This is a genomic window from uncultured Algibacter sp., from assembly GCF_963976535.1.
Classification (GTDB): Bacteria; Bacteroidota; Bacteroidia; order Flavobacteriales; family Flavobacteriaceae; genus Algibacter_B.
This window is the reverse complement of the sequence record NZ_CAXBLF010000008.1, coordinates 1-57,671: the sequence shown is the minus strand read 5'-3', so window position 1 is coordinate 57,671 and position 57,671 is coordinate 1. Positions and strand designations below refer to the sequence as shown.

General features: G+C 32.2%; 53 protein-coding genes, 1 tRNA gene and 1 pseudogene (1 of these 55 running past the window's edge). 24 read left to right on the top strand and 31 right to left on the bottom strand.

Annotated elements, in window-relative coordinates; translation table 11 throughout:
* Positions 1 to 264, top strand: the end of a protein-coding gene (locus tag AAC024_RS04335; protein WP_339893986.1) for an enoyl-CoA hydratase-related protein. It extends 519 nt beyond the left edge of the window; only the last 264 of its 783 coding nucleotides appear in the window; the start codon falls outside the window, past its left edge; its stop codon occupies positions 262 to 264.
* A 188-nt stretch (positions 265 to 452) separates the two neighbouring features.
* Here the strand turns inward: AAC024_RS04335 and AAC024_RS04330 are convergent, their stop codons facing one another.
* The 3 genes from AAC024_RS04330 to AAC024_RS04320 form a co-directional block, all read right to left on the bottom strand.
* A complete protein-coding gene (locus AAC024_RS04330; RefSeq protein WP_339893985.1) occupies positions 453 to 1,043 on the bottom strand; it encodes a hypothetical protein in 591 nt (196 codons plus the stop codon).
* 289 nt (positions 1,044 to 1,332) lie between these two features.
* The gene (locus AAC024_RS04325) at positions 1,333 to 1,932 is read right to left on the bottom strand and encodes a hypothetical protein (RefSeq protein WP_339893984.1); all 600 of its coding nucleotides are present in this window, start codon (positions 1,930 to 1,932) and stop codon (positions 1,333 to 1,335) included.
* A gap of 346 nt (positions 1,933 to 2,278) precedes the next feature.
* Positions 2,279 to 2,506 carry a hypothetical protein gene (locus AAC024_RS04320; RefSeq protein ID WP_339893983.1) on the bottom strand — a complete coding sequence of 76 codons (228 nt, stop codon included), beginning with the start codon at positions 2,504 to 2,506 and terminating at the stop codon, positions 2,279 to 2,281.
* Between the two features lie 204 nt (positions 2,507 to 2,710).
* On the opposite strand from AAC024_RS04320, the gene AAC024_RS04315 reads away from it, so the two are divergent.
* Positions 2,711 to 3,586: an AraC family transcriptional regulator gene (locus AAC024_RS04315; protein WP_339893982.1), complete on the top strand. Its 876-nt coding sequence runs from the start codon at positions 2,711 to 2,713 to the stop codon at positions 3,584 to 3,586.
* Between the two features lie 12 nt (positions 3,587 to 3,598).
* The gene (locus AAC024_RS04310) at positions 3,599 to 3,772 is read left to right on the top strand and encodes a hypothetical protein (RefSeq protein WP_339893981.1); all 174 of its coding nucleotides are present in this window, start codon (positions 3,599 to 3,601) and stop codon (positions 3,770 to 3,772) included.
* A 27-nt stretch (positions 3,773 to 3,799) separates the two neighbouring features.
* On the opposite strand, the gene AAC024_RS04305 is transcribed toward AAC024_RS04310, so the two are convergent.
* From AAC024_RS04305 to AAC024_RS04285, 5 genes are all read right to left on the bottom strand, one after another.
* On the bottom strand, positions 3,800 to 4,453 hold the full coding sequence (locus tag AAC024_RS04305; protein ID WP_339893980.1) for an HD domain-containing protein: 654 nt from the start codon (positions 4,451 to 4,453) through the stop codon (positions 3,800 to 3,802).
* Positions 4,454 to 4,458: 5 nt separating this feature from the next.
* Entirely contained in the window at positions 4,459 to 4,797 is a 339-nt protein-coding gene (locus AAC024_RS04300) for a n-acetylglutamate synthase (RefSeq protein ID WP_339893979.1), read from the bottom strand.
* A 298-nt stretch (positions 4,798 to 5,095) separates the two neighbouring features.
* Positions 5,096 to 6,094 (bottom strand): acyl-ACP desaturase, encoded by a 999-nt coding sequence (locus tag AAC024_RS04295; RefSeq protein WP_339893978.1) that lies wholly within the window; start codon positions 6,092 to 6,094, stop codon positions 5,096 to 5,098.
* Between the two features lie 11 nt (positions 6,095 to 6,105).
* Positions 6,106 to 6,843, bottom strand: coding sequence for a lysophospholipid acyltransferase family protein (locus AAC024_RS04290; protein WP_339893977.1), 738 nt, complete (start codon positions 6,841 to 6,843; stop codon positions 6,106 to 6,108).
* Positions 6,844 to 6,948: 105 nt separating this feature from the next.
* Positions 6,949 to 7,362 carry a BrxA/BrxB family bacilliredoxin gene (locus tag AAC024_RS04285; protein WP_339893976.1) on the bottom strand — a complete coding sequence of 138 codons (414 nt, stop codon included), beginning with the start codon at positions 7,360 to 7,362 and terminating at the stop codon, positions 6,949 to 6,951.
* Positions 7,363 to 7,782: 420 nt separating this feature from the next.
* Here AAC024_RS04285 and AAC024_RS04280 point away from each other — a divergent pair, with 420 nt between their 5' ends.
* The 3 genes from AAC024_RS04280 to AAC024_RS04270 all read left to right on the top strand — a co-directional run bounded on the left by AAC024_RS04280 (position 7,783) and on the right by AAC024_RS04270 (position 9,658).
* A complete protein-coding gene (locus tag AAC024_RS04280) occupies positions 7,783 to 8,559 on the top strand; it encodes a TerB family tellurite resistance protein (RefSeq protein ID WP_339893975.1) in 777 nt (258 codons plus the stop codon).
* 52 nt (positions 8,560 to 8,611) lie between these two features.
* The gene (locus tag AAC024_RS04275) at positions 8,612 to 8,935 is read left to right on the top strand and encodes a TraR/DksA C4-type zinc finger protein (protein WP_339893974.1); all 324 of its coding nucleotides are present in this window, start codon (positions 8,612 to 8,614) and stop codon (positions 8,933 to 8,935) included.
* 270 nt (positions 8,936 to 9,205) lie between these two features.
* The gene (locus tag AAC024_RS04270) at positions 9,206 to 9,658 is read left to right on the top strand and encodes a DUF1569 domain-containing protein (protein WP_339893973.1); all 453 of its coding nucleotides are present in this window, start codon (positions 9,206 to 9,208) and stop codon (positions 9,656 to 9,658) included.
* A 59-nt stretch (positions 9,659 to 9,717) separates the two neighbouring features.
* On the opposite strand, the gene AAC024_RS04265 is transcribed toward AAC024_RS04270, so the two are convergent.
* Together AAC024_RS04265 and AAC024_RS04260 are read right to left on the bottom strand one after the other, a co-directional pair.
* A complete protein-coding gene (locus tag AAC024_RS04265; protein WP_339893972.1) occupies positions 9,718 to 9,954 on the bottom strand; it encodes a hypothetical protein in 237 nt (78 codons plus the stop codon).
* 189 nt (positions 9,955 to 10,143) lie between these two features.
* Positions 10,144 to 11,175 carry an LD-carboxypeptidase gene (locus tag AAC024_RS04260; protein ID WP_339893971.1) on the bottom strand — a complete coding sequence of 344 codons (1,032 nt, stop codon included), beginning with the start codon at positions 11,173 to 11,175 and terminating at the stop codon, positions 10,144 to 10,146.
* Between the two features lie 461 nt (positions 11,176 to 11,636).
* On the opposite strand from AAC024_RS04260, the gene metG reads away from it, so the two are divergent.
* From metG to AAC024_RS04240, 4 genes are all read left to right on the top strand, one after another.
* Positions 11,637 to 13,703, top strand: a complete 2,067-nt coding sequence (gene metG, locus AAC024_RS04255) for a methionine--tRNA ligase (protein ID WP_339893970.1) — start codon at positions 11,637 to 11,639, stop codon at positions 13,701 to 13,703.
* Between the two features lie 69 nt (positions 13,704 to 13,772).
* Positions 13,773 to 14,471 carry a TIGR04255 family protein gene (locus tag AAC024_RS04250; protein ID WP_339893969.1) on the top strand — a complete coding sequence of 233 codons (699 nt, stop codon included), beginning with the start codon at positions 13,773 to 13,775 and terminating at the stop codon, positions 14,469 to 14,471.
* Between the two features lie 16 nt (positions 14,472 to 14,487).
* A complete protein-coding gene (locus AAC024_RS04245; protein WP_339893968.1) occupies positions 14,488 to 14,931 on the top strand; it encodes a hypothetical protein in 444 nt (147 codons plus the stop codon).
* 16 nt (positions 14,932 to 14,947) lie between these two features.
* The gene (locus AAC024_RS04240; protein WP_339893967.1) at positions 14,948 to 15,514 is read left to right on the top strand and encodes a hypothetical protein; all 567 of its coding nucleotides are present in this window, start codon (positions 14,948 to 14,950) and stop codon (positions 15,512 to 15,514) included.
* A gap of 51 nt (positions 15,515 to 15,565) precedes the next feature.
* Here AAC024_RS04240 and AAC024_RS04235 read toward each other — a convergent pair whose 3' ends face one another.
* The gene (locus tag AAC024_RS04235) at positions 15,566 to 15,889 is read right to left on the bottom strand and encodes a T9SS type A sorting domain-containing protein (RefSeq protein ID WP_339893966.1); all 324 of its coding nucleotides are present in this window, start codon (positions 15,887 to 15,889) and stop codon (positions 15,566 to 15,568) included.
* A gap of 144 nt (positions 15,890 to 16,033) precedes the next feature.
* Here AAC024_RS04235 and AAC024_RS04230 point away from each other — a divergent pair, with 144 nt between their 5' ends.
* A complete protein-coding gene (locus AAC024_RS04230; RefSeq protein WP_339893965.1) occupies positions 16,034 to 16,552 on the top strand; it encodes a ferritin in 519 nt (172 codons plus the stop codon).
* Between the two features lie 318 nt (positions 16,553 to 16,870).
* Complete coding sequence (locus AAC024_RS04225; protein WP_339893964.1) at positions 16,871 to 19,024, top strand: Tex family protein; 2,154 nt, start codon at positions 16,871 to 16,873, stop codon at positions 19,022 to 19,024.
* A gap of 283 nt (positions 19,025 to 19,307) precedes the next feature.
* Here AAC024_RS04225 and AAC024_RS04220 read toward each other — a convergent pair whose 3' ends face one another.
* Positions 19,308 to 19,739, bottom strand: a complete 432-nt coding sequence (locus AAC024_RS04220) for a TerB family tellurite resistance protein (protein ID WP_339893963.1) — start codon at positions 19,737 to 19,739, stop codon at positions 19,308 to 19,310.
* Between the two features lie 276 nt (positions 19,740 to 20,015).
* Here AAC024_RS04220 and mfd point away from each other — a divergent pair, with 276 nt between their 5' ends.
* Entirely contained in the window at positions 20,016 to 23,375 is a 3,360-nt protein-coding gene (gene mfd, locus AAC024_RS04215; protein WP_339893962.1) for a transcription-repair coupling factor, read from the top strand.
* Positions 23,376 to 23,434: 59 nt separating this feature from the next.
* Complete coding sequence (locus AAC024_RS04210; protein WP_339893961.1) at positions 23,435 to 24,775, top strand: TlpA disulfide reductase family protein; 1,341 nt, start codon at positions 23,435 to 23,437, stop codon at positions 24,773 to 24,775.
* Positions 24,776 to 24,779: 4 nt separating this feature from the next.
* On the opposite strand, the gene AAC024_RS04205 is transcribed toward AAC024_RS04210, so the two are convergent.
* The 8 genes from AAC024_RS04205 to AAC024_RS04170 all read right to left on the bottom strand — a co-directional run bounded on the left by AAC024_RS04205 (position 24,780) and on the right by AAC024_RS04170 (position 31,841).
* A complete protein-coding gene (locus AAC024_RS04205) occupies positions 24,780 to 25,139 on the bottom strand; it encodes a YraN family protein (protein WP_339893960.1) in 360 nt (119 codons plus the stop codon).
* A gap of 189 nt (positions 25,140 to 25,328) precedes the next feature.
* On the bottom strand, positions 25,329 to 25,634 hold the full coding sequence (locus AAC024_RS04200; RefSeq protein ID WP_339893959.1) for a GIY-YIG nuclease family protein: 306 nt from the start codon (positions 25,632 to 25,634) through the stop codon (positions 25,329 to 25,331).
* A 216-nt stretch (positions 25,635 to 25,850) separates the two neighbouring features.
* Positions 25,851 to 27,011 (bottom strand): metal ABC transporter permease, encoded by a 1,161-nt coding sequence (locus tag AAC024_RS04195; RefSeq protein WP_339893958.1) that lies wholly within the window; start codon positions 27,009 to 27,011, stop codon positions 25,851 to 25,853.
* Positions 27,004 to 28,131 (bottom strand): metal ABC transporter permease, encoded by a 1,128-nt coding sequence (locus tag AAC024_RS04190; RefSeq protein ID WP_339893957.1) that lies wholly within the window; start codon positions 28,129 to 28,131, stop codon positions 27,004 to 27,006. Before AAC024_RS04190 ends, AAC024_RS04195 begins: the two co-directional genes overlap by 8 nt.
* A 206-nt stretch (positions 28,132 to 28,337) precedes the next feature.
* Complete coding sequence (locus AAC024_RS04185; RefSeq protein ID WP_339893956.1) at positions 28,338 to 29,117, bottom strand: metal ABC transporter ATP-binding protein; 780 nt, start codon at positions 29,115 to 29,117, stop codon at positions 28,338 to 28,340.
* Between the two features lie 379 nt (positions 29,118 to 29,496).
* Entirely contained in the window at positions 29,497 to 30,402 is a 906-nt protein-coding gene (locus AAC024_RS04180) for a zinc ABC transporter substrate-binding protein (protein WP_339893955.1), read from the bottom strand.
* A gap of 1 nt (position 30,403) precedes the next feature.
* A complete protein-coding gene (locus AAC024_RS04175) occupies positions 30,404 to 31,195 on the bottom strand; it encodes a transporter (protein ID WP_339893954.1) in 792 nt (263 codons plus the stop codon).
* On the bottom strand, positions 31,182 to 31,841 hold the full coding sequence (locus tag AAC024_RS04170; protein ID WP_339893953.1) for a metal-dependent transcriptional regulator: 660 nt from the start codon (positions 31,839 to 31,841) through the stop codon (positions 31,182 to 31,184). The genes AAC024_RS04175 and AAC024_RS04170 overlap by 14 nt, the downstream gene beginning before the upstream one ends.
* Before the next feature lie 243 nt (positions 31,842 to 32,084).
* On the opposite strand from AAC024_RS04170, the gene AAC024_RS04165 reads away from it, so the two are divergent.
* Positions 32,085 to 32,348, top strand: a complete 264-nt coding sequence (locus AAC024_RS04165) for a hypothetical protein (protein ID WP_339893952.1) — start codon at positions 32,085 to 32,087, stop codon at positions 32,346 to 32,348.
* A gap of 125 nt (positions 32,349 to 32,473) precedes the next feature.
* Here the strand turns inward: AAC024_RS04165 and AAC024_RS04160 are convergent, their stop codons facing one another.
* The 4 genes from AAC024_RS04160 to AAC024_RS04145 all read right to left on the bottom strand — a co-directional run bounded on the left by AAC024_RS04160 (position 32,474) and on the right by AAC024_RS04145 (position 35,766).
* Positions 32,474 to 32,611 carry a FeoB-associated Cys-rich membrane protein gene (locus tag AAC024_RS04160; protein ID WP_339893951.1) on the bottom strand — a complete coding sequence of 46 codons (138 nt, stop codon included), beginning with the start codon at positions 32,609 to 32,611 and terminating at the stop codon, positions 32,474 to 32,476.
* A gap of 27 nt (positions 32,612 to 32,638) precedes the next feature.
* A complete protein-coding gene (feoB, locus tag AAC024_RS04155) occupies positions 32,639 to 34,738 on the bottom strand; it encodes a ferrous iron transport protein B (protein WP_339893950.1) in 2,100 nt (699 codons plus the stop codon).
* Positions 34,731 to 34,967: a FeoA family protein gene (locus tag AAC024_RS04150; RefSeq protein ID WP_339893949.1), complete on the bottom strand. Its 237-nt coding sequence runs from the start codon at positions 34,965 to 34,967 to the stop codon at positions 34,731 to 34,733. The genes feoB and AAC024_RS04150 overlap by 8 nt, the downstream gene beginning before the upstream one ends.
* A gap of 130 nt (positions 34,968 to 35,097) precedes the next feature.
* Positions 35,098 to 35,766 (bottom strand): SCO family protein, encoded by a 669-nt coding sequence (locus tag AAC024_RS04145; RefSeq protein WP_339893948.1) that lies wholly within the window; start codon positions 35,764 to 35,766, stop codon positions 35,098 to 35,100.
* 405 nt (positions 35,767 to 36,171) lie between these two features.
* Here AAC024_RS04145 and rseP point away from each other — a divergent pair, with 405 nt between their 5' ends.
* Positions 36,172 to 37,518 carry an RIP metalloprotease RseP gene (gene rseP / locus AAC024_RS04140; RefSeq protein WP_339893947.1) on the top strand — a complete coding sequence of 449 codons (1,347 nt, stop codon included), beginning with the start codon at positions 36,172 to 36,174 and terminating at the stop codon, positions 37,516 to 37,518.
* A 574-nt stretch (positions 37,519 to 38,092) separates the two neighbouring features.
* A tRNA-Asn gene (locus AAC024_RS04135) sits at positions 38,093 to 38,166 on the top strand.
* A 433-nt stretch (positions 38,167 to 38,599) separates the two neighbouring features.
* Here AAC024_RS04135 and AAC024_RS04130 read toward each other — a convergent pair.
* Genes AAC024_RS04130 through glf form a run of 3 tightly spaced genes read right to left on the bottom strand, consistent with a single transcriptional unit; the run spans position 38,600 to position 41,866 of the window.
* On the bottom strand, positions 38,600 to 40,042 hold the full coding sequence (locus AAC024_RS04130; RefSeq protein WP_339893946.1) for a glycosyltransferase family 39 protein: 1,443 nt from the start codon (positions 40,040 to 40,042) through the stop codon (positions 38,600 to 38,602).
* On the bottom strand, positions 40,020 to 40,736 hold the full coding sequence (locus AAC024_RS04125; protein WP_339893945.1) for a glycosyltransferase family 2 protein: 717 nt from the start codon (positions 40,734 to 40,736) through the stop codon (positions 40,020 to 40,022). Before AAC024_RS04125 ends, AAC024_RS04130 begins: the two co-directional genes overlap by 23 nt.
* Positions 40,733 to 41,866 (bottom strand): UDP-galactopyranose mutase, encoded by a 1,134-nt coding sequence (gene glf / locus AAC024_RS04120; protein ID WP_339893944.1) that lies wholly within the window; start codon positions 41,864 to 41,866, stop codon positions 40,733 to 40,735. Before glf ends, AAC024_RS04125 begins: the two co-directional genes overlap by 4 nt.
* Positions 41,867 to 42,533: 667 nt before the next feature.
* Here glf and AAC024_RS04115 point away from each other — a divergent pair.
* Positions 42,534 to 43,104 (top strand): annotated as a pseudogene (locus AAC024_RS04115) (zeta toxin family protein).
* A gap of 333 nt (positions 43,105 to 43,437) precedes the next feature.
* Here AAC024_RS04115 and AAC024_RS04110 read toward each other — a convergent pair.
* Positions 43,438 to 43,788 (bottom strand): ArsC/Spx/MgsR family protein, encoded by a 351-nt coding sequence (locus AAC024_RS04110; protein ID WP_339893943.1) that lies wholly within the window; start codon positions 43,786 to 43,788, stop codon positions 43,438 to 43,440.
* 228 nt (positions 43,789 to 44,016) lie between these two features.
* Between AAC024_RS04110 and AAC024_RS04105 the strand changes: the two genes are divergently transcribed.
* Complete coding sequence (locus AAC024_RS04105) at positions 44,017 to 44,481, top strand: DinB family protein (protein ID WP_339893942.1); 465 nt, start codon at positions 44,017 to 44,019, stop codon at positions 44,479 to 44,481.
* Here the strand turns inward: AAC024_RS04105 and AAC024_RS04100 are convergent.
* Complete coding sequence (locus AAC024_RS04100; RefSeq protein WP_339893940.1) at positions 44,461 to 45,180, bottom strand: DUF3298 and DUF4163 domain-containing protein; 720 nt, start codon at positions 45,178 to 45,180, stop codon at positions 44,461 to 44,463. The two genes, AAC024_RS04105 and AAC024_RS04100, sit on opposite strands and share 21 nt — an antisense overlap.
* Before the next feature lie 325 nt (positions 45,181 to 45,505).
* Between AAC024_RS04100 and AAC024_RS04095 the strand changes: the two genes are divergently transcribed.
* Entirely contained in the window at positions 45,506 to 46,678 is a 1,173-nt protein-coding gene (locus AAC024_RS04095) for a cystathionine gamma-synthase (RefSeq protein WP_339894008.1), read from the top strand.
* A 4-nt stretch (positions 46,679 to 46,682) separates the two neighbouring features.
* Here the strand turns inward: AAC024_RS04095 and AAC024_RS04090 are convergent, their stop codons facing one another.
* Positions 46,683 to 47,486, bottom strand: a complete 804-nt coding sequence (locus AAC024_RS04090) for a glutamate dehydrogenase (protein ID WP_339893938.1) — start codon at positions 47,484 to 47,486, stop codon at positions 46,683 to 46,685.
* Between the two features lie 201 nt (positions 47,487 to 47,687).
* Here AAC024_RS04090 and gdhA point away from each other — a divergent pair, with 201 nt between their 5' ends.
* From gdhA to AAC024_RS04070, 4 genes are all read left to right on the top strand, one after another.
* Positions 47,688 to 49,031 carry an NADP-specific glutamate dehydrogenase gene (gene gdhA / locus AAC024_RS04085; RefSeq protein WP_339893937.1) on the top strand — a complete coding sequence of 448 codons (1,344 nt, stop codon included), beginning with the start codon at positions 47,688 to 47,690 and terminating at the stop codon, positions 49,029 to 49,031.
* A 276-nt stretch (positions 49,032 to 49,307) separates the two neighbouring features.
* Positions 49,308 to 51,656, top strand: a complete 2,349-nt coding sequence (locus AAC024_RS04080; RefSeq protein ID WP_339893936.1) for an ABC transporter substrate-binding protein — start codon at positions 49,308 to 49,310, stop codon at positions 51,654 to 51,656.
* Positions 51,656 to 52,375, top strand: a complete 720-nt coding sequence (recO, locus tag AAC024_RS04075) for a DNA repair protein RecO (RefSeq protein ID WP_339893934.1) — start codon at positions 51,656 to 51,658, stop codon at positions 52,373 to 52,375. Before AAC024_RS04080 ends, recO begins: the two co-directional genes overlap by 1 nt.
* A gap of 4 nt (positions 52,376 to 52,379) precedes the next feature.
* Positions 52,380 to 54,791 (top strand): TonB-dependent receptor, encoded by a 2,412-nt coding sequence (locus AAC024_RS04070; protein WP_339893932.1) that lies wholly within the window; start codon positions 52,380 to 52,382, stop codon positions 54,789 to 54,791.
* 209 nt (positions 54,792 to 55,000) lie between these two features.
* Here the strand turns inward: AAC024_RS04070 and AAC024_RS04065 are convergent, their stop codons facing one another.
* On the bottom strand, positions 55,001 to 57,499 hold the full coding sequence (locus AAC024_RS04065) for a T9SS type A sorting domain-containing protein (protein ID WP_339893930.1): 2,499 nt from the start codon (positions 57,497 to 57,499) through the stop codon (positions 55,001 to 55,003).
* Positions 57,500 to 57,671 lie beyond the last annotated feature (172 nt).

Here is a 57,671-nt window from a genome sequence, read left to right as displayed (position 1 = left end):
GCTTTAAACTATGGCTTAGTTAATTACGTAACAACTCAAGATCAATTATTGACCCTTTGCGAAAAAATAGCAACCAAAATTTCTAGAAATTCGTCTGTAGCCATTGGAGCAGCCATTAGCGCCATAAATGCCAATTTTAAAGATGGTGTAAATGGTTTTGATATTGAAATACAGGGATTTGGAGATTGTTTTGGTACTGAAGATTTTGAAGAAGGCACTACAGCTTTTTTAGAAAAACGAAAGGCTGATTTTCCTGGGAGGTAAAATTGCAAAACAAATAAATAATCTCGTAAAACTATTTAGAAAAGAGTGTTTTAAAGACAATTCAATGCCTAGTTCGATTGTGATTTACATGAACCATTTAAAAATGGACAATTAAAATTATTCTAAAAAAAAAGTGAGCCATAATAGCTCACTTTTAACAACTGATTCTAAAATAAGGTATTTAGTATTTAATTAATAGTTTTAATAAATTCCCTTCCTTCGGTATAAAACACAATTTTGTAAGACCCTGTATTTAAACCGTCTAGTCTATAGATTCTTTCAATAATTTTAGTGTTTTCAATGGTTTCAGTAAACATGAGTTCAGAACCATTCAATCCTTCAAAGTAAATCTTGATTTCTAAAGGTTCTTCGTTTAAAGCAAGTTTTGAAACATATACTTTATCCCCCTCTACGCGCACCATAGGCTTGAAGATAGTTTTTTCATTTTCTTTTTCGAAAAGAACAATATTAGACTTTACAGTAAAAGGGATAGTATTTATCTCTAAATCTTTATCAAGTTCGAAAATATAAGCACCATTTGGTAATGCTGTTAAGTCAAAACCTTTGGTATAAGTACCAGATTCTTGAATATATTCTTTGAACAAAATCACACCATTAATATCTTTTACAGATAGAAGGTTTCCTTGCTTTACATTATATAAAGTAAGAGCGGTTCTTTCAGCATCATTTTTAATATTAAATAATGTAGCTTCATTTGCGAAACTTAACAAGGTAGCAAACATAGTTACCATTAAGATTCCTTTTTTTGTGTTTTTCATAATTTGGGTTTTATAACGTTCAACACTACAAATATATAACACAAATTAGCTTCTTAAAACACTGATATTGACCTATTTATGTGCTAAATTGTTTGTTGTTAATTCATTAATTTTAAGTTAGATTAAAATAGAATATATGTAGGTTAAATGAATACAATAACCTAGGATATTACTTCAAGAGAATTTATTAAGGCCTTTATAAAATTGCTTTGTTGTGAAATTTTAAAAAAAAAGTGAGCCATTACAGCTCACTTTTAACAACGTTTCTAAATAAGGTATTTAAATTTAATTAAATGTTTTTGATAAATTTTCTACCTTCTGTAAAACATACGATTTTGTAAGAGCCTAAGTTTAATCCATCTAACCTGTAAACTCTTTCAATAGTTTTAGTGCTATCAACGGTTTCAGAATGCATAAGTTCATAACCGTCTAAACCTTCAAAGTAAATCTCAATTTCTAAAGGTTCTTCATTTAAGGAAAGTTTTGAGACATATAATTTGTCGTCATTAACTCGTACCAAAGGCTTGAAGATAGTTTTTTCATTTTCTTTTTCGAAAAGAACAATATTAGACTTTACGGTAAAAGGTATTGTATTTATTTCTAAATCTTTGTCGAGTTCAAAAATGTACGCACCATTTGGCAATGCTGTTAAGTCAAAACCTTTGGTATAAGAACCAGATTCTTGTATATACTCTTTGAACAAAATTACACCATTTGTATCTTTTACAGATAGTAGGTTTCCTTTCTTTACATTGTGTAAAGTAAGAGAGGTTCTTTTAGCTTCATTTTTAATATTAAATAATGTAGCTTCATTTGCGAAACTTAATATGGTAGCAAACATGGTTACCATTAAGATTCCTTTTTTTGTGTGTTTAATTGCGTTTTTCATGATTTGGTTTTTATAACGTTCAACACTACAAATGTAAAGAGCAAATGTGTTTTGTAAAACATTGATATTGATTAATTTATAGCCTAAATTATCTATTATTATTACATCATTTTAGGTTAAATTAACATAGAATATAATCAACTATATTTTAAAAAATAATGCATGATATAAAAAGCTACAAGAAAAATTTTTGTATGAGACGGATAGCAAGTTTTGTAGATAGGGTAAAAAGAAAAGTGGGCTACCACAGCCCACTTTTACCAACTAAACTAAACTAAATAAGACATTAAACTAACTATTAATGAATACTGTTACTCTGTTTTAAGAGTTGTTTTTTGTTTTTAAATTATTTTTTAAATCTCGCTTTTTCACTTCTATCCATATTGGTGTAAACCATTTGGTTTGGGTGTGTAATATATACGTCATATAAATTATAGTATTTCCAATATGCTTTAAAAAAACCTGATATAGAAAAATTAATGCTTCTAGTTTTATGCTGTGTCTTATTTTCTCTTAATACTAAACTTGTAAAAAGTGTATAATCCGTTTTATTACTTTTTTCAGTTAAATACATAATAAATTAATTTAAAAATTATTACACCACAAAACTAAGAACAAACACCAGCTACAAAAACATCAATTTTGACCAGTTTGTGTGCTATATTATCTGTTAAATTAATGTTAACTCATTGTTAAGTTAATATAACACACATTTAGGGTAATTAAATATACAATGTATGCATAATAAATAGTAAATTTGCTATAAATTAATCTTGCTATGATTAAGAAAAAACCTACTTTAGAAAAGCTTTCCCCGAGTTTTGGAAGTTCTATACTTGTAAAGCAGCATTTAGAAAAAGAAGATAAGTTTAATGCTTACTGGCATTTTCACCCAGAACTTGAACTTGTATATGTAAACAAAGGACAGGGTAAAACACATATTGGAAATCACCTATCGTATTTTAATAATAGTCAGCTTATATTAATAGGATCTAACCTTCCACATAATGGCTTTGCAGATAGGCTTACAGCCAATGGGTCTGAAACTACAGTACAATTTAAATCTAATTTTTTAGGAAATGATTTTATTAAAATTCCTGAAATGGCAGATATTAACGCCTTATTTGAAAGAGCTAAGAAAGGTATTCGCTTTCATGTGGAAACCAAAGCATATATAGGGCCTAAAATTGATAAACTTTTGGAGAGTGTCGGATTAGATCGTACCCTAAAGTTCTTGGAAATTCTCAATTATTTAGCAAAAACCGAAGATTATTCACTTTTAAATGCTGATGGTTTTGCCTTTGAAGCGGAAGCTCAAGACAGCGCTAAGATTGGAGCCATATTTAAATATGTGAACAAAAATTTTCAACAGCATATTACATTAGATGAAATAGCCGATGAGGTAAGTATGACAGTACCTGCTTTTTGTAGATATTTTAAAAAAGCTACAGGAAAAACCTTTACTCAAGTAGTAAATGAATATCGCGTGGTTCATGCAACAAAACTATTATCTGAAGAAAGTAAAATGAGTATTGCTGATGTTTGTTTTGAATGTGGATTTAATAATTTCTCCCATTTTAATAAAGTCTTTAATGATATAACTGGCAAGAGTGCTTCAAATTACAGAAAAGAAATTAAGTTAATTATTCAATAAAAATTAAAGGTTATGACTGATAAAATTAATGAAGCTTTAAAATATTATGCTTATAAGAAGAAAGGCATTATGGATTTTATTAACGGTAAAGACGATTTAACCGTTGAAGAAATTATTGAAAATGCAGAAGAGCTTTCGATTTTGGAATATAAAATTACAGCATTACAAGTTGCTTTAGAGAATTAACATGACAAGCTTTCCTTAATAAGATTATTACTTTTCTCCATGCCATTCACTATAAAACTGGTCTAAGAAACCTAACATATATACATGTCTTTCAGTAGCAATTCGTTTCCCAGCTTTAGTATTCATTTTATCCTTTAAAAGCAACAATTTTTCGTAAAAATGGTTTATTGTAGGAGCAATTGAGGACTTGTATTCTGCCTTTCTCATATTTAGATTAGGAGCAATCTCAGGATTATATAGTGCTCTATTTTTGAATCCACCGTAATTAAAGCAGCGTGCAATACCAATAGCGCCAATGGCATCAAGTCTATCAGCATCTTGCACCACATCTAACTCTATGGATTTAAACTTTTGAATTTCATTACCGCCTTTAAAAGATATATTCTCTATAATATTTACAACATGTTCAATAACAGTAGAATCTACATTCAGGTCAAATAGAAACTTTCTTGCTATCCTTGGACCAATTGTTTCATCGCCATCATGAAATTTGCTGTCTGCTATATCATGCAATAACGCACCTAGCGAAACCACAAATGTATCAACAGATTCATTTTTAGAGATGAGTAAGGAATTATTAAACACCCTTAGGGTGTGAAACCAATCGTGTCCACCTTCAGCATCAGCTAAAGTCTCTTTTACAAAAATTATGGTCTTATTGATTATTTCTTCTGAAGACATGGTGATTAAATTTCTTTTAGTATTGAAGTCCCTTTAGATCTATCACCTGAAGTCCAAATCCAACTTTCATAAAGTTTTATTTTTCCGTTGGAATCAATTTCGGGCTTAGACATGCAAATACCAGTCATTAATTCGCCGTTTTTATTAATTTGATGATATCTCATATTAATAGTACCGTCGTTATCAACCAAGCCAATAAGGTGACCTTCTATAATGTTTGCACCGTTGTAAGTGGATGTTAAAATATCCCCCTTTTGTTTATAAACAAAAATAGTATCAGAAGTTATTTCACTATTTTCTGAACTTGAAATAGGCCTAAAGCTTTTGTTATTGTAATTAATCAATGATTTTTTTCATTTTTGTCCGACTAAAAAAAGTTCGCTTAAAGAAAACCTTTGCGAACCCTAAGTTTTCAGGGCTTATAAAAAAGAGGGGCTTGCTTTTTGCGATTACTGAAAAATTTTATTTTTTAGAAAGTTATGAATTTAAAAATTACTGTTTATCAATTAGTTACAATCAAGTCTTTGTTCTAACAGCGAAGCGGTCTTGATTCTTTAATCGGACACTACTAATTTTTTTCTAATAAATTCCATGTTTAAAAACACTATTTTTTTGGAATTTAGAGTTTTGTTTTTTGGAATTTTATTTTATAATTGCAGGTTCTACCCATTTAAATTGAAATGAGTTTTCAGGAATCTTCATGCGCTCAGATATACGATACATTCTAGCAGGAAGTTTCATTAAATAATCTCTAGCTTTTTCAGCTTCATCTGAAAGATTAGTAATTTTATCAATTTCCCAACGTTCAATTAACTTTTGAAGAATATCTACATAATCCGTAGAGGTGTAAACGCCAATACGTTGTGCCGTATTTGAGAATTCCTCAAAAGCGGAACTTAATTTACCCCCAGACTCTCTTAAAAAATGAGCGGGCATGGTGATTTTTTGCTTCATCATATAATGAAAAGCCATCATCATTTGGCTAGGATCTACTTTAAAAATACGCTCTACAAACTCAGAATACGCATGATGGTGGCGCATTTCATCACCAGAAATAATTTTACACATTTTTGACAAACGTTTATTGCCTTTATCTTTTGCAATTTTTGCTACTCTATTATGCGAAATATAAGTAGCTAATTCTTGAAAACTAGTATATACAAAGTTTTTGTATGGATCTCTGTCTGTTCCAATATCAAAACCATCAGCAATTAGGTGGTGCGTAGTTTTTTCAATTTCTTTCATGTTTACTCTACCAGAAAGATATAGGTATTTATTAAGCACATCGCCATGTCTGTTTTCTTCAGCAGTCCATTGACGCACCCATTTACCCCAACCATTTTCACCATTTACTTGGTCTACACCTTCAACATCCATCAACCAAGATTCGTAAGTTGGTAAAGCTTCTTCAGTAATCATATCACCTACTAAAACTACCCAAAAATCATAAGGTAAATCTTTGGCTAATTCTCTAATCTCTCTAACCTCTTCAAAAAAAGCACTATCTGTAGTTTCAGAATTTGGCAAAAAATCTGTAGGTTGCCAAATACTGTCTACTGGGATTAAATATTTCTCCATTAATGCATCAACGTCTTTTTCTAAAAACTGCATCACCTCTAATCTCTTATTCTTTAAAGACATTTGTAACTTTTTTAATGTTCAATATGATTTTTTATTGTCGATTCAATACTATTTATAAGCTCTTGCTTATCAACAAAGGTAGCTAATTCTATAGGTTTATGTACGGTAAATTTAAGATGATTGCCTATGCCCATGGGGAAATTCCCATAGCGCAACATTTTCCAAGAGTTGTTTACGGTTATAGGAACAATTAATGCTGAAGGCACTTTTTTAAATAGAATCTCTAATCCTTTAGTCTGAAAAGGTTTGGGTGTACCATTTTTACTTCGTGTGCCTTCTGGAAAAATAACAGCCGCACGCTTTGTGCTTTCAATATACTCACCAAATTTCATTAATGCCGGTAAAGATTGTCTAGGGTTTTTTCTATCGATTAAAGCGGCACCTCCATGGCGTAAATTGTACGACACACTAGGGATGCCTTTACCTAATTCAATTTTACTAATAAATTTCGGATGATGTTTTCGCATATACCACGTAAGCGGGTATATATCATGTAAACTTTGATGATTTGCCACAATAATTAAAGGGCGATTAAAATCAATGTTATGAGGATTGTTGAATGAAAAACGTGTGCCTAAAATATGAGCGCATTGCATTAAACAAAGTTGTAAAAAATCTACACTTTTTTTATGAGCTTGATAGCCAAAAAGGTTAAAACATAGCCATTGTAGAGGATGAAGCACAACTAGTACTAATCCAAAAAACACATAATAAATAACGGATAATGGATATGAAAGTAATTTAATCATGCCGCAAAATTAACTTAATGAAGTAAAATGGCATAAAAAAACCACAATTTAATCGTGGTTTAGTATTTTATTCAGTTTGATTTCCCTCTTTCCTTTGGAGAGAGGCTATTTACAATGATCGTTATAAGCATCAACAAGGTTTTCTGCAATTAATTCTGCAGGTCTTCCTTCAATGTGATGACGCTCTAACATGTGCACCAATTCTCCATCTTTAAATAACGCCATACATGGTGAACTTGGAGGAAACGGAACCATATGTCCACGAGCTGCATCAACGGCTTCTCTATCTACACCTGCAAAAACAGTTACAATATGGTCTGGTTTTTTAGCGTTTTGTAAACTCATTCTAGCGCCTGGGCGAGCATTCGCTGCTGCACAACCACAAACCGAATTTACCACAACAAGCGTAGTGCCTTCTTTTGCTATAGCCGCATCAACCGCCTCGGCAGTATGTAATTCTTCAAAACCAACTTTGGTTAAATCCTCACGCATTGGTTTTACTAATTCTGCTGGATACATATTTTTAAATTTTTTATTTTATAATTAATAATTGTACAAAGTTAATCAAAAATCATGCAATTTAGTGAGACTATCATTTTATAAGTTGTTTTTACAACGCCGTAAAATGATATAGTTGAACTAATCCCGATGTCTATGGGGAACTCATAAATTATTGTTAATCTTTTTCTGGGCGTTCCCTTAAAACGCTTATGGCGTTATAAGGTCAGGCTATCCGTTATATCTTTCTGCGAAGCAGTCCCGAACTTGCTTCGGGATCTCTAACTATTAAATAATTTTTATTTATAAAGAAAATATATAGTATCAATTCTTCGCATAAAGGATGCCACTTCTATCCTTAACGCAGTACAATTGTAACAAAAGGATAAAAAATTCAACTAACAATAGTATATTTGGACGTATTAAAAACAAAAAAATTACATGAGTTTTTCAAAATGGATAGGAGGTGCTTTAGGATGGTCGTTTGGTGGTCCAATAGGTGCAATTATTGGATTAGCCATAGGAAGTGTTATAGATGCTATGGCAGATGGTGGGGGTAACCCGCTTTTAGGAGAAAGGGAATCGAGAGGTCGCCAGAGAACAACTTACAGAACACAACCCAGACAACGCCCTCAAACCCAATCGGGCGATTTTGAAGTGAGCCTACTCGTTTTAGCCTCTGTAGTTATTAAAGCCGATGGAAAACAAGACCAACGCGAGTTAGATTTTGTGCGTCAGCAGTTTACAAACATGTATGGAAAAGCCCGTGCAAATCATGCTTTTAAATTGTTTAAAAATATAAGTAAGCAACATGTTTCAGTAAGGCCAGTGTGTCTGCAAATCCGCCAAATGATGGATCACCCATCACGTTTGCAACTCATGCATTTCTTATTTGGCATAGCAAAAGCTGATGGCACAGTCACAAATGATGAAGAACGTCAAATATATACTATGGCAGGTTATTTAGGCATTAGTTCTAGAGATTATGAAAGTATTAAAGCCATGTTTTATAACAGTAGTGATAATGCTTATAAGGTTTTAGAAATAACGAAAAGTGCTTCTGTAGATGAGATTAAAAAAGCCTACCGAAAAATGGCTAAAAAATACCACCCAGATAAAGTGATTCATTTAGGTAAGGAACACCAAGAAGGCGCTGAAGAAAAATTTAGACAAGTACAAGCGGCTTATGAGCAGATTCAGAAAGAGCGTGGGTTTTAGTTGGACAAATCCTATAAACTCAAAATCTGCATCAAAAAACGTAATATTTTAAATGGATCAAGAAGGTATTAAAATAAAAATAATAGAAGAAATTTCGAAGACTGAAAAGGCAATTTTAGACTATAAAGAATTGACAAAACCTATAGCTCCAGATGTTTCTATTGGTAGAGTAAGTAGAATGGATGCTATAAATAACAAAAGTGTCACTGAAGCATCTTTGCGTCAAGCCGAAATTAAATTGGGAAACCTAAAGCGTGTACTCGAAAAATTTGGAACCCAAGACTTTGGTGTTTGTTTAAAATGCAAACAACCTATCCCAATAGGTAGAATTTTAATTCGCCCACAAAGTTTATTATGTGTCAATTGCGCGAGTTAGAATAGAATGGTTTTAATCTTAGAATTAAATTTTATTAGACTTCACTTAAAATAATTAAATTGCATACGATTTCTTAAATCAATGAATTCATTTTGACTTTTTGTTTTTAACCGAAAATAAGCTGAAATCTGTTCAGATGAGACTGTTTTTGAAAGGAATAGCATCGCTACGCATAAAAAAATAGACGAAAGATGGGCGAATTTCAGCCGTTTTTTAGGAAATAGAAAAGGACAAGGTGAATTCACCTATATCAATCAAATTTTTTAAGACATGAAAAATATTTTCGACGCTAAAGAAACCAACACAGTTATTGATAGAATTAATAAACTAGAGCCAATAACAAAACCGTTATGGGGAAAAATGAGTGCAGACCAAATGTTAGCACATTGCAACGTTACTTACGAAATGGCTTTTGAAGACAAACATGCAAAACCAAATGGGTTTACAAAATTTATGCTAAAGCTATTTGTTAAAAATACGGTTGTAGGAAGCAAACCTTATAAAAAGAATAGCAGAACAGCACCACAATTTTTAATTACAAATGCTAGAAATTTTGTAGAAGAAAAAGCGAGATTAATAGACTATTTAAAGAAGTCACAAAGTTTAGGAGAAAATCATTTTGATGGGATGGAATCACATTCTTTTGGAAAATTAACAAAACAAGAATGGAATAACATGTTTTACAAACATTTAAACCATCATCTAAATCAGTTTGGAGTTTAATAAAAAACCAGCTAGACAAAAATGAATAACTGGTTTAAAATATTTTGATTAAATAGTAATTATTTACTCATATACGTTTTAGTGTTATTACCTTTTTCAAAAATCATAACTAATTTCTCATCAGCGTTGTAATATAATGCTGTTAATTTCCAGCCTTCACTTTTTGTAGCTTCCACTAAACATTTACGCACGTCAGGGTTGCTTAAATTCAAACTTGAATTGACAATGTCATCAGCCTTTACATCAATTGAAAGTAAAAGTATCATGGCTACGAATAATAATTGTAATTTTTTCATTTTGTTAGGGGTTTTAAGGATTATTAATATTTACATACAAGATTATGGCAAATTTTAATAATTCTTAAAAAAAATGGTTGATTGCCCCTTATTGCTCGTTCAATCAACGATGTAGCCTACAAAAAGCGTATTTATTCGGTGAAAAGACTGGTGTAAATTTGAGTATTTTAAAGTCTTAGTTAAATTTATTTACTTAAAAACAACTGAAGACTGCTTACTATCAACTGTCAACTTAACAGTTCTACCTAAAATCAAAGCCCGATTATCTTTTTCATGTCCCGCAGGCATATTAAAAGCAATAGGGAAATCATAATCCGCTAAAGCATCTAAAATAAGTTGCTCTACAGAAGTTCCCCAAAGTGTCGTATTTGTTCTAAGTTTAGTCATATCACCAACAATAACACCTTTACAATTATCAAAATAACCCGCACGTTTTAGACTTTGTAACATGCGGTCAATATGATATTTGTATTCGCCGATTTCTTCAATAAACAAGATTTTCCCAAAAGTATCAATACTTGTTTTAGATCCTAACATAGTATGAAGCATTGTTAAGTTACCGCCAACCAATTGACCAGAAGTAGTACCAGTTTTATTATAGCTTGAACCTTTTAAAGTATAGCTTAAAGGGTTGCCGAAAAGGGTGTTTTTTAAGGTTGAAATACTGGCTTCAATCTCAGACTCATCTTTTGGTAAACTCACGCACATAATGGCATGCAAACTTTCTACACCTTCATTATGTATTTGATTTTGAAGTGCTGTTATATCAGAATACCCAATAAGCCATTTTGGGTTTTGTTTAAACTTTGAATAATCTAGTTTATCTAAAATCCTAACCGTTCCGTAACCGCCACGTGCACACCAAATGGCACTAATTTTTGGGTTGTCTAGAGCGTTTTGTAGATCTTCACAACGCTCATCATCAGTTCCGGCAAAATGATCTGCTTCACTAAACACATGTTTTCCAACAACAGAATGCAGTCCCCAACGTTTTAAAAGTGCTTGAGCTTGTTGCACTTCGTCTGTTCTATTTTTTAAAATTCCTGATGGCGCAACAATAGCAACCGTATCGCCTGTTTTTAAGTATGGTGGTTGTTTCAATGTATTGTTTTGTTTTTCATTAGCTATGTTTTGTGATGCTGATTTTTCTATTCCGAAGAAAAAAACAACACAAAACAAGCTTAAAATTAGTAGGTTTTTCGACATAATGTAAATGTACATTTTTTTAGTGAAACTCTATTTTGAAAAGTCTGAAAGACGCATTCAAAATAGCAAGCTGAACTAATCCCGCTGTAGAGCGGGATCTCATAATTAAATTCCGAATTTGAAAAAGTTTAAACCAGTTCAATATCTTGAAGTAAGGCATTGCACTTTAAGCTGAACTTATTGCAGTAATTTCTTAATCTTTATGTTTAATACTTTTTTTCTAAATAGCCCTCAAATTGTTTACTTTTACGGTTTCAAAATGAACCGTCATTCCGACCGAAACGGAGTTTGCCTGTACTGAGCGCAGTCGAAGTACGGGAATCTGTTGAATGAGAACCCCAATTCATGAGATTACCACAGTCGAATCTCATTCGCAATGACTTTGAAATTAGCATGTTTTGTCCCCTCGAGCGCAGTCGAGAGGTTTTTAATCAGGTCTCGACTGCGCTCGACCAGACAACAGTTTTACAGAAAAAATGAGCAAGCCAAAACGATATACAATCACCACAGCACTTCCATATACAAACGGACCTATTCACATTGGGCATTTAGCAGGGGTTTATGTGCCTGCGGATATTTATGCACGCTATTTACGCTTAACAGGGAATGATGTAGCATTTATTGGTGGAAGTGACGAACATGGTGTGCCAATTACTATTAAGGCAAAAAAGGAAGGTGTATCGCCTCAAGATGTAGTTGATAAATATCATGCGATTATTAAGAAATCGTTTGAAGATTTTGGAATAACTTTCGATAATTATTCACGTACATCGGCGCCTATTCATCATAAAACAGCTTCAGATTTTTTTAAAACTTTAGATAAAAAAGGTGAATTTATAGAAGAAACTACAGAACAGTTGTATGATGAAGAAGCAAATCAGTTTTTAGCAGATCGTTTTGTTGTGGGAACTTGCCCTAAATGTGGTAATGAAGAAAGTTATGGCGACCAATGTGAAAACTGTGGAACGAGCCATAATGCTACAGATTTAATTAATCCAAAATCGGCAATTACAGGAAATGTACCGACTTTAAAGCAAACAAAACACTGGTTTTTACCTTTAGATAAACATGAAGCGTTTTTAAAAGAATGGATTCTTAAAGGTCATAAAAAAGATTGGAAACCCAATGTTTACGGACAATGTAAATCTTGGATTGATGATGGGCTACGTCCACGAGCGGTAACCAGAGATTTAGATTGGGGAATTCCTGTGCCAGCAGAAGGAGGAGAAGGCAAAGTGCTATACGTTTGGTTTGATGCGCCTATTGGTTACATTTCTTCAACCAAAGAATGGGCAGACCGCGTTGGAAAAGACTGGGAACCGTATTGGAAAGATAAAGACACTAAACTAGTTCACTTTATAGGAAAAGATAATATTGTATTTCACTGTATTATTTTTCCAGCCATGTTAAAAGCCGAAGGCAGTTATATCCTTCCAGAAAATGTGCCTGCAAATGAGTTTTTAAATTTAGAAGGCAATAAATTATCCACGTCTAAGAATTGGGCGGTTTGGTTACCTGAGTATTTAAAAGAATTTCCAGGTCAGCAAGATGTGTTGCGTTATGCATTAAATGCTAATGCGCCGGAAACGAAGGATACCGATTTTACTTGGAAAGATTTTCAAGCTAGAAATAATAATGAGTTAGTAGCTATTTTCGGGAACTTTATAAACCGAGTAGTCGTGCTTACCAACAAATATTATGAAGGTATAGTGCCGGCTCCGAGTAATTTCACCCAAGTTGATGCCGAAATTTTAGCTAAAATAAAAGCGTATCCAGATGTCATTGCAAGTTCAATAGAGCGTTATCGTTTTAGAGAAGCGGGACAAGAATTAATGAATTTAGCACGTTTGGGTAATAAATATTTAGCAGATGAAGAGCCTTGGAAAGTCATTAAAGTTGATGAAGCCAGAACACAAACTATTATGTATGTGTCGGTTCAAATAGCTTCGGCATTAGCGACTTTATGTGAACCTTTTTTACCGTTTACATCAACAAAACTGAAAGGTATTCTTAATGTCACGTTGAGCGCAGTCGAAACGTCTTGGAATGAAGTAAGCACAAAAGAAACTTTATTGCCAGCAGGACACAAAATAGGAAAAGCAGAATTATTATTCTCAAAAATTGAAGATGAAACCATCCAAAAACAACTCGATAAATTAGAAGCAAGTAAAAAGGCAAACGAAGCGGCCAACAAAACATTAGAACCTCAAAAAGACACCATCACTTTTGAAGATTTCACAAAGTTAGATGTTCGAGTAGGCACCATTTTAGAAGCCGAAAAAATGCCAAAAACCAAAAAGCTATTAAAACTTAAAATTGATACAGGTATTGATACAAGAACCATTGTGTCTGGTATTGCTGAAAGTTTTAATGCGGAAGAAGTTGTTGGAAAACGTGTAACTGTATTAGTGAATTTAGCTCCAAGAGCGTTACGAGGTGTTGAAAGCCAAGGTATGATTTTAATGACTGAAACGGCAGAAGGTAAATTAGTGTTTGTAAATCCTGATGATGCCAGTGTTGGCAATGGGTTAAGTATTAGTTAAAAATTCGTTATATTGCGCCAACACTTTCACAAAAAACACTACATTTATGCTTAATTGCTGTAAGTTAAAATGAGATATCCTGTATTACCAAATACACCAATAAAAGAAATTATATTTTCGATTTCATATGACGAGATTGTTGATAAAGATTGTTTTGAAAAATTTGTTAATTTAGAGTTTATTAAAAATAGATTTTCAGACATAAAGCCTTCTGTTACTAATCAATTCAAAATTACTGACAAAGGAATTAACATGTCAAATGATAATAGTGGATTTCATTTGAAGAATAATAACGAAGTTTTGCAAATGCGAAAAGGTTCATTATCTTATCATTTCCTACATGAATATTGTTCTTTTGATGAAATTTTAGAAATTTTATTAAAACTTTGGAGTACTTTTGATAAAGTAACTAAAGATAATTTAACAGTAAATAATGTTTCTGTTAGATATATAAATGTTATTGAAGTAAATAATGAAAACCCAGTATCTGAATTAATTCAGTTATATCCTAAGCAATCAAAAAACAGAAATATTGTAAAGTTTCAAAACTCGGTAACGTTCTCATACACGAACGAACCAGAATATATTATAAATGCGGTGTCTACTCAACCTAAAGAAAATTTAGTTTTATTGGATATTAGTGTAAATAAAAATATAAAGAAAACTAAAATTGATTTAGCAGAAAGTTTTAAACCTTTGAGAGAAATAAAAAATAGAGTCTTTTTTGATTCAATTACCGCAAAAGCTCTTTTAAAATATAGCGTCTAGATTAAAAAACTAAATTATGGAAAATTCATTAAACAACTTGACCAATGACTTATTCTTAAGACAATCAGAACTCTTTGGTGAAGATTATGAAGAGACAGGACATATTCACACTTTTAATGACTTAAGTATTTCTGATTTAGATGATTGGTTTAATAGTGTTTTAACTAAATTTGATTTTTTGAATGAAATTCAAATTAAAAGTTTTCAAAATTTTGTTATAAAACTAAATTATGTACTGCGTCAAATTGACCCAAATAAATTAAAAATAAATGATGATTCCGTTGAGGATTCTGATTTATTATTATGGAGAGAGTCTGATAAAGGTATATCTATGATTACTTTTGACGAATTTGGTCAAATTGCTTACAATTATGTAGGGAAAAATGGAAAAAAAGTTAAGGGCGTTTTTAATCAAGATGTTGACATGGAAAAATTATTGTATAAATTTATTTCTATGTAATTCTTCAAAGCAATTAATGCAATGTCAATTACCATATATTCCTAAAAGGCTTCATTCATTTGGAAAACATATTATAGAAGAATTTTTTATTGGAGAGGAATTATATTATAGATGTAAACTTGGTCAATGTTCCAAGCCTTATCTATCTATAAGCCTTTATGATGTCTCACACAATCGGAATTTTAATGATTCAAAATTATATCCTAAAGAGGATGTGTTATTTGATATTAATGAAAACACTGATATTGAACAAATCGAAAATAAAGATATTAGTATTTCAGTTATAAAATCTTTAAGCCAAAATAATACATTTGAGAAAGAAATTATTTCAGATGATGATCCAGATATTATTGTAAATATTAAACTAATACATAGTCCTGTTCCTTGTATGTATTCACATTGTGCTTTTCAAATATCTCTTAAAGATGATATTATTACTAAAGAAAATTATTCTAAAACATTGGGCAAGAAACCTAAAGTTTATAAAAATTTGAGGCGTGATATTAGAATAGAATTAACATCAATTATATATTCATCAGTTATAGATAATAATTCTGAAACTGAAATTATTACAGATTTGTAAAATTATTGAGACATAATATTGCTTGGATAAGTGCTATCATATTTAAAAATTCTATTTAACAACCAACCTTTTAGTTTCTTGCTTATTGTTTTCATCTGTAGCTTGTATTAAATATATACCACTTTTTAAATCAGAAACATCCATTTTTATAATACTTTTATTAAAATGGTAAATAGCGACACGTTTGCCTAAAACGTTAATCAATTCAATACTTTTAATCTTATTTGTTCCTAAAACAAAAAGCTCATCTTGTACTGGATTAGGATAAAATTTGAATACTGTTGTTTCTTCAAGATTGTTTTTCACTACCTGTTCTTGTGAAAAAGACACATTACAAATAAAAAATAAGAATAAGCAGTTAAACAAAATTTTCATATTGAATAAATTTTACATAATAAGTTTATTGTTAACGCAATATAAAGCAGTTAATTTCATTTAAATGCTATTTTGTTTTTAAAAAAGTGAGAATGTCTTATTATGGAGTTGAAGAAATCTGTAACTTTACAAAAAAGGTATATTATGTTATCAAAAATCATAGAAGACGCACTAAATAATCAAATTCGAATAGAAGCAGAATCTTCTCAAATTTATTTAGCCATGGCATGTTGGGCAGAGGTTAAAGGTTTAGAAGGCGTTTCTAATTTTATGTATGCACAATCTGATGAAGAACGTGAACACATGTTAAAATTAATAAAGTTTGTGAACGAGCGCGGAGGTCATGCGCAAATTTCGCAATTAGCTGCACCAAATGTGACATTCAAATCAATTAAAGAAATGTTCGAAAAACTGTTTGAACATGAAGTTTATGTGTCTCAAAGTATAAACGAATTAGTGCACATCAGTCTTCAAGAAAAAGACTATGCATCGCACAACTTTTTACAGTGGTACGTTGCAGAGCAAATTGAAGAAGAAGCTGTAGCGCGAACCATTCTTGATAAAATAAATATGATTGGTGATGATAAAGGCGGGCTATATTTATTTGATAGAGATATTGAAAATTTAACAGTAACTACGGCAGCTGCAAATACGCCCCAATAATTTTAACATTTAAGCTTATTTAGATTTAATAAAAATAACCTATTTTTGCACAACGATTTGAATATTACATTCTGTTTTGGGCAAAAAGAAGAAAAAGAAAGCAATTAAAAAATTACGAAAATTAGGTATTGAATTGCCTAAAAAAGTAAAAGACAGTTGCTGTAAAAAATTTAAAAAAGGTGAGAACAAGCGTTGTGAAAAATGCCCTTGTTTTGATTTGGTTAAAAAAGTGGCTTAAGTTTTTGTAAAGTTAAATTAAGCTATAAATTAGACCTGTCAGGTTTTTAAAACCTGACAGGTCTTTTTAATTGAAAAAGAATGATAGATTATATAATTTCAAATACGAAACTACCTAAACAATCGGTAAAAAACACGATTGAATTACTTAATGAAGATTGCACCATCCCTTTTATTTCGCGTTACAGAAAAGAACGCACGGGAAATTTAGATGAGGTTCAAATAGGAGAAATCGTTAAGCTTAAAGAGCAATTTGAAGCTTTAGAAAAACGAAAAAAAGCCATTTTAAAAGCTTTAGAAGAACAAGCTGTTTTAACTCCAGAATTAAAACAAAAAATAGAAGCTACTCAAGATATAACCACACTTGAAGATTTATACTTACCATACAAGAAAAGCAGAAAAACCAAAGCAGAAAAAGCACGCCAAAATGGATTAGAACCACTCGCTAAAATCATAATGAGCCAAAATGTTAACGATATCGAATCCATAGCATTTAAATATGTGAAAGGCGAGATAAATTCAGTTGAAGACACTTTAGAAGGGGCGCGACACATTATTGCCGAATGGATTAATGAACGAACCGATATAAGAAATAATATTCGTCATCAATTAGAGCGTTTCGCTATGATTTCCACGAAAGTGATAAAAACAAAGGCAGCGGATGAAAAAGCGCAAAAGTTTAGAGATTATTTTGATTGGGAAGAGCGCTTAAGCAGAATTCCATCACACCGATTGTTAGCTATTTTAAGAGCCGAAAGTGAAGGGTTTATTCGTGTTAAAATTGAGATAGATAATGATAAAGCTTTAGATAAAATTGAAAGTAGAATGATTCGCCCCGATAGCTATCGGGGTAATAACGCTTGCGCGCCTAGCCTGCCTGCTGGCAGGGAACAAATAGAACTTGCCATTAAAGATGCTTACAAACGATTATTATTACCGTCCTTAAGTAATGAAGCGTTGCAAATTGCAAAAGAAAAAGCCGATGAATCTGCAATTATCGTATTTGCTAAAAACCTAAAACAATTATTATTAGGGTCGCCATTAGGTGAAAAACGCGTTTTAGCCATAGACCCAGGATTTAGAACAGGTTGCAAAGTGGTATGTTTAGACGCTCAAGGGCAATTAAAATATAACGAAACCATTTATCCGCATCCACCAAAAAGCGATAGCATCGGAGCTATGAAAAAAATAGGCTCGTTAGCCGATGCTTATAAAATTGAAGCCATAGCCATTGGAAATGGCACCGCTTCAAGAGAAACAGAAGCTTTGATTAGAAAAGTGCATTTTAAAAACGATGTAAAAGTGTTTGTGGTGAGTGAAGCAGGAGCTAGTATTTATTCAGCTTCAAAAATTGCTAGAGAAGAATTTCCAAATTATGATGTTACGGTTCGGGGTTCAGTTTCTATTGGGCGTCGTTTACAAGATCCGCTAGCCGAATTGGTAAAAATTGATGCAAAATCTATTGGCGTTGGTCAATACCAGCATGATGTAGATCAAACCAAACTTCAAAAGCAATTGGATGTTGTGGTAGAAAATTGTGTAAATGCTGTTGGTGTAAACATCAATACAGCAAGTAAACCGTTGCTAAGCTCTGTTTCAGGTATTGGTTCAAAACTAGCCGAAAATATTTTCAATTACAGAAATGAAAATGGCGTATTCACATCTAGAAAAGAGATTAAAAATGTACCACGTTTAGGCGAAAAAGCCTTTGAGCAAGGCGCTGCATTTTTGAGAATTAAGGGTGCTAAAAACCCATTGGATGATTCTGCAGTACATCCTGAAAGTTATGGGATAGTAACTAAAATGGCTAAAGATTTGGGTAAATCAGTTCATGATTTAATTGGAAATAAAGATGTACTTCAAAAGATTGATTTAAAAAAATATTGCACAGATTCAGTTGGGCTGCTAACGCTTGAAGATATCATTAAAGAACTTGAAAAACCTGGTTTGGATATTAAAGAGCAAGCTAAAGTATTCACCTTCAATCAAAATATAAAAACGATAAACGACTTACGCGAAGGACAGCTACTTCCAGGAATCGTCAATAACATAACAAACTTTGGATGTTTTGTAGATGTTGGTATCAAAGAAAGTGGATTAATTCATGTATCAAACTTATCTGATTCATTTGTAAAAGATGTAAACGAACACGTGAGTTTGCATCAACAAATTATTGTAAAAGTGTTAGAGGTAGATATTCCACGTAAGCGTATTCAATTAAAATTACATAAATAAAAAATGCGAACCAACAAGTTCGCATTTTTTATAGTTTTAAATCCAATGGTGTTCGATTAAAATTTGTAAGATAGTCCGAACGATAGATTGGGTATAGTCTAAAAGTTTTTTTTGAGATATGCCCCTTACTTTTACAACAAGTAAAAAATTAAAAGCTTTCTGAAATGATAAATCTATTGTAGATTGATTATCAATGCGTTAAAATCAAGTCTTAATTCTATATTCTATTAGCGCAGCGGTCTTGATTCTTTTATCGGACAATAATGTTTTAAAACAGATCCTTTTATCTATTCATATGCTTTATTTCTTCAATAAAAGTGTCTAAATCCACACCGTTACCAACTAGTGTTAAAGCCTTATCAACAATATACTTTACGTTTACAGCATGAAAACCAAGACCAACCCCAATTTTCTTTAAAAGCAGCATTTCTGGGTCACCTTTTATGGTATCAACATGTATCATACGCACTAAATCATATAAACGCTCTAATCTATGGTCGTAGGATATAGGCGGGTTTATAGGATGCGACTGATAATCTTTCAAAATCACTTTATAATCCCCTTCGCTAATGTTTAAGTTTCGCGCTAACCTATCCAAAAACTGCTTTTCATCATTAGTAATTACACCATCGGCCATAGCCACACGAACAATTGCTGCAAAATGGTTCTCATTACGCTTTTTAAACCCACTATCAAATAAATCTGAAAACGACATATATCTTTGTTTTTTTAGTGCTACAAACCTACATATTTTTTTTAAGAATTTAATCCGAAATTTTAATTTTTTGGCCATTACCACAAGGGTCGGGCACCACTCTCCCGATTATCATCTGGATCAAACAGACCGTTCAATCCCTAATGCGAGAGAAGAGCTAAACCACACCTTTTTAGTTCTGAAAATTAATATTACTCTAAGAATAGCAAATTCAAATCAAATCATCCCAAAAATAATTCTAAACCGTATCTTTGCAACCGTAAAAACAAAAATTACGTGAGTAAAACCATTCTCTCGAAAACCTATTTACAGACTTTGCAAACGCAAAATCTGCGGAATGCTATTGCCCAAACTGGAACAAAAACACATTTAAAAGGACTTGTAGGATCTTCTTTTTCTTTTGTTATTTCAACAGTTTTTAAAGCAGCTGAAAAACCATTTTTGTTGGTGTTTAACGATAAAGAAGAAGCGGCACATTACCTAAACGATTTAGAACAACTTTGCAATGACAAAGATGTGCTGTTCTATCCTGGCAGTTACCGCAGACCTTATGAAATAGAAGAAACCGATAACGCCAATGTGTTATTACGCGCCGAGGTTTTAAACCGTATAAATTCTCAAAAAAAACCAGCAATTATTGTTACCTATCCCGATGCCCTTTTTGAACAGGTAGTTACTAGAAAAGAGCTAGAACGTCACACACTAAAAATTGGTGTCAATGATAAGGTGTCTATTGATTTTGTAAACGAAGTTTTGTTTGAATATCAATTCAAGCGTGTCGATTTTGTTACAGAACCTGGAGAGTTTTCAGTGCGAGGCGGCATAGTAGATGTGTTTTCATTTTCACATGACGAGCCTTATCGAATCGAGTTTTTTGGTGATGAAGTGGACAGTATCAGAACCTTTGATGTAGAAACACAGCTTTCCATCGAGCAGATTAAAAAAATCAGCATTATTCCTAATGTAGCGAATAAATTATTACAAGAAAACCGACAAAGTTTTCTGAAATATATTGCTCAAAAAACAGTAGTGTGTTTAAAAAATGCCGATTTACTTTTTTCTAGAATTGATGATTTTTATGATAAAGCACAAGACGCTTTTAAAACACTTTCAACAGATATTAAACATGCCGAACCTAACGAACTATTTTGTAATTCAACAGTATTAAAAAGGCAGTTACTCGACTTTTCAGTTATAGAGTTTGGGACACAGAGTGTCTTTTGTCATTCAGAGCGAAGCGAAGAATCTCAAACTATTGAACACCACACCACACCGCAACCAGCATTCAATAAACAATTCAATCTATTAATCGAAGATCTAAATACCAATAGCGAAAACGGTTATACAAACTACATTGCATGCGTAAGCGAACAACAGGCAAAACGTTTTCATGATATTTTTGATGATTCACATCTCGATGTCAAAGAATATCAAACCATTATTTTATCCCTACATCAAGGTTTTACAGACCACGATAATAAAATAGTGTGTTACACCGATCATCAAATTTTCGAGCGTTATCATAAATTTCATCTTAAAAACGGGTATGCTAAAAAGCAAGCCATAACATTAAAGGAACTCACAAATTTAGATATTGGCGATTACGTAACACACATCGATCATGGTATTGGGCGATTTGGCGGACTTCAAAAAATAGATGTAGAAGGTAAAAAACAAGAAGCCATTAAATTGGTTTATGGCGAGCGCGATGTGCTGTATTTAAGTATTCATTCGCTACATAAAATCACCAAGTTTAATGGTAAAGATGGCAAACCACCCAAGATTTACAAATTGGGAAGTAATGCTTGGAAAACCCTAAAACAAAAAACAAAGGCACGTGTAAAACATGTGGCTTTCAACTTAATAAAACTTTACGCGAAACGTAAAACCGAAAAAGGCTATCAGTATAATCCTGATAGTTATATGCAACACGAATTGGAAGCCTCTTTTATTTACGAAGACACTCCAGACCAAACTACGGCAACAGCTGATATAAAAGCAGACATGGAAAGTGAACGCCCCATGGATCGTTTGATTTGTGGCGATGTAGGTTTTGGTAAAACCGAAGTAGCAATTCGTGCAGCGTTTAAGGCGGTAGATAATGGGAAGCAAGTTGCTATTTTGGTGCCAACTACCATTTTAGCATATCAACATTCTAGAACGTTTAGAGAGCGTTTAAAAGATTTTCCTGTTACGGTAGATTACGTCAACCGTTTTAGGACAGCAAAAGAGAAACGAGAAACTTTAGAAGGTTTAGAACAGGGGAAAGTGGACATCCTTATTGGCACACATCAACTCGTTAATAAAAATGTTAAGTTTAAAGATTTAGGCTTGTTGATTGTTGATGAAGAACAAAAATTTGGCGTAGCCGTAAAAGAAAAACTTAAGACTTTAAAAGATAATGTGGATGTGCTAACGTTAACCGCTACACCAATCCCGAGAACGTTACAATTTAGCTTAATGGCTGCTCGAGATTTATCAGTCATTACAACACCACCTCCAAATCGATACCCGATTGAAAGTCACGTAATTCGTTTTAGCGAAGAAACTATTCGTGATGCCATCAGCTACGAAATACAACGTGGTGGGCAAATTTTCTTTATACATAATCGTATTGAAAATATTAAAGAAGTTGCAGGTATGATTCAACGTTTGGTGCCCGATGCAAAAATAGGTATCGGTCATGGGCAAATGGAAGGTAAAAAATTAGAGCAACTTATGCTTTCGTTTATGGATGGCGGTTTTGATGTATTGGTAAGTACGACAATTGTAGAAAGCGGACTTGATGTACCAAATGCTAATACCATTTTCATCAATAATGCCAATAATTTTGGATTAAGCGATTTGCATCAAATGCGCGGTAGAGTAGGTCGGAGTAACAAAAAAGCATTCTGTTATTTTATTACACCAGAGTATTCGGCCATGACTGATGATGCTAGAAAACGTATTACAGCTTTAGAGCAATTCACGGAATTGGGAAGCGGATTCAATATCGCGATGAAAGATTTAGAAATTCGTGGTGCTGGCGATTTATTGGGCGGAGAACAAAGTGGTTTTATAAATGAAATAGGTTTTGATACCTATCAAAAAATATTGAATGAAGCTATCGAGGAGTTAAAAGAAAATGAGTTTAAAGATTTATATAATGAAGATGAAGCTAACAAAGTTTACGTTAAAGATGTAACTATTGATACTGACTTTGAGCTTTTATTTCCAGATAATTATGTGAATAATATTGCTGAACGACTTAATTTATACACGCAGCTTAATAACTTAAAAACAGAAGAAGAATTGCATATCTTTGAAATGGATTTAATCGACCGTTTTGGAGAATTACCAAAACAAGTGACCGATTTATTAAATAGTGTCCAAATAAAGTGGTTAGCTACTAAAATTGGGTTTGAAAAAATTATTATGAAACAAGGTAAGTTGATTGGTTATTTTATAAACGATCAACAAAGTAGGTTTTATCAAAGTGCTAATTTTACCAAAGTGTTGCAATTTGTACAAACTAATCCTAGCACTTGTAAAATGAAAGAGAAACAAACTCGAAGCGGTTTAAGATTAATGCTAACTTTTGAGAATATTAAATCTGTAAAACAAGCATTAGAGACTTTACAACCTATTGTGGCTTGATTATTGTTTTTGACTAATTACCATGCCCTTGAAGGGAAAATTTAAAATAAATTATTATTGTGAAACATATACTTTTTTTAATTGCTTTATGGCCTAGTATCTTACTAGCGCAAAACACCATAAAAGGAACATTTTCTCCAGCAAAAGATTATAATTTTGCATTATTATATAAAGTGACTCCTACCATATCAGACTATGTTTCAAACGCCGAATTACAAGAAGATGGGAGTTTTGAGTTTAAACTAGATTCAACAAATACAAAAGGGATGTATCGTTTGGTTTATGCGGTGCCACAAGAAGATTATAATTTTGATATTATTTATGACGGTAAGGAAGATATCGAACTCACGTTTAATTCTGAAACGGGTGTAGAATTTAAAAAATCTACCGAAAATAAATTATTAGCTTCTTACACCAATAGCATGTCTATGGTAACCCAAAGTATTGGTAATTATTTTAGTCAAGAAAGTAAAGATACTACAGCATTAAAAACCATTTTTAAAACGCAGAGAGAAACCCAAGAAAATTTTGAAAAAGTCGCTAAAGATAGTAGAGCACTAGAGTTTATCAAAGCAAACAAGCCATATATTCCCGAAGAAGTTGAAGATGTAAAAACATACATAAATAATTTAAAAAAGCATTATTTTGATCATGTTAATTTTAATAATCCAATACTTCAAAGTTCTAATTTTTTAGAAGAACGTATGCTAAATTATGTTTTTGGAATGTCTTCTGATTCTAAAGATGAATTAGAAAATTACAAAGAAAATATTGATGTGGTTTATAGCTACATGAAAGATGCTCCTAAAGAAGTACAGCGTATTTTATTATTTGATTTATGGCAACAAATGTCTGATTTAGGTTTCGAATCTATTGCAAATTATATTGCTGAAAATTATCTAATGGATGTGGCTGTGGCTTTAAATGATCAAGAACTTTTACATGCTTTAATCTTATGTAAAAACATTTCAAATGGGAATGTAGCACCAGATTTTAATATTGAAATAAAAGAAAAGGACAAATTAGTTGAAAAGAAGTTAACCCAATTAGAAGGTGCAGAAAACTACATTATAGTATTTTGGAGTAGCACCTGTTCACATTGTTTGGATGAAGTGCCTCAGCTACAAACATTCATCAAATCTCTGGAAAAAGATAAAGTAAAAGTGGTGGCTATTGGTTTAGAAGATGAGCCTTATAAATGGAAAGATTTAACGTATAGCTATCCAGAATTTATCCATGTTTATGGAGAAGGGAAATGGGATAATGAAATTGGAGATGCCTACGGCGTTACATCAACACCAACTTATTTCATATTGGATACCGATAAAAAAATTATTTCAAAACCCGTAGATTTTGATGCCTTGAAAAAATATTTTGAGAAAGAAGAAAAAGAAGAATAGGCTATTAAAAATGATAGAAAGCATTTTCTAGATGCTCAATATTAAAGGCTTTACCTTCTTTTACAATAGCAATAATATCAAATCGCACTTCTACATCTAAATCATTTACAGTTACATATTCATCAACCGCCTTTACTAAGCGTTGAATTTGTTTAGGCTTTACAAAATCTTGTGGATCACCAAAATCTGTAGTCGAACGTGTTTTTACTTCAATAATGGCTAGAATATTATCTTTTTTGGCTATGATATCTACTTCGGCTTTATCAAAACGGTAATTGCGCTCCACAATATCGTAGTTGTTTTTCAGAAGAAAATCAACTGCTAATTGTTCGCCTTTTTTACCGAGTTCGTTGTGTTGTGCCATATTTTGATATGAAGCTTTTTGTCATTCAGAAGGAGGTACGACTGAAGAATCTTATTAGCTCTAATAATGTGAATTTAGTAAAATATTATTAAAAAAGATTCTTCGCTACCCTCTGAATGACATTGCTATTCAAAGAAAAGAAACCGTAATGTCATTCAGAAGGAGGAACGACTGAAGAATCTTGAAAAATTATATATTTTCATTTAAAAAGGACCACGAAGGATTAAAATCGAAAATTAAAGCGTCTTTTTTTGCTCTACTCTTACCTTTTATCTGTTTCTCTCTTTTAATTGCGTTTTCAATTTGAAAAAAATGCTCATAATAAACTAAATAATAACATTTATATTTCGATGTAAATGCTTTAGAAAATGGAAGTGGATTTTTATGAAAATAAAGACGATCTTTCAAATTATTAGTCACACCAGTATATAAAACCGTTTTACTTTTATTAGTAAGCATGTAAACGTAATAATTATGATTGCCAATTGTTTTCATACTGTTAATTTAATAAACTTTTTATAAAAGAGGTTCTTCGCTCCGCTCTGAATGACATTGTCATTCAAAGGAAAATAAATCGAATGTCATTCAGATGGAGGTACGACTAATGAATCTTAAAGTCTCATCATCAAAAAATATATACACTTATTGTTTTATACTTGCAATTTGATAAATTTTTGTAAAGTAGATTCTTCGTTATGCTCTGAATAACAATTACCCTCTAAATAAAAAGAAATCATCTTTTATGTGTTCAATTTTGCTGTCTTCATTAGTAATAATATAATCGATAGCTTGCGATGTGAAATCTTCGCCTTTTTCAGTTAAAGACACAATGTTTTTATCAATTTGAATCATGTTGTTTTTTAAAGCTAAATCTAAAACCGTTTTAGAACGTACTTTTTGCCAATTAATATGTTCGTTGAGGTGATTAACGTGACGTTCACTTTCTTCAGTATGGTTTTTTAAATGTAATAAAAAGGTTAGTAAAGAGACTTCTGTACGTTGTTGCTTTTCGCGATACATTACAGCTATAACACCTTTGCTTGGGGCAAATAAGTACACTGCTAAAAACAGTAACCCTAACATGGTGGTTATAGACCCGGCTATTGAAGCGTCTAACCAATGGGCTAGCCAATAGCCCGAAATTGCACTGAAAACGCCAAAACAAATGGCGTAAATAAGCATACGTTTTAATTGGTTAGTAAGTAAATAAGCTGTGGCTGCTGGTGATATCATTAAAGCGACAACTAAAATAGCTCCTACAGCGTCAAAAGCACCTACAGTAGTAACAGATGATACAGTCATGAGTCCGTAATGAATAACAGCAGGCGAAAACCCTAAAGAGGCTGCTAAACCAGCATCAAATGTGCTTATTTTTAATTCTTTGAAAAAAGCAAATAATAAACCAATAGTAATAATCAAGATGCTTCCAATAACCCATAGAGATTTTGGTCCGATATCAACTCCAGAAACGATAAGTCTATCAAACGGCGCAAAAGCTAATTCGCCTAATAAAACAGCATCCACATCTAAATGGACATCATTCGCGTTTTTGGCGATCATGATAACGCCAATACTAAACAAAATAGGGAATACTAAACCAATGGCGGTATCTTCTTTTACTAAGCCCGTTTTTTGAATATACTCAACCAAAACAACAGTAATAATTCCAGTTAGGGCTGCAAGTAGAATGAGCAATGGTGAGTTTAAATCTTGTGTAATAAAAAAACCAATAACAATACCTGGCAAAATAGAATGACTAATAGCGTCACTAATCATAGCCATTTTCCGGAGCACTAAAAACGTACCAGGAATAGCACAAGCAATTGCTACTATACTGGCAATGAGTTGTATTTCTATTTGGGCACTACTCATTATTTTCGTTTTGTTGGTTATACAAATTCGAAGCGGTTTTAAAACCTTCCTCAGTTAAACTCCAATTGTTACCATCTAATTTCACATAATTTTTCCGCACTAGCTTTTGAAGTGTGCTTTTAGTGTACCCTTGAAAATTATTTAATATTTTAATGGTATGTGGATGTGAAATATTTTCGTGTGTCTCAGCTATTCGAAACATGAATGCCAATGTTTTGTGTAATTCTAAATCACGACGATTTTTTATAAATCTGATTTGTTTAAAAAGCAGACCTCGACTTGGAGAGAATATAAACGATATTAATACAAAAACTCCCGCAACAATAACTATTACCGGTCCTGTAGATAGGTTATTTTGACTTGCACTAATGGCAGTCCCGAAAACCCCAGAAAAAGCTCCGAAAATGGCAGCTAAAAAGACCATAACACTTAGGCTATTGGTCCATTGTCTTGCAGCAGCAGCAGGAGCTAATAACATGGCGCTCATAAGCACAACACCAACGGTTTGTAACCCTAAAACAATGGCAAGGACAATAAAGGTGGTGATTAGAATATCTATAAATTTAGTATTGAAGCCTAAGGTTTTGGTGTAATCTGCATCGAATAATAGGATTTTAAACTCTTTCCAAAAAAGAAGTAAAACAAATAAACAAATGCCTGTTACTGTGGTCATCATCCAAACATCACGCTCTAATAAAGTTGCTGCTTGTCCGAATAAATATTTATCTAATCCCGCCTGATTTGCATTAGGTTGCTTTTGAATGAATGTGAGTAATAGCATTCCAAATCCAAAAAATAAAGACAATATTAAACCTAAGGCGGTATCTGATTTTAAATGCGTTTTACTGATGATACCTCTAATCCAAAATGTGCCAATGAGTCCACTAACTAATGCACCTAACAATAAAATATTACTATCTTTTGCACCAGTAATTAAAAAAGCAATGGCAATTCCGGGTAAGGCCGCATGTGAAATAGCATCGCCTAATAAACTTTGTTTACGCAAAACAGCGAAACTTCCTAACATACCAGTTACTGCACCTAAAATTGCAGTACCAAGTGTTATGGTTCTTAGGGTGTAGTCGCTGAAAACTAATGAAAAGTATTCGGTTATGCCCATTAATTATTTTTTCGTTTTTATGTGGTTGAGAAAAGATATGTTTATAAAATATCACCTTTCCGACTTTCAATTTCTTAAGAAATTGAAACCTACCTTTCCTAAAATAGGAAAGGAATTTTATAAATTATAAATTTAGTTTCTATTCATGTTTTTTTTTAAGAGTTCGAGTAAGCACTGTTTACTGTGACTGCAACTGTAAACTCAATCTACTCTTGGACACTTACTTTATAGTTAATACCGTAGGTTTTTGTTAAGTTATCATCATTGAAGATATCTTTAACCGGTCCTGTAGCAATCTTTTTTACGTTTAGAAAGGTTACCCAATCAAAATACTCTGGAACAGTTTGTAAATCGTGATGTACTACAATGACTGTTTTTCCTGCTTTTCTGAGTTCTTTTAGAATGTTGATTATGGCTATTTCGGTTGTTGCGTCAACTCCTTGAAAAGGTTCATCCATAAAATAAATTGAGGCGTTTTGTACCAATGCTCGTGCTAGGAAAATACGCTGCTGTTGCCCGCCAGATAACTGACTTATTTGTCTGCCTTTAAAAGCAAGCATCCCTACTTTCTCTAAAGCTTCTAAGGCTGCTTTCTTTTCTTTTTGCCCAGGGCGTTTTATCCAGCCTAAGCTACCGTAAGTCCCCATCATTACAACATCTAATGCTGTTGTTGGGAAATCCCAGTCCACACTTCCTTTTTGTGGGACATAGGCGACCAATGAGCGTTGTTTTTCATAAGGTTTGTCATAGATCGTAACGCTACCTGCAATGGGTTTTAATATACCTAAGATGGATTTTATAAGGGTTGATTTTCCAGCGCCATTTGGACCTACAATGGCCATAAGTACGCCTTCTGGAATTTCTAAATCGATATCCCAAAGTACTGGTTTATAGTTGTAGGCTACTGTTAAATCGTCTACTTTAACGGCGATTCTTCCTGTGGAGGCAGGAATCTCTTCTGGGTTTTTATTTACTTTAATAGTCATATCTATTTCTTTATTTGTTCATCCCGATAGCTATCGGGACGAACCAAAAAATCAAGTTCAAGCCGAGGATTTTTTTAATTCCTCTATTCTCTATTCTCTATTCTCTATTCTCTATTCGCAGGTTTATCACTAATTGTCTGCTTTAAACCTGACCTTGGCTGATAATCTAGCCCTGATAGAAGCGGCATACTTTTTTGTGCCAACTCCAAAATTTTATTTAAAACTTGTACTATCTTGTATTCAAATCACTTGATGAGATACTGAAACAAGTTCAGCACAAGAAAGATACAGCGGATAGCAGGAATAGCTTCAAATCATTTTACTTTCATTTTTTATTCTTAAGAGTAAGCACTGCAAACTGCAACTGCATACTGCTAACTTATTTTAAAGCATTCACAATGGTATTCACATTATACTCGAACATGCCAATATATGTCCCTTCTATACTACCTGCGTTACCAAGGGCATCTGAATATAACGTTCCGCCAATGATTACGTCGTGGTTTTTCGATTTTACAGCGGCCTGCAATGCTTCTATGGTACGCTTTGGCACTGAGCTTTCTACAAAAATAGCTTTTACATTGTTTTCTATAATGAAAGCCGCTAATTTTTGAACATCTTGAACACCAGCCTCTGTGGCTGTTGATAACCCTTGCAAACCAACAACTTCAAAATCGAAAGCTTTTCCAAAATAGTTAAAAGCATCATGCGCTGTTACCAAAATACGTTGTTCTTTTGGAAGGGTGCTAATCGTGGTTTTTAATTTGGTTTGTAGCGTATTTAGTTGCTCGATATATGTTTTACCGTTTGCTTGAAATGTTGCTTTTTGATTTGGAATAGCTTCTGAAAGTGTTTTAACCACAAACTGTGTAGCTAGTTTCCAATAGTCGAGATCAAACCAAATATGCGGATCGTAATTGGATGCAAAATATTCTGAACCTATTAAGGTCTTTTCATCCAAAGCATCAGAAACTGCAATAGTTTTTATGTTCTTCATTTTTTCGAAAACTTCAACTAATTTGCCTTCTAAGTGCAATCCGTTGTAAAAAATGATATCGGCGTCTGATAATTTTGTGACATCACCTTCACTGGCTTTGTATAAATGTGGATCTACGCCACTACCCATTAAGCCTTGTAAGTTGATATGCGCACCACCAACGTTTTTCACCAAATCGGTTATCATAGTTGTGGTGGTGACTATGTTTAATTTACCATTAGTCTTTTTTTCGTTTTTACAATTGAAAAAGGCTAAGGTTATGATTAATATTAATATTGATTTTTTCATTTTAATTCTTTTTAGTAGGTAACCTGAAGCTAATGCCTCCGCTTAATAAAATATCTTGTCCTTTTGTGATGCTTGAACCCATTGTGGCATCTAATTGCACATTATTAGAAAGCAAATAAGTAAAACCCGCATCCCAAAGATGGTTGGCTTTATTGTTTTCTGGTAAGTCGCCATATAATTCTACATAGGCTCCTAGTTTATCTGTTATGCCATGTCCGTAAGATAAAGTATAAACATATGCAGCTTCTGGAGAATCATCTCCCAACTGTGCTCCCAAATTGTATGATAAGCTAGATTTTTCATTTAAAGTATGGGCAAATGAAAAACGAAAATCAACAGCTGTGTTTTCTGGTTTATAGTCGTTTCCTGCAGTGAATGGGAGGTAAAGATGACTTAAAAAACCAATTTCTGGGATACAACCTTTTTCTTCTGAAATAGCAATTTTAGCACCGAGTAAGAGTGGGTTGAAACCGCTTAAATCATCATCAAATCCATTAAATTTACTTTCTACAAAATCCCAGCCTATACGAAGTTCTAAGTAGTCTAATAATCCTAATCTAACAAGTGTAGTATTATAAGTGTAGGTTTCATTCTTAATATTATTATCTTCAAAACTTTCATAAAACGCACCTGTTTCCACTTGAATATAACCAACAGGGATAGTAGAAGGCGATTCAGTGGCGTCTGGTCTATCTGTAATCAAAGCGCCCAAGGAATTGTCATCTTCTTGCGAAAAACTTGAAAGTGATGCTGTGAAAAGCAATACTGGAGTTATGTATTTAATCTTGTTCATTAACGTAAATGATTGATGTAAAATCTTCGTTTAAAAGAATGGTGTTATTGTTTATTAAGATTTGAGTCATTTTATTTTTACTGAATTGTTTTGATACTAAAACAGTGTTGCCATATTTTAAGCCATGTTGCCCACAGAAATCGAAAAACTCTTTATCATCACTCATTAATCTGGAAATGATATAAGTTTTACCTTCTTCTGCGTTTGATAAGGAAATAGAGGTATCGATTGTAGTGATTTCTCCATCAGCATTTGGAATTGGGTCACCATGCGGGTCAAACTTTGGATTGCCTAGGTATTCACTTATTTTATTAGCTATTAAATCGGACGTTTGATGCTCTAATAATTCGGCTTCGCGATGAATGTCATGAAGTGATAAATCAAAAAGTTTGAATAATAAAGCTTCCCAAAGGCGATGTTTTCTAACAACATTCAATGCCATTTTGGTGCCTTTATCCGTAAGTTTTAGCTCTTGGTATTTTTCATAGTGCAATAAATCTTTGACGGCTAATTTTTTAGCCATATCAGTAGCTGCAGCATTTGATATTCCTAATTCTTTAGCAATGTTACCTGGTTTGGTATCATTATTATCGCGTTTTCCATTTTTGTAAATGGCTTTCACAAAATTCTCTACAGCTATCGACATACGTTGCGCTTTAAAATATTTTTAAGTAAGCTTAAATATTTTTCAAATGTAGCTAAAAAAAAGAAAACATTAGTTTTAAAGTAAAAAAACTAATTGAGTAGAATAAAAATTAATTAAGAAACGAGATACTTTCTGAGTATATTCATTTCAAATAACTAAAGGATTTACTGTTTTGGCATGATTTAAGCATAAGATATATAAACAAAGCCAATGAACCGCAGTATTTTATTAATAGTAATTTTTATGACTAGTTTTTCTTTTTCGCAAGATTCTACAAAAGGAAAAAAAGTTGAAACACCAATAATAACAAGTAAAGTCTATTTAGGGAAATCTATTGTTGTTGAGCACTTTAAAATTGAATTCATTGATGTTTTACAAGATTCACGTTGCCCTAAAGGGGTAAATTGTATTTGGGCAGGCGAGGTTGTTGTTTTAGTAGATTTGTATGAGGATGGTAAAAAAGTTGAACGAAAAAAAATTACTTTAAATCCTAAAATAGAGCTGTAAAATAGAATTGGGAACTTATTTTTTTCAGAGAAATTGTCTTTGTCTGTTTTAAATGTTTTGCCTTATCCTAATGCAAATAATAAACCTAAATCTAACGAATATTATCTTCTGTTGGATACAAAGTTTTAAGAGCATCCACACCCATCATCTCCACCACAAGATTTTTTAGATTTTGATTTTTTCCAGAAGAATTTTTTAATCAAAAAAGCCATGGCTAAAGCAATTGCCGTAATGGCTAGTATGTTTTGGATGATGTTATTCATAATTAAGTAGTCGAATCTATTTCAGTATCATTTCAATAATTGAAATGCAATTAAAGCAACAATATACGCAAAACCTGTCATTATAACGAGTTGTAAGATAGGCCATTTCCATGAATTGGTTTCTCTTTTTACTATGGCTAGGGTACTCATACATTGCATGGCAAAGGCATAAAATAAAAGTAATGATATTCCAGAGGCGAACGTAAATAACGGCCCCCCTAAAACAGGGTTAACTTCACCTGCCATTCTGTTTTTTATGGTTTCTTCTTGGTCGCTACCAACACTGTAGATGGTTGCTAGAGTCCCCACAAAAACTTCACGCGCAGCAAAACTACTTACTATGGCAATACCAATTTTCCAGTCGTAACCCAAAGGTCTTATAGCAGGCTCTATAGCATGACCCGCAATACCAATAAATGAATGTTCTAGTTTATACGATGCTATTTTTTGTTGCAGTTCTTCGTCATTTAAATGTTGTGATGCATATTCCGTTTTAACAATATTTTCAGCATCATTAAATTGCTCTCCCGGACCGTAAGATGCTAAAAACCATAGAATAATAGATATGGCTAAAATTATTTTACCAGCTCCAAAAATAAAAGCCTTTGTTTTTTCTATTACTGTAAGGACAACATTTTTAAAAAGGGGTAATTTATAATTAGGCATTTCAATTACAAAAAACGTTTTACTTTTTATTTTTAAAATCTTGTTAAGAATATAAGCCGAAACAATTGCGGTTCCAAACCCAATAAGGTATAGTAACATTAACGTTAACGCTTGGTAACTTAATCCTAAAATACGCCCCTCTGGAATTACCAAAGCAATGATAATAAGATATACAGGCAATCTTGCAGAACAGGTTATAAAAGGCGTTACTAAAATGGTGATTAATCGTTCTTTCCAGCTTTCAATATTACGAGTTGCCATAATTGCTGGAATGGCACAAGCGGTTCCAGAAATAAGAGGCACAACACTTTTTCCACTAAGGCCAAAACGTCTCATAATTCTATCCATTAAAAAGACAACACGACTCATATAACCACTTTCTTCAAGCACAGCAATAAATAAAAACAGAAAAGCAATTTGCGGAATAAAAATCACAATACCACCTAAGCCAGGTATAATGCCTTCGGCTAAAAGACTAGTAAATGCACCTTGTGGCAATTGGTTTTTTGTCCATTCGCTAAAGGAAGCAAACAAGCCATCAATAAAATCCATGGGCACGCTAGACCAATCGTAAATAGCTTGGAATATGGTAAGCAAAATGATTCCGAAAATAACATAGCCCCACACTTTATGCGTTAAAATTCTATCAAGCCTTATGCGTAAATCTTTAGCTTGACTTAGGTCTATAGTTTGCCCTTTATCCAGCGCATTATTGATAAACTGATAGCGCTTAATAGTTTCCCTTTGCTGTAAACGTTTTAAATCGGCTTTACTTTTTGTTTTAAAATCGGCAACCGGGTCAATTTCGTTTCTATCGGTTTTCCCAAAGTTTACATCTTGAGTAATAACTAACCAAAGTTTGTATAATAATTGGTTTGGAAATGCCTTTTTTAAATTCCCGAAGTAATCAACATCTATTTGCGTAGTATCAATACAAGGGGCAACAGAGACATCTTTATAATTTGAAATAAGCTGTTTTAATTTATCAATACCTTCATTTTTTCTAGTACTAACAAGCGCTATTTTAGTATTTAATTTATCTTCTAAATAATCAATATCTAAAGAAATACCTTTGTAACCCATACGGTCAGACATATTGATAACCAAAATGGTAGGTATTTCTAAGTCTTTAATTTGAGTAAAGAGTAAAAGATTTCGTTTTAAATTTTCAACATCTGTAACAACTACAGCAATATCCGGAAAGTCTTTATCATTCTTATTGAGTAAAAGCTCAATAACCACATTTTCATCCAATGATGATGCGTTTAAACTATAAGTTCCTGGTAAATCAATAATATGTGCTTTTACACCACGAGGTAGTTTGCAGATACCCTGTTTTTTTTCAACGGTAATACCTGGATAGTTTCCAACTTTTTGGCTTAAACCCGTAAGCGCATTAAATACAGAGGTTTTTCCGGTATTTGGGTTGCCAATCAGCGCTACATTTATCTGTTTACTCATGCGCTACTTTTTCAATTAAAATATGAGAAGCCGTTTCTTTTCTAATAGCTAAATGCGATCCATTTATGTTTAAATACATAGGGTCTTGAAAAGGAGCTACTTGAACAAGCTCTACTGAATTACCAGGTAAACAACCCATTTCAAGTAATTTTAATGGGATATGAATAGACGAAACATCAGTAATAATGGCGCGTTCCCCGCGTTTTAAATGTGCTAAAGTATCTTGCAAGCTTATTTAGATTGATTTTAAAGAAGCAAAAGTAGTGTAAAAGTTTAGAAGTAAAAAAGTTTTCAGTTGCAGTTTTCAGTCATAGTCGGAGTTTTCAATTTAACAACAACCAACTTAACAAAAACTTCTTTTATTTTTCTTCTTTCAAAATTCTAATATCTTCAAGAAGCCTATCAATATCCTTCGGATTTGTACCATCGTAGAACCCTCTTATTTGGCGTTTCTTGTCAATCAACATAAAGTTCTCGGTATGCACCATATCAAAAGGACCACCATCGCCATTGTCTTTTACCGCTAAATAGCTTTTACGCGCCAGTTTGTAGATTTCTTTTTTGTTACCAGTAACTAAATTCCATTTTTTATCATTAACCCCTTTTTCCTCTGCATAACGTTTTAATTGAGCAACTGTATCAATTTCAGGAGTTACTGAGTGTGATAATAACATAACATCGGGGTCATTCACAATTTCTTTTTGAATTTCAACCATATGATTTGTCATAATAGGGCAAATAGTTTGGCAGGTTGTAAAAAAGAAATCGGCAACAAATATTTTATTTTTATAATTGTTTTGAGTAATCGTTTTACCATTTTGATTAGTGAGACTAAAATCGGCTATTTTATGATATTTTTTTTGATGCTGAATGGTGCTGTCAACAAGTTCTGTGCTTACCATTGCGGGTTGGTAGATAGGAAGCGGTTGGTAAACGTTTAATGTGTTATAAATAATGGCAATTATTATTATCGATATCACACCAAAAACAATGGCAAATTTTTTATACGCTTTGAAAAATGATAGCATTGAAACTTAAAATTTAATAATACCCGAGGTTTAACATATAAATTTCTAATTATACTTCCCCTTCAGGGAGGTCAGGTTTGTATTTACAAATCTGGGTGGGGCAAAAATACAATGATTTTCAGATTAGATAAATTTAAACCGAACTAATACCAAATAAACTTCAAAATAACCGATTAAATTAGTTTCTATTTCCTTTATATTTTAATATAAAATAGAACCGTAACTAAGGCTATGCTTATATTTTCTATCTTATCTAAAGAAAATATAATTTTAATTTATTATCAATCATTTTGAAATTCATTTAGTATAAATTATTGTTAAAACAGATACCATTAGACGAATGGCTTTTTAAACTTGGTTTAAAAGCTTACTTTTGCACGATTATAAAAAAATGTTAAGCCATATATGGAGTTTGTTATAAAAATATCTCAATTTTTACTAAGTCTTTCGTTGCTAATTGTATTGCACGAATTAGGGCATTTTATCCCTGCAAAGCTTTTTAAAACAAGAGTAGAAAAATTTTACTTGTTTTTTGATATAAAGTTTTCATTATTTAAAAAGAAGATTGGTGAAACCGTTTACGGTATTGGCTGGTTGCCATTAGGTGGTTATGTGAAAATTGCAGGTATGATTGATGAAAGCATGGATACCGAGCAAATGGCACAAGAACCGCAACCATGGGAGTTTCGTTCTAAACCGGCATGGCAACGTTTAATTATCATGTTGGGTGGAGTTACGGTTAATTTTTTATTAGCCATTTTCATTTACATAGGGATGAGTTATTTTTATGGAGATACGTTTCTACCAAATGAAAATATTAAAGATGGTTTAGCTATTGAAAATACCGTAGCAATTAAAGCAGGTCTTCTTACCGGTGATAAAATATTAGCGGTAGATGGTGATAAGATTGAAACATTTTCTGAAATTTCTGAGAAGGTTTTATTCGGAAAAGAAATTCTTATAGAACGAAATGGGAGTCAGTCTACAGTGACCATGCCAGAAGATTTTTTAGCTCAATTATTGGACTCAAAGGAAAAAGGGCTTATAGATTTAAGAGAGCCATTTATTATTGTTAAAGTTCCAGATACATCATACAATAAATCTAGTGGTATAAAAAAAGGGGATATTATTAGTGGTATAAATGATTTTGAAACTAAATATGCAGATGAAGTTAAGTTAGGTTTAGAAAAATTTAAAGGACAAGAAGTTACGGTTAATGTGATAAGAAATGGGTCTAAAATAAAGTTACCATTAAAAATTAGTGATGAAGGTAAATTAGGTTTGGTTTATGCATCAGGCTCAACACCAGCAACATTAGAAGCTTTAGGATATTATAAATATGATGTTAAGGATTATGGATTTTTTGAATCTTTTCCTGTTGGATTAAATAAGGCTAAAGATAAATTAATTTCATATTGGGATCAATTAGGCGCTATTTTTTCTCCAAGTACAGGCGCTTATAAAGGCGTAGGAGGTTTTAAAGCCATTTACGATATCTTTCCTAGTTTTTGGAGCTGGCAAGTGTTTTGGAGGATCACAGCATTTTTATCCATCATGTTAGCTGTTTTAAACCTACTGCCAATACCGGCATTAGATGGTGGCCATGTGGTGTTTTTGTTGTATGAAATGGTCTCTGGAAGAAAGCCAGGAGATAAGTTTATGGAATACGCTCAAATGGTGGGGTTCTTTTTATTAATTGCTTTAGTTTTATTCGCAAATGGGAATGATATTTATAAAGCTATTTTTGGATAAAATTTTTTAGTACATGACAAAAATATAAAAGTGTCACATTGAGCGCAGTCGAAATGCTTTTGAATACGATATTTCCAATGTCTTCGACTGCGCTCAGATTGACATCCGATATATTATCAATTTTTGTCATGTACTCAGGTAAAATTTATTAAAAAAATATTTGCAGTAATTAAAAAACAACATATATTTGCACTCGCTTAGTAAAAAAACACACTCCTTCTTAGCTCATCCGATAGCTATCGGGAGGTTAGAGCAAAGCGAGTAAGTTCTTTTAAAATTAGTAAAAATGAATTTTGTTTACATTTTGTATTCTAATTCACTTGACAGATATTATGTTGGTGAAACTGTGGATTTACAAGACAGAATTGAATAACATAATTCTGGTTTTTATGAAGCTTCTTTTACCAAACAGGTAAAAGACTGGAAAATATATTACACTATTGAATGTAATGATAGAATTCAAGCAAGAAAAATAGAAACCCATATTAAAAAAATGAAAAGCAAAACGAATATTCAGAATCTGAAAAAGTATCCTGAAAGTACTAAAAAGCTTAAAAATAAATATAAGTAACACTCCTTCTTAGCTCAGTTGGTTAGAGCATCTGACTGTTAATCAGAGGGTCCTTGGTTCGAGCCCAAGAGAAGGAGCAAGTAATGATAAGGCTTCAGAGAGTTTACACTCCTGAAGCTTTTTTTATTTACACGTAATTTGCACATTTATCAATTTTTTGTCGTAATTTTTTTTTAATGCTATTTGGCATTAAATAATGGAAAAAACCTTTAAATTCCAGTGGCTTTAGTTAGTAATTGTTAATTCTCCCAGACGATATAACATCAGTTTATAACCAACAAAATTTTTGAAATTAGCGTTTCCAATCTTTAATATTTTCATAAACTCTTGGTTTCAATTGTTAATAGAGTCTATTTTGAGTCGGCTTATTTGTTAGTATTTATTAGAATCTTTAGTCAATAAGATAGAGTCTAAACATTAATCGCTTAATTATTGGCAAAAAGGCAACATCCGGATCAATCCTATAAACCTTATGCAGAAGCATTAGCTAACTTTCAGATTATCAAATAATTAATTTAGTTCAAACAAAACATGCTCTTGATAAGTTAATACTTCTACGTAATTTAAAGCTATAAACGATTTTAAGGATTGAGGAATTATTTGGGCATCGCCAGTGTCAAACAACACATATTTAGTTTTGTTAAACTGCAAGTCGTTCATAATCTCTTCTGCAACTGCCTCGTTCATAAAATGCGCATAAATATGTTTAGACGGCGAAGGAATATTCAAGTTAAAATTAACCCTAAGATATCGGCCATTTAATGAATAAAACTGGCCCTTTTTATCTTTAACAGAAGCAACTTCTTTTGTTATTACTTTTAATAGTGAATTATCGGGTTTCTGATAAGGTAAAATTTTTACAGAATGAAACAATAAGGCGCCAACTAAAACAATTGAGAAGAGTTTTGTATAATTTGGTTCTTTACTGTTGAATGAGAAAACAAACAAACAGACAACATAAGGAATGAACATAAGAAAGTAATGCCCATAGCCTTTCCCAGATATTGAAGTAGATAATATTTGAAATATTAAGGCTATAAAAATGACTATCCATTTAGAATCAATATTCCGTTTTTTTTCGTTTCTTCTGTTTAAAAATAGGTTGATGATTATGAAAAACGAAATCACTAAAAGCACCTTATTTACATATACAATCTTAGCAAACTCATAAATAACAGTGCCTATTTTAGTTAGGAATGATTTGTCTTCTATATAGTTACTAAAGTTGAATAAAAATACTTGATTAATAAAGTCATTATAATTATTCCAGTGATTGATGATTAATAAGATACCAACAAAAGGAATTAACAGCCCCAATGCAAAAAACGCACTGTTTTTTATAATAGTTTTTAAAGTATGAAATTTGAATTTTTTCTCAAATAATAGGTAATAACCAGACAGTACTAATCCGCCTAAAATTTCATTCTGCTGTGTAAAAAAAATAACCCCTATTAAAACCCCAATTAAAGCATTTTTTAGATTCGTTTTTTTACCAGTAAAAACAATAAATAGAATACCAACAGTTAAAAACGCTGCTAGTTGTCTAGTTAGATTCCCTTCTTCAAGTATGTAGTTACTATTATTTATAAAAAAAAAAGACGCATATAAAAGAAGCGCTAAAACAACATTTTTAAACTGATTTACAGCCAATTTATAAATAAGCAAGGCGCTAAAAAAGCCTAAACTATTTAAAATAACAAATATACCCCAAGTACTATTTGGCGTTAAAATAACACCTAAATAATTAACTAAATATATAACTGGAGGTTTATGATCAAAAGCATCAGAATATGGAAATTGATTATTTTTAATAAGCATTCCTATATACTGAAATACTTCTTTATCACTACCAAGACGCTCAAAAATTGGAGAATACCGTATGGCAAAAATCCCATAAACAAGAATCAAAATAAAAAACATAAAGTATTCCTTATAGCTTACTTTTTCTTGCATAATTAATAATTTCTAAAAAAGAATTGATGCTAATTTTTAGCAATTTAGGAACATTTGAACTTAAAGAGCTAACACCACTAGAGCGCGTATCAAATTGTATATCAAATGATTTTATTTTAAACTTTTTCTTCGATGCCATTCCAGAAACTATAATATTAGGCGCAAAGGTATCTTCTGGAATACTTGTAAAAATAGCTTTAAAAGCGCTTGTTCGCATAAGTCTATAAGGGCAATTAACGTCTTTAATGCCTTTACCATAGAAAAGTCTAACAACTAAATACGAGAAATAGGTCATCACTTTCCTGAAAAGTGGTGAATCACGATTAACTCTTTTACCGATAACTAAATCGTAACCGTCTTTAATATTCCAAAAGTCTGCAAAACAATGCGCCTTAATTTCATTATCAGAATCTACTTGAAAAATCCATTCAGCGTCTAAACTCTCTCTATAACTTTTCAATATAGTAGGACCATGACCAGAATTTTTCTTATCAATTATTTGAATAAAATCTGGATAATGATTTTTCATTATATTGAGTACTTCTAAAGATGAATCGGTTGAGCCATCATTATAAAGTTTAAGTTTATAATTGATATTGAGTTTATTGAGAACTGTTATCCAATCTTCAACAACAACATTAATGATTTCGGCTTCATTGTAAACAGGAATAACGACATGCAATCGTGTTTTCATCCTCGAATATCTTTAGAATAAACGTTTAAAGCCTCTCTTATAACATGATGCATATCGTAATATTTATAGTCTCCTAACCTACCTCCAACAATAAAGTTTGGGCAAGTTTTTTTTATTTCTTTTAAATACTTGTTGTACAGTAATCTATTCTTTTCGCCGCCAATAGGGTAATAAGGATCTTCTCTGTTTGCTTCAGCAGAAAACTCCTTTATGATGAGTGTTTTATCTGATGGATAATCGCGCTCTGGGTGTAAATGTTTGGGTTCGTGTATTCTTGTATATGGTATGTCTTGATTAGCATAATTCATAACCGAAGTCCCTTGATAATCTTCATATTCTACAACTTCTTTTTCAAAAGAAAGGGTACGATAATCTAAAGCACCATATTTATAATCTAAAAGACTATCAATAGAACCAGAATAAATAATTTTTGTGCCTGAACTAAACTGATCTCTTATTTGATGAAAATCTGTATCGAGTTTAAGCATAATGTTTTTAGAAGCCAATAGTTTATTAAAAATCTCGGTATAGCCATCAGTTGGTATCCCTTGATAGGTATCAAAAAAATAAGATTCTGAATAATTTTTACGAAAAGGAAGCCGTTTTATGATATGTGCTGGCAATTCTTTGGGGTCTCTACCCCACTGTTTTTTGGTATATCCTTTTATAAACGCATCATACAATGGGCGCCCGATAATATTGATGGCTTGCTCTTCAAAATTTTTAGGCTCGTCGTAGCTTTCAGTTTCAATTTCTTTCTTCAAAAACGCATCAACCTCATAAGGTTTTAAGTTAATTTTATAAAAAGAATTGATGGTTTCAAGATTTATAGGCATTTGATACACCTGACCATTATAAACGGTGAGTACTTGATGATAATAGCTGTTAAATGAAGTAAACTTCAACAAGTAACCCCAAACCTCTTTATCTGAAGTATGAAAAATATGTGTACCGTATTTATGATATTCAATCCTGGTTTTATTATCAATCTCAGAATAGCAATTACCGCCTATATGGTTTCTTTTTTCAATGATTAAAACCTTTTTGTTCATATCATTTGCTATACGCTCAGCAATAACAGAGCAAAAAAAGCCTGCTCCCACTAAAACATAATCAAACGATTTATACATATTATAATACACTTAAGCGTACTAATTTGAAATAAAAAAAATTGCTCATCTTGCTGGTAATCAGCATATTGTTTTAGCCTAAAAACAATAATAACGAACAACTTAAATGCAAGTTACGAAAGTATATTGTAAGTTTTATAAAAATAATAGAGTACAACAATTTAACTTATTAAAGACATCAGCCTAAACTTAATGATTTAGAAGCAATTGGCTTATTTTTTTAATAGCAGAATACTTAGTTTATGATAGTAAAATATTTATTCAGAAAGTTCTATACATTATCTAATCGAAGATTTAGAAGACTTCCTATATTATTTCAATTACACTCAACCTAACAATATGCTATCTGTAATTTTTAAATTATTATTTTTAAATATAAAATTACGGGTTTTCCTCAACAGGATACTCTAAAAAGAAAGATTTGTTAACAATTTATCGAGTATTCTACTTAGATTAAAAATGTGTATCATAATTCTATTTTATTATGAAAAAATTATTTTTATTAATCGGTCTTACGGTAACATTTTCTTACTCCCAAGTTACAGACGAAAACGGAACTTCAGCAAATGGTACAGCGAGTACAAACTTAACAGGAAACATTGGAATTGGTATAACACCTTCTTCTAGTTCATTATATAAACTGGAAGTAAATGGTAAAACTAGATTTTTGGACAATCTTTTAATTGGAGATCCTAACGGAGCAGGTAAAACAACAGCCTCATTTACCGTTTTGCCTGAAATATTTGATTGTAAAGAGTTTGTAAACGCAGACGAAATAGCAAGAGGCATTTCGCCTTTTAACCCAGACTTAGTTGCTTTTCAAGCCGGAAGAATAATGCTGACTAGAATTATGAGTTAGTAGAAGCTGGCAAGACTTTTGCCCTAGAAACTACGTTATCAACTAATAGCTATGTTAGTTTCATAAAAAAAGCTAAACAAAAAGATTATGAAGTCATTTTATTGTTTTTAAAATTAGACTCAGAAGAATTAGCAATTGAACGTGTTAAAACCAGAGTACTGGAAGGCGGACATAATATCCCAGTAGATGTTATTAGAAGACGCTATAAAAATGGATTAAAGAATTTGTTTCAGAAATATATCCAACTAGTCGTTAAATGGATAATTGCTGATAATTCAGAAAAAAGATTTAAATTTTAGCAGAAGGTACGCGTGATAAACTAACCATTAAAGACAGGATAGTTTGGAATAAATTAAAAGAAAAACATTATGGAAATTAAAGAACAACTAGAAGAATTAGAGGATAAAATCTCAATAGGTTTAGAAAAAGCTTATGAGAAGTTATTGAAGTTCAAAGCGTAAAAAAATACACCTTTAATTTTTTCGGAAAACGGTAAAATAGTAAAGGTGTATCCGAAGGATTTAAAAAAGGAGGAATAAACTAATATATTGTATTATAAGCTATTTGGTTCGATGTCTAAGAAAGGTTTGTTTTAGGTCTAACTCTTTGAAAATCAAATTTAATTGGTTCGATAGTAATACACGAAAGGGAACAAATTAAAAGTCCAACATTTCTGTTGGACTTTTTTTTTAATATGTTCTATCAATCTGTTTTAATTTAGCGCAGCCTGTGCAGCTTCAATAGTTTTTTTAGAGTTTCCAACAAAAATTTGATTATCAACTATAATAACAGGCCTACTTAAAAAGGTATAGTGGTCTAGAATATAGTGTTTATAATCACGTTCAGTTAAGTCTTGGTTTTTCAAATCCATTTCTTTGTATAATTTTGAACGTTTACTGAAGAGTACTTCATAGCTTCCTGCCAGTGCTTTCATGTATTCAACTTGCTTTACAGTAATGGCTTCAGATTTAATGTCTTGCAAAACAAATTCTGAAGATAAATTCAGCGCTTTTAAAATTCTAATACAGGTGCTACAGGTTTTTAAATAATATACTTTTTTCATAATTAATTATTTTTTCATTTCCTTGAATCCCGATAGCTATCGGGAGGAAATCTAAAGAATTTTAGGAAGGTAGTAAAATCAGTCATGAAAAAAATATTACATTTATCAAAAAATTAAATATTGCCGATTATATATTCAATAAAGTCCAATAAATTGGAGCAGTTTTCATACTATATCGGCATTATATAAAATAATTTTGAATTTAATAATAAATATTGGTTATATCATATGGGTTTTACATTTCAGGTTCTTAATAACACGAGGGGGATATTCAAAAAAATAATAGAAAATAACTCATTGAAGGATTTAAACAAAACACCTAATGGATTCAATAATAACATCATTTGGAATATTGGGCATGTTGTTGTTTCAGAGCAGTTGTTGGCTTATAAATTGTCAGGTTTAGAATCTACCTTATCAGATGAAATGATTAACAAATTTAGAAAAGGCACTAAACCTGAAGGAAGTTTAACTCAAATAGAAGTTAATGAAATAAAAGATTTGTTATCTACTACTATTGAAAAGACGATTGAAGATTACTATGATGATGTTTTTGAAAATTACAGCAGTTATACCGTATCTACAACAGGAAATACTTTAAACAATATAGATGAGGCTTTGCAGTTTGTAGCGATTCATGACGGTTTACATTACGGGTACGTTTTAGCGCTTTTAAAGGCTGTTAAAAACTAAATAAGGCTCAGCGTCTTCAAAAGGAATAACAAACTCTATAATACCACTAGAGTAGGGCGCAATTTCATAAGTATTATAAAGTAAAACAATACCATCTTCACTATATCCAATATTTTCGGGTAACTCAAATTCTGTATAATCTGAAAGTAAACTTTTATCTTGTGTAGCCGCTTTAAAATAAGGTTCAACTACTGTTTTAAAAGCTTCAATATCATTAAAAATTTGATTGTTTTGAATACGTTGTCCTGTTTTAGAATTAAAATTCAAAAAAGAAATATTCAAAATACCATGTGCCCCACCGGTATTGGTATATGACGTTATTGCAATGCTTATTATTTCTGAAGATTGATGCATCACTTCGCCATCAATTTGAGCTTCCCATATTTGTGCAGTTTCTGGAAAGTCAGATTTAAACGCGTTGTATTCATCATTAAAAGAAGCAATACTTTCCTCCAAGCTGGATGAGGTGATTTCATCTGGGTTGCCAATATGCAATGCCGTAATAATTGTTTTTTGTAGTTCAGAATTTATTTGAATTGATACCGTTTTATCTCCACTTGCTTGAGGAATGTTTACTTCTACAATAGTATTATTATCTGTAGTGATATTGATATCTGAAAAAACAGTTTTCTGTTCTTCTTCGCAATTGAAAAGAACTAAAAAACAACAAATTGATATAAGATGTTTATGAAGGCGCATATATTAATATAAAGCTAGTTTAAAGATAATTATTGCATTTGAATTGAGAAAGAATTCCTCGATAAAAAAGATCGAGGTTTCCGTTTAAATTGTCATTCTCGCGAAAGCGGGAATCTTAGTAAAGACATCAGTGCTATCAAAACGGCTTTACAGAAAAGCAATATTTATTAGATTCTAGACTTATGATTTAAAAAATGCACTTTACTAAACCGAATTAAAACTTACATTTGTGCAAAAGATATTTACTGATGAAACATCAGGACTAAAAACTTAGTCAGCTAAAAAAATGATTACATGGATATTACACCTGCCTTCCGGTAGGCAAGTGTGTCATTTTAAAAACAATAAATACAACCACATGAAATTCAATACTAAAGTCATTCACGGAGGTCAAGAACACGACAAAGCTTATGGCGCCGTTATGCCGCCAATTTATCAAACAACAACCTACGCTCAAACCACACCTGGAGGTCATAAAGGTTATGAATATTCAAGAACACATAACCCTACTCGAAATGCTTTGGAAAATGCGTTTGCAAGTATTGAAAACGGAAAATACGGTCTTGCATTTAGTTCTGGTCTTGCAGCTATTGATGCCATTATTAAATTATTAAAACCTGGTGATGAAGTCGTTTCTACAAATGATTTGTACGGAGGCTCTTTTAGGTTATTCACTAAGATTTATCAAGATTTTGGAATAAAATTTCACTTTATAGGCATGCAAAATGCATCCAATATTGAAGCTTATATAAACAAGAATACAAAGCTTATTTGGGTTGAAACACCAACAAACCCAATGATGCATATAATTGATGTTAAGGCTGTATCATCTATTGCAAAAAACAATAATATTTTATTAGCTGTAGATAATACGTTTGCAACGCCATATTTGCAACAACCCCTTGATTTAGGTGCTGATATTGTTATGCATTCGGCAACAAAATATCTAGGAGGACATAGTGATGTGGTAATGGGAGCTCTGGTAGTTAATGATAAAGATTTGGCCGATAAATTATACTTTATTCAAAATGCCAGCGGTGCTATTTGTGGTCCTCAAGATAGTTTTTTACTATTAAGAGGTATAAAAACATTACATGTTAGAATGCAACGCCACTGCGAAAACGGTAAGGCTGTCGCTGAATTTTTAGCGAATCATCCTAAAATTGAAAAGGTGTATTGGCCAGGGTTTGAAAATCATCCAAATCATGATATTGCTAAAAGCCAAATGAGTGATTTTGGTGGGATGATATCTTTTACATCTAAAGGGAATAATTTCGAGGAAGCTATTAAAATTGTTGAAAAACTAAAAGTATTTACTTTGGCTGAGTCTTTAGGTGGTGTTGAATCGCTTTCAGGACATCCAGCAAGTATGACACACGCTAGTATACCAAAAGAAGAACGGGAAAAAACAGGCGTTGTAGATTCTTTAATAAGACTTAGTGTAGGTATTGAAGATATAGATGACTTAATTGCCGATTTAAAGCAGGCTTTGGGATAGTTTATTAATCTAGATAATAAATGTAACCAAAGTTTAACCAAACTAACCAGTCGTTGTACTTATTATAGCTTAATTGGTGGTCTAAACCGTCAATACGGTCGTTAAAATAGTATTGCCACCTTAGATCTAACATGAGGTCAGAAACCTTAGTAAGCTTATATCTAACGCCAACGCTAGAAACAATAGACCAAGTACTACCTGGAGAGGCATCAACAGAACCTGGTTCCCAAGCAGAGTAAAAGTTACTTGGGTCTGTAACATCACCAACAGCTGTTGGGTCCGGATTAGCATATGTGGTGCTTACCTCAGGAGTAAAAGAGGTGTAATGAACCCCAAAACTTACAAAAGGAGCAAAACTGTATGCAAACCCTTGAAAATCGCGAATACTTAAAGGGAAAAACTCAAGTTGAGTACCAATATCTAAGTTTTTAGCAACACCTTTGTGTGCTCTAAGTTGGTTGGCCTCAATTGTTGTGCGGTCAGGACTTACCCATTTTCCAAGGTGTTCTAAATTTGTTTTATTATAAGAAAGCTCATTCCTTAACTTAAAATGGTCATTAAAAAAAGTATCTGTTGTATAGCAATTACAGTCTGCTCTGTATGCGAAATTTAAATAATGAACAATTCCTATTCCATAACCAGAATTACCAAAATTTGTTTTAGAATCTTCACGACTACCAAAATCTGATCTAAATTGAACAGGGCCAGCAATAACGCCTACTTCATGAGAAAAGCCTAGTTGAGCACTTGCCGTTTGAACTATAAGAAACAAGCAAAAAGTAGAAACTAAATGTTTCAAGTTAAGCATAAAAGGTTTTTTTTTTGAGGGCATTATTATGAACAAATATATAAAAACTAGTAAAACAAACAAACATTAATAAATTGTACTAATACAACTTGAAAATATTTATTGCGAAATTCAAAAATAAATGAATATTTTTTTGAAGATAACGTATATTTGTATCGATAAATTACATATTTAATAAATAACAATGTAATAATTGTATATATGAAAGATAACATTGAAGCATTTTTAGACCTTGTAAAAGAAAGAAATGGTCACGAACCAGAGTTTTTACAAGCCGTAGAGGAAGTTGCAGAAACTGTAATTCCTTACATTGTTCAACATGATATTTATTATGGTAAAAACATTCTGCTTAGAATGGTTGAACCTGAACGATTGATTTCTTTTAGAATCTCTTGGGTAGATGATAATGGTGAAATACAAGTAAATAGGGGTTATAGAGTTCAAATGAACTCCGCTATTGGACCATATAAAGGTGGTTTGCGCTTTCATCCAACAGTAAATGCGAGTATTTTAAAGTTTTTAGCTTTTGAGCAGGTGTTTAAAAACTCTTTAACAACGTTGCCCATGGGTGGCGGAAAAGGTGGTAGTGATTTTGATCCAAAGGGTAAATCTGATAATGAAATAATGCGTTTTTGTCATGCTTTTATGAGTGAACTGTTTAGATACATAGGCCCAAATACCGATGTCCCTGCTGGAGATATTGGTGTAGGTACTAGAGAAATTGGTTTCTTATTTGGCATGTACAAAAAATTAAGAAATGAATTTACTGGAGTTTTAACAGGTAAAGGTATGTCTTGGGGAGGTTCTTTAATTAGACCAGAAGCAACAGGATATGGTAACGTATATTTTGCACAAAAAATGCTTGAAACAAAAGGGGATAGTATTAAAAGTAAAAATGTAGTTGTATCTGGATCGGGAAACGTGGCGCAATATGCTGCTGAAAAGGTATTGCAGTTAGGTGGGAAAGTGCTAACACTTTCAGATTCTTCAGGTTATATTTATGATGAAGAAGGCATGGATGAAGAAAAATTAGCTTTCGTTATGGAACTTAAAAATGTGAAGAGAGGCAGAATAAGTGAATATCTACAGGCTTATCCAAAAGCAAAATTTGTAAAAGGAAAAACACCTTGGGAAGTTAAATGTGATGTGGCTTTGCCATGTGCAACTCAAAATGAACTTCATGAAGCTGATGCTAAAATGCTTTTAGATAATGGTTGTATTTGTGTTAGCGAAGGTGCTAACATGCCCTCAACTAAAGACGCTATTACAGCTTTCCATAAAGCAAAAATATTATTTGCACCAGGAAAAGCCTCTAATGCTGGTGGTGTGGCTACTTCAGGTTTAGAAATGACTCAAAACTCTTTAAGATTTAAATGGTCAAGAGAAGAAGTTGATAACAAACTTAAAGATATTATGTCTGATATCCATAAATCATGTTTAGAATATGGAAAAGATGAAGATGGTTATATTGATTATGTAAAAGGCGCAAATATTGCGGGCTTTGTAAAAGTAGCTGATGCTATGTTAGCACAAGGTGTTGTTTAGAGAAATTTAAAATATTTCGATATAAAAGAGGCTGTTTGAAAAGTTTTTCGAGTTGTCAGTTTGAGCGCATTCGAAAACGTATAATCTTGATTTTCAATGTATTTCGGTTTGCTTCGCAAGGTGCTTTCAATGAAAAAATATTTTCATTTCACCAATGCTCAATGTGACAATTTACTCCAAAATTGACTTTTCAGACAGCCTTTTTTCGTTTAAAATATATTATTTTGACGTAAAACTCGTTAGTTATAAATATATTTGAACATTCAAAAAACACCTATGCTTAGAAGCGTAATAGTCATTATAATTTTTCTATTTCCATTATATCAATTTTCTCAAGATTTTTCAGCGCTTTGGAAAGGATATTTTTCTTATAATGAGATTAAAGATGTCACTCAAGGAAGCAATATCATTTATGCCGCTGCGGATAATGCTATTTTTAGTTTAGATACCCAAACTAATGAAATGAAAGAGATAACTACAGTAAATGGGTTATCTGGAGAAAGTATTTCAACCATTTATTACAGTGAAGATTATGAGTTATTAGTTGTTGGTTATGAAAATGGACTTATTGAAGTTGTGTTTGATAATGATACTGAAATTCTTACTGTTGTAGATATTATTGATAAGCCAACAATATCACCTACAGATAAGAAAATTAATCATATTAACCCTTATCAGAATCTTATCTATATATCAACAAATTATGGGATTTCAGTTTATGATTTAGAAAGACTTGAGTTTGGAGACACTTATTTTATTGGAAATGGAGGAAGCCAAATTCCTGTAACTCAAACTACAATTTTCGAAGATTATATTTATGCCTCTTGTCTTAGCGGTAATGGTATTTGGAAAGCACCAGTTACTAGCCTAAATTTAATCGATTTTCAAAATTGGCAATTAGTTAGTTCTGGTAATTGGCAGTCTATTGAAGCTAATGAAAATAACCTTTATGCCATCAATAATAATAGTAAAATATACCAAATTATAGGAAACTCAGTAAGTGAATTATTTACATACTCAAGGTTGCCTCTAGATTTAAGATCTGTTAGCTCAAATTTGATAGTTACAACTAGAGATGAAGTTTTTGTATATGATTCAAATTTTACAATTGTTTCTCAAATCCCTATTAATTCTGATTTTAATACACAATATACATCAGCCATAATTGATTTAGATAATATTTATGTTGGTACAAAAGATTTTGGAATACTAAAAACAGCTATAAATAATACATCAGTTTTTGACGAGATACATCCAGAAGGGCCATTGTTTAATACACCTTTTTCAATAGAATCAGAGCCTAATGGTGTTTGGGTAACTTTTGGAGGCTATAGTTTGTTTTATGTGCCATTTGGAAGAAGACGAGGTTTTAGTCATTTAAATAATGAAAGCTGGGTAAACGTGTCGTATCAAGAGGCATTTCAAGCAAGAGATATAAATGGTATAGCGATAAATCCATTTAGTGCAAATCAAGTTTTTATAAGTTCATTCAACAATGGATTAATAGAGGTTAATGAAAATATTCCAACTATTTTATATGATCAAAATAATAGCGGTTTAGAATCTTTGGTAATTCCAAATAACACAAGTTTTATAAGTGTAAGGGTATTAAACCCTCTATTTGATAGAAATGGGCTGCTTTGGACTTTAAGTACTCTTGTAGATAAACCTTTAAAATCTTATAACCCGGCAACAAACCAATGGAAATCTTATGATTTTACAGATGTTATTATCGATGGTTTTACTGGTGGAAATTTAGGGTATGCTGGTATTGTTATCGGTAATGATGAAACAAAGTGGATTGCTTCGTATAAATATGGACTTATTGGGTTTAATGAAAACGGTAACAGCCCATTAATAAAAAGTATTAGTAAAGATGAGCAGAACATGCCTACTGAATTAGCCACAGCTGTAGCATTAGATAACAGAAATCAATTATGGATTGGGACCTTTAGAGGCTTACGTGTATTATACAATACATCCAATTTTTTTACAGAAGAAAATATTACAGTTGATGAAATTATTATAGAGGAAGATGGTATCGCTAAAGAATTGTTGTTCGAGCAATATGTAACTGATATTGAAGTAGATGGCTCGAATAATAAATGGATTGGCACCTCAGATTCAGGCTTGTTTTACCTTTCTCCAAACGGGCAAAATACTATATTTCATTTTACTAAAGATAATTCACCCTTACCCTCAAATAGTATAAGTGATGTGTCACTAGATAAAATAAATGGTGTCGTTTACATTGCAACAAGTAAAGGACTGCTCTCTTTCAACTCTGGTGGGTCTAGCGCATCCGAAGATTTATCAAGTGCTTTTGCATACCCAAACCCAGTAAGACCTGGATTTAATATTATAGATGATAAAGTAAAAATTAAGGATATTTCAGAAAATATAAATATCAAAATTACTGATATTGAAGGAAATTTAGTTGCCGAGGCGCAATCTAGAATAAATCAAAGATACCAAGGGTATAATTTAGAGATTGATGGAGGTACAGCCTATTGGAATGGTAAAAATCTAGCAAACAATGTCGTGGCATCTGGAGTTTATTTGGTGATGCTTTCAGATTTAGATACGTTTGAAACTAAAGTTTTAAAATTAATGGTAGTTAGATAATGCTTATTACTACAAACGCCATTGTGCTTTCTAAGTTAAGATACAAAGACAACGACTTAATTGTAAAATGTTATACTCAGGAAATAGGTGTTGTTAGTTTTTTATTAAGAGGTGTTTTAAAAAGTAAAAAAGGGAACTCTAAAACGGCCTACTTCCAGGTGTTATCTCAACTACAAATAGTATTTACTCATAAAAATAGCAGGTCATTACAAAGCGTTAAAGAAACTAAGTCAAATTATATTTACACGAGTTTACATTCTAACGTTTTAAAAGGGTCAATTGTTATGTTTTTATCTGAGGTGTTATCAAATACATTGCAAGAAGAAGAACAAAACGAAACACTATATAGTTATTTAGAAAGCACATTTTTATGGCTTGATTCGCAGTCTGATTATGCGAATTTTCACTTATTATTTCTATTAAAACTAACAAAATATTTAGGTTTTTATCCAGACACAACCCTTATAGATTTTCCTTTTTTTAATTTACAAGAAGGGATGTTTGAAATCAAACCAAGCAATAATTATGCGCTTTCAGGTGAAAATTTAACACTTCTAAAAAAGCTATTAGGCACAACATTTGATGGTTTACCAAGTATAAAAATTAATGCAAAGCAAAGGCAGTCATTTTTAAGTATGATTTTGCTATATTTTGAATTACATTTGGGGAGCTTTAAAACCCCTAAATCTTTACATGTATTTAATGAAGTTTTTAGCTAAAACTATGAAGGCGCTTTATTTTATTTTCTTCTTTATACTTGTTTCCATATCCTCTCAGGCACAAAATGTAAAAGTTCTTAATAAAATTACTAAAGCCCCCATTTTTGGAGTAGCCGTTTATAATGTAGATAAATCTAAAAGTGTTGTAACTAATTTTAGAGGGGAGGCAGATTTAGATAAATTTTCAGATACTGAAATCATCTATTTCAAGCATTTGTCCCATGTATTAAAAGCCTTAACAAAACGTGAAATTGTGAAATCAAATAAAGTGTATTTGGTTTCTAATACACACGGTTTAGAAGAAATTGTGATTTCTGCATCTAAATTTCAGCAAAACAGAAAAGACATTCCGCAGAAAATAGTTAGTATAGATGCCAAAAATATTCTGTTTACAAATCCTCAAACAAGTGCTGATTTATTGGAAAATTCAGGGCAAGTTTATATTCAAAAAAGCCAGTTAGGTGGCGGAAGCCCAATGATTAGAGGTTTTTCAACAAATAGATTGTTAATTACTGTGGATGGTGTAAGAATGAATAATGCTATTTTTAGAGGTGGAAATCTTCAAAGTGTCATTTCAATCGATCCTTTTTCAATTCAAAATACCGAAGTTACTTTAGGCTCAGGCTCAGTAATTTATGGCAGCGATGCTATTGGAGGTGTTATGAGTTTTTACACTCAAAAACCAAAACTATCCTATACAGATTCTTTAATGTTTAGCGGTAATGCTTTGGTTAGATATGCATCGGCTAGTAATGAAAGAACGGGGCATTTTGATATTAATTTGGGGTATAAAAAATGGGCTTTTATAACGAGTGGTACATATACTGATTTTGACGATTTAAGGATGGGAAGCCATGGTCCTAATGAATATTTAAGACCTGAATTTGCGTTAGCAACAACCAATGGTGATGTGATTATACAAAATAATAATCCGTTAGTTCAAAAATTTTCTGGGTATAACCAACTAAACTTAATGCAGAAAGCGCATTATGAACCTTATGAAGACTTAAGTTTTGATTTAGGCATATATTACACAACAACATCGGATATTCCACGATATGACCGTTTAATTCGTTACAGAGATGGTGCCTTGCGTTCTACCGAATGGAATTATGGCCCACAACAGTGGTTTATGTCTAATTTACAAGTTACAAAGTTGAGTAGTAAATCAAATTTGTACGATAAAATAAAAGCCACAATAGCGTATCAAAATTTTAAAGAAAGTAGAAGCGATAGAGACTATCAATCACCCATGCGATATGTTCGTGAAGAAGCTGTTGATGCCTATTCATTTAATTTAGATTTGGAAAAAAGATTTTCTGCTAAAACACAGTTTTTCTATGGGGCTGAGTATGTGTACAATAAAGTGTGGTCTATTGGAATAGAAGAAGATATATCAAATAACACTAAAGTATCTAGTGTTTCCAGATACCCTAATGGCTCAAGTTGGCAATCTGCCGCAGTGTATTCTAGTATTAAGTATAAACCAAATCCAAAGTTTGTATTTCAGTCAGGTTTACGTTTTAATTATGTAACATCAGATGCTGATTTTACTGAAAATAATGCCTATTTAAATTTGCCGTTTGAATCTGCAAAGAATGAATCTGAAGCATTAACAGGAACCGCTGGTATTAGCTGGTCGCCGAACTCGACTATACAATGGAAATTAAACGCATCATCAGCATTTAGAGCACCAAATATTGATGATATAGGTAAGGTTTTTGATTCAGAACCTGGCTCTGTGGTCGTGCCAAACAACGATTTAAGACCAGAATATGCTTATGGTGGCGAACTAGGGTTGAAATTAAATTTTGATGACAAGTTAATTCTGGATATGAGTACATATTATACCTATTTGGATAATGCATTAGTTAGAAGAGATTATCGTTTAAACGGTAATACTGAAATTATGTATGATGGTGAATTAAGTAATGTTCAGGCTATACAAAACGCATCAAAAGCATGGATTTATGGTTTTGAAGTTGGGTTGAAAATGCCAATTACAAAACAAGTTGATTTAACCTCACAGTATTCCATAATAGGAGGAACAGAAGAGGCAGGCGATATTGAAGTGCCTATTAGACATGTAGCACCAAGTTTTGGGAATACACATTTGCTTTGGACTTCTAATGATTTAAAATTAGATTTTTTTGCTAATTATAATGGCGATTTATCCTTTAATCAATTAGCGCCTTCAGAAATTGAGAAAGAGTATATGTATGCTTTAGATGAAAACGGAAATCCATACAGCCCGTCTTGGTTTACACTTAATTTTAGAGCGCAATATCAAATCAATACATCTATCACAATAACGACCAGCCTTGAAAATATAACCGACCAGCGTTATAAAACCTATTCTTCAGGTATAGCAGCGGCAGGACGGAACTTTATCTTATCTTTGAAATATAGTTTATAACGACATTACGAGGACGAAGGACGTGATAATCTTTCTTACTGAAACCCAGTTAAAATTAAACAGATTGCTTCACGATGTTCACAATGACCCTAAGTGTCATTTTGAGCGCAGTCGAAAAACTTATATAACTTGTAGCTTAAATGCATTTCGACTGCGCTCAATGCGACAGTACAGTGTTTTTTAATTAAATGTAGAACTTATTTAAAACGCTATTTCTTAAAAGCTTTTTTAGTTATAGTTGCTCCATTTGAAAGTTCAACTTTAGCAATATAAATAGTACTACTTAAATTTGAAAGGGTATAAGTTTCTGAATTTTTTTGCCCTTTAAATGCATATAATTGTCTTCCTAATAAATCAAATATTCTAACCGTTTTTATGCTACTAGAAGTTGTAAACTGAACACGATCATCTTCTAATTCAACAATTTTTAAAGTGTTAGCGTTTGTACTAATATCTTCAATAGATAAAGCATTTGCGTTAAATACAATCTCAAAACGCTCATTGAATTCTCCCACTTCAGAAGTAAAAGTATAATCAGAAGCTGATAAATCATGTAACGTATTAAGCAAATTATCTTTTAAGTAAACAGTGTTACTTGTTAAAAATTCACCTTCAATTTGTGCTAGAGATAATTTGTAAAGTGTTGCTACATCAATATTCGTACTGAAACCAAGACTGATGATTTCTTCTTCATTTAAACTGTTAGTTGCTTTTCCTTGAATAGCGAATTTTTTATCAGTGTTCTCAATAGTTGAGTAAAGAGCGGCAAAGGCTTTTGGTGCAACAATCTTTCGTGCATCATAATAAGCGCCATCATCGTTATTAGTAGCTCCTTCTGCGTATCCTAATAATATTTGATTAAACACACCATTATCTGATGTTAAATTAACCCATAGTTTATTGGCTGAAGATGTACTCTTCTTTTTAGAATTTGAATTTCTAAAGAATTGACTATTGTCAGGCGATAAACTTAAACTTCGCATAGCATTATTGAAAACCACTGTACCTGAGTTAGTTGGGGAGCTATCTGAAAAAGAAACAAAAAAGCCTTGTCCAGAAGGAATAAATCCATTTGGAGTTAAACCATCACCACCTATTGTGCCGCCAATTCCATTGTGAGTTGCATAATCTGTAGTATCAAAATTTAAAGCTTCGTTACCGTTTGCATTTAAGGCATAATTAGTGTTTTGTGACCAAAAATAAATGGCTCCTTCTAAGGTTCCACTTGGATTTGTTGTAGCATCATACATATTTTGAGTCATAAAAGCATCAATCTCAATAGCTGAAGGATAAGGGTTTCCTATTAAATTCCAATTATTGTCGGCAATTGTGGTGTCATTTCTATCAACATTAACGTTAATAACTCCATTATTAAAAGTGCCTGTAAACGTATATCTGAATTGAGGAGGAGTAAATGGTCCAGGAGGCACAATAAATGCCGCTTCCGAATGTGTTGCAGCATATCCAATACCTGATTGCATCATTGTTGCTCCATTTACCCATTGCCAATCATCACCTTCATCATCAATATCATCTTGTCCTAAAACAGTTGCATTATTATTGCCTACTTCAGCAAATTCATCATTAAATTGACTTGCATTAAAAATATATCGTCTGCCAGCGTCCGAATCTGACAAGGCTACTCCAACAGTTGCGTTAGAAACTGGGGAACTCCAATAGGTATATTCGTACCAATTATTTAATGGAGCTGTATCTTTAGCAACTGATATTGTGCCATTGTTTGTCAGTAAACCAATATCGTTATTTTGTATAAAAGCAGCATACGGCTGAACCGTAATAATACCGCCAGCATCAACTACTAAATCGTTTTCTACTTCTATAGAATCATTATCAGCAATGTTTAAAGTGGTTCCATTGCTAATAGTTAAACTACATGCACTAAAACCGCCATCCGTAGCTGTATCATAACTAGCATTTAAAATGGCTTCAGTGGTAATATCTGGTGGAGCACTCCAGTTTGTTCCATCCCAAGTTACCGTTGTAGCACAAGGAATTAGAGTTCCCCAGATTTCTATGTTGTCTATAGCTATATCTTCATCTCCACTATCTAGATCAAAAATAATTTCAATATCTAATAAAGAACCTGTTCCAGAAATACTTCTCGTAAATTGAGTAAAAGCACTGGTTATTGGAGTACCATCACCATCACCGTCAAAATCATTATCTAATTGCGGTTCTCTATTAAAACCGCCACCATCATTTTCAACCCATAATAAAGGTGAAAACGTAGCAGTATTATCAATATCATAGTTAAAATGAACATAATCAGCATTATCCCAATGTTGAGTACGAGTGCCACCATTAGTTACTTGGTCGTCTTCTGCTAGATATACTCTAAATTCGATACTAGTATAACCACTAATATTGATGTCATCTATATTTAAAAAAACAGGTAAAACAGCACCTTCTCCGTCTATATCTTGAGCTGCAAAATAATAGGAACCTTGAATATTTGTAAAATTTATTCCAGCGGTATTCCCTCTTATAGTGCTCCCATCAGTTCTAATAAAATAGTCTCTACCACCAGCAGGTGGCACATAGTCAGTAAATTCAGGAATACTGGTAGAGTATCCACCAGCAGTTTCAAAGGTTAGTTCAGCTATTTTTCTTTGCCCAAACCCAAAAGAAACCACACAAAGCAGTGCAATTAAAAAGGAGAAGGGTTTTAAATAAGTAATCTTTTTCATAATCGTTAAGTTTAAAATCTATACTTAGACTAGGCTCGGTATAGCAAATTTGGTTTTTTTCTAATCTTTTATTCTTAATGTCTATCTAACAATTGCTATTTTTGAAACCATGCAGTTATCAAAAAAAACATACACCGTACAAGAAGCTACCAAAAAACTGGAGCATTATTGT

What these genes read in the sequence shown, in the direction of transcription:
- AAC024_RS04330 (WP_339893985.1), bottom strand. Translation starts at nt 1,043, where the DNA reads ATGAAAAACACAAAAAAAGGAATCTTAATGGTAACTATGTTTGCTACC.
- AAC024_RS04325 (WP_339893984.1), bottom strand. Translation starts at nt 1,932, where the DNA reads ATGAAAAACGCAATTAAACACACAAAAAAAGGAATCTTAATGGTAACC.
- AAC024_RS04320 (WP_339893983.1), bottom strand. Translation starts at nt 2,506, where the DNA reads ATGTATTTAACTGAAAAAAGTAATAAAACGGATTATACACTTTTTACA.
- AAC024_RS04315 (WP_339893982.1), top strand. Translation starts at nt 2,711, where the DNA reads ATGATTAAGAAAAAACCTACTTTAGAAAAGCTTTCCCCGAGTTTTGGA.
- AAC024_RS04310 (WP_339893981.1), top strand. Translation starts at nt 3,599, where the DNA reads ATGACTGATAAAATTAATGAAGCTTTAAAATATTATGCTTATAAGAAG.
- AAC024_RS04305 (WP_339893980.1), bottom strand. Translation starts at nt 4,453, where the DNA reads ATGTCTTCAGAAGAAATAATCAATAAGACCATAATTTTTGTAAAAGAG.
- AAC024_RS04295 (WP_339893978.1), bottom strand. Translation starts at nt 6,094, where the DNA reads ATGTCTTTAAAGAATAAGAGATTAGAGGTGATGCAGTTTTTAGAAAAA.
- AAC024_RS04290 (WP_339893977.1), bottom strand. Translation starts at nt 6,843, where the DNA reads ATGATTAAATTACTTTCATATCCATTATCCGTTATTTATTATGTGTTT.
- AAC024_RS04285 (WP_339893976.1), bottom strand. Translation starts at nt 7,362, where the DNA reads ATGTATCCAGCAGAATTAGTAAAACCAATGCGTGAGGATTTAACCAAA.
- AAC024_RS04280 (WP_339893975.1), top strand. Translation starts at nt 7,783, where the DNA reads ATGAGTTTTTCAAAATGGATAGGAGGTGCTTTAGGATGGTCGTTTGGT.
- AAC024_RS04275 (WP_339893974.1), top strand. Translation starts at nt 8,612, where the DNA reads ATGGATCAAGAAGGTATTAAAATAAAAATAATAGAAGAAATTTCGAAG.
- AAC024_RS04270 (WP_339893973.1), top strand. Translation starts at nt 9,206, where the DNA reads ATGAAAAATATTTTCGACGCTAAAGAAACCAACACAGTTATTGATAGA.
- AAC024_RS04265 (WP_339893972.1), bottom strand. Translation starts at nt 9,954, where the DNA reads ATGAAAAAATTACAATTATTATTCGTAGCCATGATACTTTTACTTTCA.
- AAC024_RS04260 (WP_339893971.1), bottom strand. Translation starts at nt 11,175, where the DNA reads ATGTACATTTACATTATGTCGAAAAACCTACTAATTTTAAGCTTGTTT.
- metG (WP_339893970.1), top strand. Translation starts at nt 11,637, where the DNA reads ATGAGCAAGCCAAAACGATATACAATCACCACAGCACTTCCATATACA.
- AAC024_RS04250 (WP_339893969.1), top strand. Translation starts at nt 13,773, where the DNA reads ATGAGATATCCTGTATTACCAAATACACCAATAAAAGAAATTATATTT.
- AAC024_RS04245 (WP_339893968.1), top strand. Translation starts at nt 14,488, where the DNA reads ATGGAAAATTCATTAAACAACTTGACCAATGACTTATTCTTAAGACAA.
- AAC024_RS04240 (WP_339893967.1), top strand. Translation starts at nt 14,948, where the DNA reads ATGCAATGTCAATTACCATATATTCCTAAAAGGCTTCATTCATTTGGA.
- AAC024_RS04235 (WP_339893966.1), bottom strand. Translation starts at nt 15,889, where the DNA reads ATGAAAATTTTGTTTAACTGCTTATTCTTATTTTTTATTTGTAATGTG.
- AAC024_RS04230 (WP_339893965.1), top strand. Translation starts at nt 16,034, where the DNA reads ATGTTATCAAAAATCATAGAAGACGCACTAAATAATCAAATTCGAATA.
- AAC024_RS04225 (WP_339893964.1), top strand. Translation starts at nt 16,871, where the DNA reads ATGATAGATTATATAATTTCAAATACGAAACTACCTAAACAATCGGTA.
- AAC024_RS04220 (WP_339893963.1), bottom strand. Translation starts at nt 19,739, where the DNA reads ATGTCGTTTTCAGATTTATTTGATAGTGGGTTTAAAAAGCGTAATGAG.
- AAC024_RS04205 (WP_339893960.1), bottom strand. Translation starts at nt 25,139, where the DNA reads ATGGCACAACACAACGAACTCGGTAAAAAAGGCGAACAATTAGCAGTT.
- AAC024_RS04200 (WP_339893959.1), bottom strand. Translation starts at nt 25,634, where the DNA reads ATGAAAACAATTGGCAATCATAATTATTACGTTTACATGCTTACTAAT.
- AAC024_RS04195 (WP_339893958.1), bottom strand. Translation starts at nt 27,011, where the DNA reads ATGAGTAGTGCCCAAATAGAAATACAACTCATTGCCAGTATAGTAGCA.
- AAC024_RS04190 (WP_339893957.1), bottom strand. Translation starts at nt 28,131, where the DNA reads ATGGGCATAACCGAATACTTTTCATTAGTTTTCAGCGACTACACCCTA.
- AAC024_RS04185 (WP_339893956.1), bottom strand. Translation starts at nt 29,117, where the DNA reads ATGACTATTAAAGTAAATAAAAACCCAGAAGAGATTCCTGCCTCCACA.
- AAC024_RS04180 (WP_339893955.1), bottom strand. Translation starts at nt 30,402, where the DNA reads ATGAAAAAATCAATATTAATATTAATCATAACCTTAGCCTTTTTCAAT.
- AAC024_RS04175 (WP_339893954.1), bottom strand. Translation starts at nt 31,195, where the DNA reads ATGAACAAGATTAAATACATAACTCCAGTATTGCTTTTCACAGCATCA.
- AAC024_RS04170 (WP_339893953.1), bottom strand. Translation starts at nt 31,841, where the DNA reads ATGTCGATAGCTGTAGAGAATTTTGTGAAAGCCATTTACAAAAATGGA.
- AAC024_RS04165 (WP_339893952.1), top strand. Translation starts at nt 32,085, where the DNA reads ATGACTAGTTTTTCTTTTTCGCAAGATTCTACAAAAGGAAAAAAAGTT.
- AAC024_RS04160 (WP_339893951.1), bottom strand. Translation starts at nt 32,611, where the DNA reads ATGAATAACATCATCCAAAACATACTAGCCATTACGGCAATTGCTTTA.
- feoB (WP_339893950.1), bottom strand. Translation starts at nt 34,738, where the DNA reads ATGAGTAAACAGATAAATGTAGCGCTGATTGGCAACCCAAATACCGGA.
- AAC024_RS04145 (WP_339893948.1), bottom strand. Translation starts at nt 35,766, where the DNA reads ATGCTATCATTTTTCAAAGCGTATAAAAAATTTGCCATTGTTTTTGGT.
- rseP (WP_339893947.1), top strand. Translation starts at nt 36,172, where the DNA reads ATGGAGTTTGTTATAAAAATATCTCAATTTTTACTAAGTCTTTCGTTG.
- AAC024_RS04130 (WP_339893946.1), bottom strand. Translation starts at nt 40,042, where the DNA reads ATGCAAGAAAAAGTAAGCTATAAGGAATACTTTATGTTTTTTATTTTG.
- AAC024_RS04125 (WP_339893945.1), bottom strand. Translation starts at nt 40,736, where the DNA reads ATGAAAACACGATTGCATGTCGTTATTCCTGTTTACAATGAAGCCGAA.
- glf (WP_339893944.1), bottom strand. Translation starts at nt 41,866, where the DNA reads ATGTATAAATCGTTTGATTATGTTTTAGTGGGAGCAGGCTTTTTTTGC.
- AAC024_RS04110 (WP_339893943.1), bottom strand. Translation starts at nt 43,788, where the DNA reads ATGAAAAAAGTATATTATTTAAAAACCTGTAGCACCTGTATTAGAATT.
- AAC024_RS04105 (WP_339893942.1), top strand. Translation starts at nt 44,017, where the DNA reads ATGGGTTTTACATTTCAGGTTCTTAATAACACGAGGGGGATATTCAAA.
- AAC024_RS04100 (WP_339893940.1), bottom strand. Translation starts at nt 45,180, where the DNA reads ATGCGCCTTCATAAACATCTTATATCAATTTGTTGTTTTTTAGTTCTT.
- AAC024_RS04090 (WP_339893938.1), bottom strand. Translation starts at nt 47,486, where the DNA reads ATGCTTAACTTGAAACATTTAGTTTCTACTTTTTGCTTGTTTCTTATA.
- gdhA (WP_339893937.1), top strand. Translation starts at nt 47,688, where the DNA reads ATGAAAGATAACATTGAAGCATTTTTAGACCTTGTAAAAGAAAGAAAT.
- AAC024_RS04080 (WP_339893936.1), top strand. Translation starts at nt 49,308, where the DNA reads ATGCTTAGAAGCGTAATAGTCATTATAATTTTTCTATTTCCATTATAT.
- recO (WP_339893934.1), top strand. Translation starts at nt 51,656, where the DNA reads ATGCTTATTACTACAAACGCCATTGTGCTTTCTAAGTTAAGATACAAA.
- AAC024_RS04070 (WP_339893932.1), top strand. Translation starts at nt 52,380, where the DNA reads ATGAAGGCGCTTTATTTTATTTTCTTCTTTATACTTGTTTCCATATCC.
- AAC024_RS04065 (WP_339893930.1), bottom strand. Translation starts at nt 57,499, where the DNA reads ATGAAAAAGATTACTTATTTAAAACCCTTCTCCTTTTTAATTGCACTG.